53 protein-coding genes, 3 tRNA genes and 1 pseudogene (1 of these 57 only partly in view) are annotated in these 57,671 nt (G+C 36.0%); 18 read left to right on the top strand and 39 right to left on the bottom strand.

Translation table 11 applies throughout. The features are described 5' to 3' along the window. The 6 genes from EG342_RS12890 to queG form a co-directional block, all read right to left on the bottom strand. A protein-coding gene (locus EG342_RS12890; RefSeq protein WP_103293473.1) for an efflux RND transporter permease subunit crosses the window boundary here: on the bottom strand, positions 1-976 show its 5' end (the start). Its footprint begins 2,147 nt before the window's first position; only the first 976 of its 3,123 coding nucleotides appear in the window; its start codon is at positions 974-976; its stop codon lies beyond the left edge, outside the window. A gap of 28 nt (positions 977-1,004) precedes the next feature. Next, the gene (locus EG342_RS12885) at positions 1,005-2,045 is read right to left on the bottom strand and encodes an efflux RND transporter periplasmic adaptor subunit (RefSeq protein ID WP_246008617.1); all 1,041 of its coding nucleotides are present in this window, start codon (positions 2,043-2,045) and stop codon (positions 1,005-1,007) included. 106 nt (positions 2,046-2,151) lie between these two features. Continuing rightward, on the bottom strand, positions 2,152-2,484 hold the full coding sequence (locus EG342_RS12880; protein WP_103293475.1) for a hypothetical protein: 333 nt from the start codon (positions 2,482-2,484) through the stop codon (positions 2,152-2,154). A 131-nt stretch (positions 2,485-2,615) separates the two neighbouring features. After that, positions 2,616-3,068: an SRPBCC family protein gene (locus EG342_RS12875; protein ID WP_103293476.1), complete on the bottom strand. Its 453-nt coding sequence runs from the start codon at positions 3,066-3,068 to the stop codon at positions 2,616-2,618. A gap of 140 nt (positions 3,069-3,208) precedes the next feature. Next, positions 3,209-3,892: a TIGR02117 family protein gene (locus tag EG342_RS12870; protein ID WP_103293477.1), complete on the bottom strand. Its 684-nt coding sequence runs from the start codon at positions 3,890-3,892 to the stop codon at positions 3,209-3,211. Positions 3,893-4,249: 357 nt separating this feature from the next. Further along, positions 4,250-5,188 (bottom strand): tRNA epoxyqueuosine(34) reductase QueG, encoded by a 939-nt coding sequence (gene queG, locus EG342_RS12865; RefSeq protein WP_164465178.1) that lies wholly within the window; start codon positions 5,186-5,188, stop codon positions 4,250-4,252. Positions 5,189-5,275: 87 nt separating this feature from the next. Between queG and EG342_RS12860 the strand changes: the two genes are divergently transcribed. The 3 genes from EG342_RS12860 (at position 5,276) to EG342_RS12850 (ending at position 7,510) form a co-directional block, all read left to right on the top strand. After that, entirely contained in the window at positions 5,276-6,487 is a 1,212-nt protein-coding gene (locus EG342_RS12860; protein WP_103293479.1) for a porin family protein, read from the top strand. Positions 6,488-6,563: 76 nt separating this feature from the next. Beyond that, positions 6,564-6,863, top strand: coding sequence for a rhodanese-like domain-containing protein (locus tag EG342_RS12855; protein ID WP_103293480.1), 300 nt, complete (start codon positions 6,564-6,566; stop codon positions 6,861-6,863). 29 nt (positions 6,864-6,892) lie between these two features. After that, entirely contained in the window at positions 6,893-7,510 is a 618-nt protein-coding gene (locus EG342_RS12850; RefSeq protein ID WP_103293481.1) for an HD domain-containing protein, read from the top strand. A 36-nt stretch (positions 7,511-7,546) separates the two neighbouring features. Here the strand turns inward: EG342_RS12850 and EG342_RS12845 are convergent, their stop codons facing one another. The 12 genes from EG342_RS12845 to EG342_RS12790 all read right to left on the bottom strand — a co-directional run bounded on the left by EG342_RS12845 (position 7,547) and on the right by EG342_RS12790 (position 18,469). Next, positions 7,547-8,323, bottom strand: a complete 777-nt coding sequence (locus EG342_RS12845; protein WP_103293482.1) for an alpha/beta fold hydrolase — start codon at positions 8,321-8,323, stop codon at positions 7,547-7,549. A gap of 2 nt (positions 8,324-8,325) precedes the next feature. Beyond that, positions 8,326-9,315, bottom strand: a complete 990-nt coding sequence (locus EG342_RS12840; protein ID WP_246008616.1) for an NAD(P)H-dependent flavin oxidoreductase — start codon at positions 9,313-9,315, stop codon at positions 8,326-8,328. Positions 9,316-9,387: 72 nt separating this feature from the next. Beyond that, positions 9,388-9,885 carry a hypothetical protein gene (locus EG342_RS12835; RefSeq protein ID WP_103293483.1) on the bottom strand — a complete coding sequence of 166 codons (498 nt, stop codon included), beginning with the start codon at positions 9,883-9,885 and terminating at the stop codon, positions 9,388-9,390. Between the two features lie 92 nt (positions 9,886-9,977). Continuing rightward, entirely contained in the window at positions 9,978-11,345 is a 1,368-nt protein-coding gene (locus tag EG342_RS12830) for a peptidylprolyl isomerase (protein WP_103293484.1), read from the bottom strand. Positions 11,346-11,432: 87 nt separating this feature from the next. Then, positions 11,433-12,356, bottom strand: a complete 924-nt coding sequence (locus EG342_RS12825; RefSeq protein ID WP_103293485.1) for a PfkB family carbohydrate kinase — start codon at positions 12,354-12,356, stop codon at positions 11,433-11,435. A 28-nt stretch (positions 12,357-12,384) separates the two neighbouring features. Next, positions 12,385-12,942: a gliding motility lipoprotein GldD gene (gene gldD / locus EG342_RS12820; protein WP_103293486.1), complete on the bottom strand. Its 558-nt coding sequence runs from the start codon at positions 12,940-12,942 to the stop codon at positions 12,385-12,387. 44 nt (positions 12,943-12,986) lie between these two features. Continuing rightward, positions 12,987-14,021: an A/G-specific adenine glycosylase gene (gene mutY, locus EG342_RS12815; protein WP_164465177.1), complete on the bottom strand. Its 1,035-nt coding sequence runs from the start codon at positions 14,019-14,021 to the stop codon at positions 12,987-12,989. 136 nt (positions 14,022-14,157) lie between these two features. After that, on the bottom strand, positions 14,158-14,811 hold the full coding sequence (locus tag EG342_RS12810; protein ID WP_123868093.1) for a hypothetical protein: 654 nt from the start codon (positions 14,809-14,811) through the stop codon (positions 14,158-14,160). After that, positions 14,808-16,016: a peptidoglycan recognition protein family protein gene (locus tag EG342_RS12805; protein ID WP_103293488.1), complete on the bottom strand. Its 1,209-nt coding sequence runs from the start codon at positions 16,014-16,016 to the stop codon at positions 14,808-14,810. Before EG342_RS12805 ends, EG342_RS12810 begins: the two co-directional genes overlap by 4 nt. An 84-nt stretch (positions 16,017-16,100) precedes the next feature. Then, positions 16,101-16,562 carry a hypothetical protein gene (locus EG342_RS12800; protein WP_123895819.1) on the bottom strand — a complete coding sequence of 154 codons (462 nt, stop codon included), beginning with the start codon at positions 16,560-16,562 and terminating at the stop codon, positions 16,101-16,103. 78 nt (positions 16,563-16,640) lie between these two features. Continuing rightward, entirely contained in the window at positions 16,641-18,002 is a 1,362-nt protein-coding gene (locus EG342_RS12795; protein ID WP_103293490.1) for a DUF5458 family protein, read from the bottom strand. A 20-nt stretch (positions 18,003-18,022) separates the two neighbouring features. Beyond that, a complete protein-coding gene (locus tag EG342_RS12790) occupies positions 18,023-18,469 on the bottom strand; it encodes a type VI secretion system contractile sheath small subunit (RefSeq protein WP_246008615.1) in 447 nt (148 codons plus the stop codon). Positions 18,470-18,830: 361 nt separating this feature from the next. Between EG342_RS12790 and EG342_RS12785 the strand changes: the two genes are divergently transcribed. After that, positions 18,831-19,877, top strand: a complete 1,047-nt coding sequence (locus tag EG342_RS12785; RefSeq protein ID WP_103293492.1) for a hypothetical protein — start codon at positions 18,831-18,833, stop codon at positions 19,875-19,877. A gap of 61 nt (positions 19,878-19,938) precedes the next feature. Here the strand turns inward: EG342_RS12785 and EG342_RS12780 are convergent, their stop codons facing one another. From EG342_RS12780 to EG342_RS12765, 4 genes are all read right to left on the bottom strand, one after another. Next, positions 19,939-22,035 carry a M13 family metallopeptidase gene (locus EG342_RS12780; protein ID WP_103293493.1) on the bottom strand — a complete coding sequence of 699 codons (2,097 nt, stop codon included), beginning with the start codon at positions 22,033-22,035 and terminating at the stop codon, positions 19,939-19,941. 212 nt (positions 22,036-22,247) lie between these two features. Continuing rightward, on the bottom strand, positions 22,248-24,305 hold the full coding sequence (locus EG342_RS12775) for a M13 family metallopeptidase (RefSeq protein WP_103293494.1): 2,058 nt from the start codon (positions 24,303-24,305) through the stop codon (positions 22,248-22,250). 76 nt (positions 24,306-24,381) lie between these two features. Continuing rightward, positions 24,382-27,780 carry a polysaccharide deacetylase family protein gene (locus EG342_RS12770; RefSeq protein ID WP_103293495.1) on the bottom strand — a complete coding sequence of 1,133 codons (3,399 nt, stop codon included), beginning with the start codon at positions 27,778-27,780 and terminating at the stop codon, positions 24,382-24,384. 89 nt (positions 27,781-27,869) lie between these two features. Then, a complete protein-coding gene (locus tag EG342_RS12765) occupies positions 27,870-29,120 on the bottom strand; it encodes a CinA family nicotinamide mononucleotide deamidase-related protein (protein WP_103293496.1) in 1,251 nt (416 codons plus the stop codon). 117 nt (positions 29,121-29,237) lie between these two features. Here EG342_RS12765 and EG342_RS12760 point away from each other — a divergent pair, with 117 nt between their 5' ends. Next, complete coding sequence (locus EG342_RS12760; protein WP_103293497.1) at positions 29,238-29,711, top strand: DUF7832 domain-containing protein; 474 nt, start codon at positions 29,238-29,240, stop codon at positions 29,709-29,711. A gap of 235 nt (positions 29,712-29,946) precedes the next feature. Here EG342_RS12760 and EG342_RS12755 read toward each other — a convergent pair whose 3' ends face one another. The 5 genes from EG342_RS12755 to EG342_RS12735 all read right to left on the bottom strand — a co-directional run bounded on the left by EG342_RS12755 (position 29,947) and on the right by EG342_RS12735 (position 34,435). After that, the gene (locus EG342_RS12755) at positions 29,947-30,489 is read right to left on the bottom strand and encodes a lipocalin family protein (RefSeq protein ID WP_103293498.1); all 543 of its coding nucleotides are present in this window, start codon (positions 30,487-30,489) and stop codon (positions 29,947-29,949) included. 73 nt (positions 30,490-30,562) lie between these two features. Continuing rightward, on the bottom strand, positions 30,563-31,297 hold the full coding sequence (locus EG342_RS12750) for a LytR/AlgR family response regulator transcription factor (RefSeq protein WP_103293499.1): 735 nt from the start codon (positions 31,295-31,297) through the stop codon (positions 30,563-30,565). Positions 31,298-31,359: 62 nt separating this feature from the next. After that, on the bottom strand, positions 31,360-31,785 hold the full coding sequence (locus EG342_RS12745; RefSeq protein ID WP_103293500.1) for a DUF6326 family protein: 426 nt from the start codon (positions 31,783-31,785) through the stop codon (positions 31,360-31,362). Positions 31,786-31,861: 76 nt separating this feature from the next. Beyond that, positions 31,862-32,581, bottom strand: coding sequence for a PA3715 family protein (locus tag EG342_RS12740; RefSeq protein WP_103293501.1), 720 nt, complete (start codon positions 32,579-32,581; stop codon positions 31,862-31,864). A 12-nt stretch (positions 32,582-32,593) separates the two neighbouring features. After that, complete coding sequence (locus EG342_RS12735; protein ID WP_246008614.1) at positions 32,594-34,435, bottom strand: histidine kinase; 1,842 nt, start codon at positions 34,433-34,435, stop codon at positions 32,594-32,596. Positions 34,436-34,567: 132 nt separating this feature from the next. On the opposite strand from EG342_RS12735, the gene EG342_RS12730 reads away from it, so the two are divergent. The 3 genes from EG342_RS12730 (at position 34,568) to EG342_RS12720 (ending at position 38,917) form a co-directional block, all read left to right on the top strand. Further along, positions 34,568-36,319 carry an amidohydrolase family protein gene (locus EG342_RS12730; RefSeq protein ID WP_103293503.1) on the top strand — a complete coding sequence of 584 codons (1,752 nt, stop codon included), beginning with the start codon at positions 34,568-34,570 and terminating at the stop codon, positions 36,317-36,319. Positions 36,320-36,491: 172 nt separating this feature from the next. Then, positions 36,492-37,163, top strand: coding sequence for an SIMPL domain-containing protein (locus tag EG342_RS12725; protein ID WP_103293603.1), 672 nt, complete (start codon positions 36,492-36,494; stop codon positions 37,161-37,163). 152 nt (positions 37,164-37,315) lie between these two features. Next, complete coding sequence (locus EG342_RS12720) at positions 37,316-38,917, top strand: DUF4139 domain-containing protein (protein WP_103293504.1); 1,602 nt, start codon at positions 37,316-37,318, stop codon at positions 38,915-38,917. A 174-nt stretch (positions 38,918-39,091) separates the two neighbouring features. On the opposite strand, the gene EG342_RS12715 is transcribed toward EG342_RS12720, so the two are convergent. Then, complete coding sequence (locus EG342_RS12715) at positions 39,092-40,297, bottom strand: NAD(P)/FAD-dependent oxidoreductase (protein WP_103293505.1); 1,206 nt, start codon at positions 40,295-40,297, stop codon at positions 39,092-39,094. 115 nt (positions 40,298-40,412) lie between these two features. On the opposite strand from EG342_RS12715, the gene EG342_RS25690 reads away from it, so the two are divergent. Both EG342_RS25690 and EG342_RS25685 read left to right on the top strand, forming a co-directional pair. Further along, positions 40,413-40,616: a hypothetical protein gene (locus tag EG342_RS25690; RefSeq protein ID WP_317126815.1), complete on the top strand. Its 204-nt coding sequence runs from the start codon at positions 40,413-40,415 to the stop codon at positions 40,614-40,616. A 32-nt stretch (positions 40,617-40,648) separates the two neighbouring features. Beyond that, positions 40,649-40,792 (top strand): annotated as a pseudogene (locus EG342_RS25685) (SpoIIAA family protein); the annotation flags it as partial. Between the two features lie 77 nt (positions 40,793-40,869). On the opposite strand, the gene EG342_RS12705 reads toward EG342_RS25685, so the two are convergent. Beyond that, positions 40,870-42,072, bottom strand: a complete 1,203-nt coding sequence (locus EG342_RS12705; RefSeq protein ID WP_103293506.1) for an MFS transporter — start codon at positions 42,070-42,072, stop codon at positions 40,870-40,872. Positions 42,073-42,250: 178 nt separating this feature from the next. Between EG342_RS12705 and EG342_RS12700 the strand changes: the two genes are divergently transcribed. Then, complete coding sequence (locus EG342_RS12700) at positions 42,251-43,150, top strand: AraC family transcriptional regulator (protein WP_103293507.1); 900 nt, start codon at positions 42,251-42,253, stop codon at positions 43,148-43,150. Between the two features lie 137 nt (positions 43,151-43,287). Here EG342_RS12700 and lipA read toward each other — a convergent pair whose 3' ends face one another. Beyond that, positions 43,288-44,154, bottom strand: coding sequence for a lipoyl synthase (gene lipA / locus EG342_RS12695; protein ID WP_103293508.1), 867 nt, complete (start codon positions 44,152-44,154; stop codon positions 43,288-43,290). Positions 44,155-44,270: 116 nt separating this feature from the next. Here lipA and EG342_RS12690 point away from each other — a divergent pair, with 116 nt between their 5' ends. After that, complete coding sequence (locus EG342_RS12690) at positions 44,271-44,903, top strand: hypothetical protein (RefSeq protein ID WP_103293509.1); 633 nt, start codon at positions 44,271-44,273, stop codon at positions 44,901-44,903. 182 nt (positions 44,904-45,085) lie between these two features. Here the strand turns inward: EG342_RS12690 and EG342_RS12685 are convergent, their stop codons facing one another. After that, positions 45,086-45,646, bottom strand: coding sequence for an RNA polymerase sigma factor (locus EG342_RS12685; RefSeq protein ID WP_103293510.1), 561 nt, complete (start codon positions 45,644-45,646; stop codon positions 45,086-45,088). Positions 45,647-45,832: 186 nt separating this feature from the next. On the opposite strand from EG342_RS12685, the gene tyrS reads away from it, so the two are divergent. Next, positions 45,833-47,128, top strand: coding sequence for a tyrosine--tRNA ligase (tyrS, locus tag EG342_RS12680; RefSeq protein WP_103293511.1), 1,296 nt, complete (start codon positions 45,833-45,835; stop codon positions 47,126-47,128). A gap of 85 nt (positions 47,129-47,213) precedes the next feature. On the opposite strand, the gene EG342_RS12675 is transcribed toward tyrS, so the two are convergent. After that, entirely contained in the window at positions 47,214-48,260 is a 1,047-nt protein-coding gene (locus tag EG342_RS12675; protein ID WP_103293512.1) for a fatty acid desaturase, read from the bottom strand. 248 nt (positions 48,261-48,508) lie between these two features. Here EG342_RS12675 and EG342_RS12670 point away from each other — a divergent pair, with 248 nt between their 5' ends. Together EG342_RS12670 and EG342_RS12665 are read left to right on the top strand one after the other, a co-directional pair. After that, positions 48,509-50,503, top strand: coding sequence for a sensor histidine kinase (locus EG342_RS12670; protein WP_103293513.1), 1,995 nt, complete (start codon positions 48,509-48,511; stop codon positions 50,501-50,503). Further along, positions 50,493-51,131, top strand: a complete 639-nt coding sequence (locus EG342_RS12665; RefSeq protein WP_103293514.1) for a response regulator transcription factor — start codon at positions 50,493-50,495, stop codon at positions 51,129-51,131. The genes EG342_RS12670 and EG342_RS12665 overlap by 11 nt, the downstream gene beginning before the upstream one ends. 48 nt (positions 51,132-51,179) lie before the next feature. Here the strand turns inward: EG342_RS12665 and EG342_RS12660 are convergent, their stop codons facing one another. Further along, positions 51,180-51,614 (bottom strand): hypothetical protein, encoded by a 435-nt coding sequence (locus EG342_RS12660; RefSeq protein WP_246008613.1) that lies wholly within the window; start codon positions 51,612-51,614, stop codon positions 51,180-51,182. Between the two features lie 249 nt (positions 51,615-51,863). Between EG342_RS12660 and EG342_RS12655 the strand changes: the two genes are divergently transcribed. From EG342_RS12655 to EG342_RS12645, 3 genes are all read left to right on the top strand, one after another. Beyond that, the gene (locus EG342_RS12655) at positions 51,864-52,502 is read left to right on the top strand and encodes an alpha/beta hydrolase (protein ID WP_103293516.1); all 639 of its coding nucleotides are present in this window, start codon (positions 51,864-51,866) and stop codon (positions 52,500-52,502) included. Between the two features lie 121 nt (positions 52,503-52,623). Next, positions 52,624-53,946, top strand: a complete 1,323-nt coding sequence (locus EG342_RS12650; protein WP_103293517.1) for a PDZ domain-containing protein — start codon at positions 52,624-52,626, stop codon at positions 53,944-53,946. 4 nt (positions 53,947-53,950) lie between these two features. Continuing rightward, positions 53,951-54,478 (top strand): hypothetical protein, encoded by a 528-nt coding sequence (locus tag EG342_RS12645; protein ID WP_103293518.1) that lies wholly within the window; start codon positions 53,951-53,953, stop codon positions 54,476-54,478. Here the strand turns inward: EG342_RS12645 and EG342_RS12640 are convergent. The 6 genes from EG342_RS12640 to EG342_RS12615 form a co-directional block, all read right to left on the bottom strand. Beyond that, the gene (locus tag EG342_RS12640) at positions 54,471-55,514 is read right to left on the bottom strand and encodes a L,D-transpeptidase (protein WP_185126922.1); all 1,044 of its coding nucleotides are present in this window, start codon (positions 55,512-55,514) and stop codon (positions 54,471-54,473) included. The genes EG342_RS12645 and EG342_RS12640 overlap by 8 nt on opposite strands. A gap of 113 nt (positions 55,515-55,627) precedes the next feature. Next, positions 55,628-56,383, bottom strand: a complete 756-nt coding sequence (locus tag EG342_RS12635; RefSeq protein WP_103293519.1) for a response regulator transcription factor — start codon at positions 56,381-56,383, stop codon at positions 55,628-55,630. A 480-nt stretch (positions 56,384-56,863) separates the two neighbouring features. Next, positions 56,864-57,208 (bottom strand): hypothetical protein, encoded by a 345-nt coding sequence (locus EG342_RS12630; RefSeq protein ID WP_123868091.1) that lies wholly within the window; start codon positions 57,206-57,208, stop codon positions 56,864-56,866. Positions 57,209-57,378: 170 nt separating this feature from the next. After that, positions 57,379-57,452, bottom strand: a tRNA-Asp gene (locus EG342_RS12625). Positions 57,453-57,485: 33 nt separating this feature from the next. Further along, positions 57,486-57,559, bottom strand: a tRNA-Asp gene (locus EG342_RS12620). 32 nt (positions 57,560-57,591) lie between these two features. Further along, positions 57,592-57,665 (bottom strand) — tRNA-Asp (locus tag EG342_RS12615). Between the last annotated feature and the right edge of the window lie 6 nt (positions 57,666-57,671).

The raw sequence follows: 57,671 nt of genomic DNA, 5'->3' as shown, positions 1-57,671 counted from the left end.
TATATTCCATTCCGGGAGGAAAAGAAGAGACTTTTAATTCTTCCATTTTTGCCTTAACACTTTCAATAACCTCAGAAGCATTGGATCCAGGACGTTGTTTCATCATAATCGATGCGGAAGGTCTGCCGTCTGTTTTGGAAACCATTCCGTAATTCATCGCTCCAAATTCTACTTTGGCAATATCTTTCAGTTTTAAAATCGTTCCATCTACATCAGAGCGGATAGGAACTTCTTCATATTGTTTAGGTTCAAAGAATTTACCTTTATATTTGATGACATATTGCAATTGACTGGAAGTTTTTCCGGATGTTTCGCCAACTTTTCCGGGAGCTGCGGAAATATTCTGTTTCTGAAGTGAAGCGATCACGTCATCTGCCGAAATACTGTACGCTGCCATCTTTTGCGGATCAAGCCATATCCTCATTGAGTATTCTTTCTGACCCATAATTTCGGCACGCCCAACCCCGTCAATACGTTTCAGTTCCTGGAGAACGTTGATATCTGTAAAGTTGTAGATAAACTGCTCGTCCTGGCTGGGATCAGCGCTGGTGATGTTGAGGTACATCAACATACTGTTCACCTCTTTTTCAGTAGTCACCCCCGCTCTGATCACCTCTTCGGGAAGTTCATCAAGGATTGTTGTCACTCTGTTCTGCACATTTACGGCGGCTACATCAGGATCCGTTCCGACTTCAAAAAACACCTGAATTAAGGTAAGCCCGTCATTTGAGGTGACAGTTGACATATAGGTCATACCCGGAACTCCATTGATGGCACGCTCCAGCGGAAGTGCTACGGCATTGGCTGATACTTCGGCATTCGCACCGGTATATTTTGCCGTTACGGTTACGGAAGGTGGTACGATATCCGGAAATTGTGTAATCGGCATCTTGAGGAGTGCCATAATTCCCAGAAGTACAAATACTATGGAAATAACCAACGAAAGAACCTTTCGTCTTATAAACATTTCTACCATTGTTAGTTGATTTAAAGATTATGAAAGGTTAAGACTTCTTTTTAATTTTAATTACATCTCCGTCTTTTAAAGATTGGGTTCCTTCATAAATGATTAAATCTCCCTTTTTAAGACCGCTCTCCACCAAATAAGAATCTCTTAATGTGCTTGCAATCTTAATATTGGTCATTTTCACCTTATTCTGTTTATCCAGCACAAAAACATAAGTTTTGTCCTGAATAGAAAAAGTAGATTTTTGTGGAATTAAAATGGCATTATCCTGTTGTTCTGAAATGATCAGTTTTCCGGAAGTACCATGTTTAATCAGGTGATCCGGATTGGGAAACAATACTTTATACCGGATTGATCCTGTAGCGCGGTCTATTTCTCCTTCTGCTGTTTTTAAAGCTCCGTTAAACTGATAATTCACTCCATTAGGCAATGTCAGTTCAATTTTCTGATGATTTCCAATTTTGTCGTTGGCCAAAAGCTCGAAATACATATTTTCAGGAATGGAGAAATAGGCGTAGACCTCATTCAGTTGGGATAATGTGGTGAGCAATGTTCCGTTTTCTACCAAACTTCCGTCCTTATGAGGTATAACATCAATGACCCCATCAAAAGGTGCTGTAATCTTTGTAAAGCTTATTTTTTGCAATACTGTTTTCTTCTCAGCATCGGCAAAGGCGTGTTTGGCTTTCGCTGATGACAGCTTTGCTTTTACCAGCTCTAATTCGTTGTTGGCCACAAATTTTTTAGCATGGAGACTTTGGATCTGTTTCAATTCTACTTCGGCAATACGAACGTCGGCTTCGGTCTGTTTTAATACGGCATTCGCTTTCAGTAGCTCCATCTGCAGCTCGGCATCATTGATTTTGAAAAGCGCCTGTCCCTGGTGTACAAATTGCCCTTCGTTGACATAAATATGCTGTATAATGCCTCCAATTCTGGAACGCATTTCTACATTTTTACGGGCTTGAATATCTGTTACAAACTGGTTGCTTACTAAAGTATCTTTTTCTTTAATTTCCAGCACCGGAACTTCTTTTTCCTTTGCGCTGCTTTTTTCCTTGTTTTTACTGCATGACACAGCGAATAATGTTGCAAAAGTGCAAATTATTACGTTTTTAAAATACATCTTAAAATGTTTAAGTTATAAAAATTCGATAAAATAAATTGATTTTCAACAACTTAAACTAGTACAACTGGAGGAGATGGAGAAAGGACTTAACTCCACAAATAATAGAGAGTGCAATGTCAGGAAGTGTGATTTTCGAAGTAAATTTTAATATTTCCGAAAAATCTCCTGTTGCCGTATCATCTTTACGGGCTGAATATTTTACAATTTTTGAGGCTGCAGGCACTGCATGCGTGTTCATATCAGCCTCTTCGTAGACATCCAGCAGATGAATATTGTTGATATGAGGAACATGAGGAATATTATTCAATGATTTTTCCGCCCAATTCGAATTGAAAAGGGAACAAACCAGTATAATATAGAATAAGATAAATGACCTCAGACCTGCCATGTCAATAGAACACTTGTTTTTTTGTAAAAACGATAGTGCCGCAAAAATAGGGATTTTCAGCGGGAATGATGGTTGATTAAATGTTAAAAAAACCTAAACAATCATTTTAGATGCAATGGCTGGCAGCAGATTTAAAACAATTTACTGAGAACCCGGAAACGATAATCGAAAATATACTCCAGCTTCTTTTTAACAAAAAGATCATGGGCTATTTCTCCAAGAAATCCCATTGGAAGTTCATAGTCTATGGTATCTTTCATCAGAACACCGTGTTCATTGGGAGTAAACTCATGATGATGATTCCATAGCTTATAGGGACCTTTCTTTTGAAAATCGGTGAAACTTTTCTGAAAATCTACCTGAGTAATCTCTGTCTGCCACTTCATTTTAATACCTAACAAAGGAGAAACGTAATAATCGATAAGCATTCCTTCATAAATTTCATCATCTTCGAGTTCTGTCAGGACGATAAATCCCATATCTTTTGGGGTAATTTCTGAAAGGTTATTGGCTGAGGAAAAGAATTTCCAAGCCGTTTCTATATCACAGTTTAATTGTTGTTCCCGGTAAAGTGTGTGTTTCATCTTACTTCTTTTAATTATAGATCAACATCAGAACAAACTTCTTTAAATTCCGAATCATTGGATCAAATCCTCTCATGGCATTATTTGAAATGCTAGGATAGCTCCACCTTCCGGTGAAACTTTGAAAAAAGTTTTCAACTTTATTTATAGTGTTGAAAAATTCCAAAGTCAGAGGGAGTCCAAAGAGCCGCTTTTTGTCCTGCCACCTTTAAGGCATCGTTAGTCCATGTATTACAGGTGTAAAGGAAACTGTAAGTTCCTTTGGCATCATAAAATGCATCATTATCACCATAGACCGCGTTGGTAGGGATGAACATAAATTTCCCGTTTGCATCTGTGTCAAATTTATCTTCCACAAATTTCACCAGTTTTTGATACTGACTTCTGCTAATCATGATCATTTTGCAATCATCACCTTCCTTCATGGTATTGTAATAAGTACAATGCATTGCGGAATCGCTTAGCCAGAATGCAGCCTTTACTGCTGTTGAAAATTTAAGATCAGCCCAGGTTGGTGTTTCCAGGTAAAAGCCTTTATCACCCCATCCTATTCCTATATAGTTGTAGTCGGTTCTTTTTGATTTGGTATCAGCAAAAGGTATTTTTGTACTCCAGTCCTGTAAGTCATTTTTTACGGGCATTACAATATCGGTATGCACTCCGTTGGTGTAGATATAGATTGGAATTTCCTTCTTTTCACCATCATCTTTGGCCGAAATAGGAATTAAAGGAATGAGTAATCCGAGGACTACATAAATAATCACAATACCCAGAATGATTCCCAGGATTTTTAAGATATTGAGCAATACAATTTTCACAGTCATGTTTTAATAAAATTTAATCTTTAATTTTTAGTAAAAGTATTTGTTTTAATCGGAAAAATGACTATATTTAGTTACGAAACATTCACAAATATGCGTAAAAACATCAAATCCCAAAAAAGATTTAAAGTAAGAGTAAAAACTGCTCCAAAAAGAATACAAAAAAAACGTTGATTTTCGGTGAGATTTAATCTCCTGAAAGTCAATTTTTCTTTTTAGGAAAGGCTTTTTAATATATTTACTTACGTAAATCTTTACCTCCTTAAGGCAGAAAATTTAAGGAATGGACGATTATCAGCTCTAGTTTGGAACTCTGAAAAATTCCAAAGAAGGAATCGTCACCAAAAATGAAAGCTAAAATCAGTCTGAAGGCTTCTGCAAAAACTCTATATTTCTCTTCAAACCTGCAAATTTTGTTCTTTTTACCGGTGATTTTTTGAAGATCTCAGAGAATATTTCCTGAGTCAGTTCTTTCCATTCTCCTTTTGTAAAGTTTTTTAATGCTTCATTGGGTTTAAACCGGCTTTGCTGATGTGGTGCAGAAAAGCGATTCCATGGGCATACGTCCTGGCAAATGTCACAACCAAACATCCAGTCTTCCATTTTATCTTTAAAATAATCCGGAATCTCGCTTTTCAATTCTATGGTTGCATAAGAGATGCATCGGCTGCCATCAATAATTTTTTCGGAAACAATAGCATCAGTGGGACATGCATCGATACATTTTCTGCAGGTTCCGCAATGATCGGTGGTTTCATGATCGGCAATCAGTTCCAGATCGCAAATTATTTCTGCCAGAAAATAAAAAGATCCGTTCTGTTTGGTAATCAGATTGGCATTTTTCCCTATCCATCCTATTCCTGATTTTCTCGCCCAGCTTCTTTCTAAAACAGGCGCAGAATCTACAAAAACCCTGAATCCGAATTCGCCAATTTCTTCCTGCAGCTCAGCAACCATTTCACGAAGGATTTCTTTGATGACTTCATGATAATCTTCTGCATAGGCATATTTTGAAATTTTAAAATTCTCAAGGATTGAGATTTTTTCTTCGGGAAAATAATTGTAAGAAAGTGAAATTACGGATTTGGAGCCTTCTACCAGGAGTCTGGGATCAAGTCTTTTATCAAAATGATTTTCCATATACTTCATTTCGCCATTGAAGTTATTCTTCAGCCATTTTTCAAGGTGTCTGGCATCTTCTTCGAGAAAATCTGCCTTAGAAATGCCACAACTCTGGAATCCAAAACTTTTTGCCTTGGATTTTATCAGCTGGGAATATTTTTCAACACTACTCATCATAATTTCACACTGCAAAACTAAGATTATTTTATAAATTTGCTGCTCTTTAAATAATTACTATAAAAAAGAAAACTATTAACAATAACTATGAAAAAAATTAGTCTTTTAGCAGGAATCCTTGCTGCAGGCATGCATTATGCGCAAATTAAATTTGAAAAAGGTTACTTTATTGACAATTCCGGGACAAAAAAAGAAGTTTTAATCAGAAATTTAGACTGGAAAAATAATCCTGTGGATTTTGAATATAAAACAGATAACGCCGGCTCTGTTCAAAAAGAAAGTATTAAAAATGTACAGGAATTTGCTGTCGATGGGAACAGTAAATACATCAGGGCAACAGTGATGGTTGATCGTTCTTCTGAAAACCTTAGTATGATGTCTGAAGATAAAGCTCCTGATTTTAAGGAAGAAACTTTATTTCTTAAATATATTGTAGAAGGTAAAGCTGATCTCTTTTACTACGAAAATAGTAATATAAGAAAGTATTTTTATTCTACGGAAGAAGCTCAACCTAAACAGCTTATTTACAAGCCATATTATATCGACCAGGGAAGTGTTGGATATAATGAAGATTATAAAAAGCAAATCGCCGATCATCTGAAATGTGGTATTACCGGGCAGCAATTACAAAATCTCAATTATTCAGCGAAAGATCTTACCAAAATATTTATCAAATATAATGAGTGTTCCGGAAATCAAATGGTTAATTATGAAAACCAGAACACAAAGAAAAGCTTCTTCCATCTGAACGTAAGACCTGGAGTTAATTTTTCTTCTTTTGAAACCACTCATAATTATAGTTATGAACCGGTGAAAACAGATTTTGGTTCTTATACATCCTTTAGAATCGGGCTTGAACTTGAATATGTACTCCCTTTTAACAAAAATAAATGGGCTCTGTTTTTGGAACCAACTTACCAATATTATAAAGGAAGTAAAGAAATTACAGAAAATGCAGGATCTTATTTTGAATATAAATACACCGCTACAACAGATTATAAATCTATAGAAGTACCCATGGGTGTAAGACATTATTTCTTTTTGAATGACCGATCAAAAATATTTGTAAATGCTGCTTACGTATTAGATTTTAATTTGAATTCATCTATAAAATTCGATCGAACGGAATTGGACGTTACGTCGGGAAATAATTTTGTATTTGGAGCCGGATTTAAATACAATGATAAATTCAGTGCAGAGGTACGAGTAGGAACATCGAGAACTCTTCTTCGTGATTACGTAAGTATAGATTCAAATTACAAGACGGTATCCCTGATTTTAGGGTATACTCTATTCTAAATAGCAAATCCGGCACAGATTTTTTCATAAAAATTGCGTAATTTCGTTTATAATTTAATGTTTAAAATAAACAAATATGTCTTTAATAGAAGTAATACAATCCGGAAACTATGAATTGATAGACGTTCGTGAGCCAATGGAGCTTGAAATGGACGGAAATATAGAAGGGGCAAAGAATATTCCACTAGGTGAAGTAGAAGACAGACAAGACGAGATCTTATCTATCGAAAAACCGGTAATCTTATTCTGCAGAAGTGGAAACAGAAGCGGAAAAGCATTGGAATATCTGAACTCTCAAGGATTAAAGGACGGTTATAACGGCGGAGGCTGGGCTGAGCTAAAGGCTGTTCTTGAAGCAAACAGAGGAACTTTTTAAAAGTTCCTTTTTTTATCTCTATACTTATCATGAACCTGAAAGATCAATTTGAGCAGCTCTGTATGCCTTTTACCGCAGACAGAAACTTAATCGGTAGTCTATGGACGGAGATTGAGAGAAAATATGCTGAAAAAGGCAGGTATTATCATAATCTTACTCATCTTGGGAACATGTTTCAGGAGCTGGAAACAGTTAAAGGCAGGATAATTAATTTTACGGCTGTTTCTTTTTCCGTATTTTATCATGATATTATTTATGATGCAACTTCTAAATCCAATGAAGAGAAAAGTGCTGAGACTGCGGAAAAGCGTCTTGCAGAACTGGGTTTAAATAGGAATGAAATCCAGCTTATTTCTACTCAGATTATGGCTACAAAATCTCATCAACAATCAGATGATGAAGATACCAATTATCTATTGGATGCTGATCTGTCTATTCTGGGAAAGGATTTTGAAGTCTATTCAGAATATACTAAAATGATCCGAAAAGAATATTCCATCTATCCTGATTTCCTTTATAAACCCGGAAGAAAAAAGGTTCTCAAACATTTTCTGGAACTTGAAAGTATTTTTAAAACTAACCATTTTAAGGCAAAATATGAAGAACAGGCAAGAAGGAATATTGAGGCTGAACTTCAGCTGTTATAAATAAAAAAGACTACCTAAAGGCAGTCTTTTTATATTTTATTGTAATGATTTTATAAACTGAGCGGCTCTCAACAATACCAGTTCCGGGGCTTCTTTGTGAGGCGTGTGCCCTATTCCCGGAATAATGTACTTTTCAGCACGACCACTTACCTGGGAAACGGTTTTCTCTACCTGATCCAGGGTTCCATATTCATCAGCTTCTCCCTGAATAAATAATAGCGGACAGGTGATATGCTTCAAAAGATGTTCAATATTCCAGCTTCTGTAATCATCCCGGGTCCAGGTTTCTGTCCAGGCTCTGAACAATGTATCTACTTTATCGCCATGATATTTTTGCAGACGTTCCGGCAAGTTTGTCGTTTTGTAGGCTTCCCAGGCATCATAAACACCCTTTAAAGTGACATCTTCCACAAAGATATGCCCGGCTTCGCAAACAACAGCTCTTACCCATTCCGGATATACTGCTGCCATGATCAGGGCAATTGTGCCACCATCACTATGCCCGAATAAAATAACATCCTCAATGTCAGGTTCAATTTCAAGCAAAAGATCATGCAATACATGTGCTTCCAGTTCCATATAATTTACCGGTCTTTCATGAGTCGGCATCGGATCTGATTTTCCGTATCCCAGCCGATCATAGACAAGGACGTTACATCCTGTAGCCTCACACAGCCTGGTAGGAAAATCTCTCCAAAGCTGTACTGAGCCTAATGAATCGTGTAAGAAAACAATGGTTGGTCTTTTTTCGTCTGAATTATGATATTCTATGTAAAATTTTTGCCCTTTTACTTCAAGTATTCTTCCATTCATTCTTAAAAAGCAGGCATTTTCGTTTCTTCAAATTCTTTCAAAAGGTGGCTGAAAACCGTTTCTACCGGAAGAATATCATCAATCAATGCAGATACCTGTCCTATTTCAAGTTCACCATCTTCCATGTCTCCTTCAAACATTCCGCGCTTTGCTCTGGCTCTTCCTAATGAGGCTATCAGAGCATCTTTGTCTCTTCCGCTATGATAGATATCTTCAAGTTCGTTGAAAAATTTATTTTTAACCATTCTTACAGGAGCCAGTTCTTTTAGGGTAAGATGAGTATCACCTTCCTGTAATTCGGTGATTTTCTTTTTCCAGTTTTCATGGGCACTTGCTTCGATAGTCGCCGCAAAACGGGATCCGATCTGCACTCCGTCAGCACCTAAAATCATGGCAGCTTTTACCTGTGATCCCAATGCAATTCCTCCCGCCGCGATTAAAGGTTTGGAAATATGTTTTTTAACATTTGGAATAAGGCAAAAGGTAGTTGTTTCATCTCGTCCGTTGTGGCCTCCGGCTTCAAAACCTTCTGCTACAATAGCGTCTACTCCTGCATCTTCACATTTCATTGCAAATTTGGTTGAGGAAACAACGTGAGCTACTTTTATCCCTTCTTTCTGAAGTGTTTCCGTATAGGTTTTCGGATTTCCGGCTGATGTAAAGACTATTTTCACGCCTTCTTCCAGAATAATCTGAATGATCTCTTCAAGATTAGGGTATAACATCGGTACATTTACCCCAAACGGTTTGTTTGTAGCTTGCTTACATTTTTGAATATTTTCTCTTAAAACATCAGGATACATGCTCCCTGCGCCTATTAATCCTAACCCGCCACAATTGGAAACTGCTGACGCAAGTCTCCAGCCTGAATGCCAGATCATACCAGCCTGGATAATCGGATATCTTGTATTGAAAAGTTCTGTAATTCTATTTTGATTGGCTTTCATATCATGAAGCTTTTTTGCCGAATTGAAATCTATAAAATTGCTCATGCGTAAAAATACTAAAAACAACGATTATCAGACATTTCTAATCCGGAAAAAATCTATGAAATAATTAAATTGTTATTTTTTATATTGTATTAAAACGGTGTCTACGATTGAGTTAATCTTTAAAAACTTCCGAATGAGTTGAGCAACTGCCTGAGGGATATTATCTTCATTTAATTCTACCCATCCCTCCATCAAAGTCAATGGGCCATATTTTACACTTATATTGGGCCAGTCCTCCTGATATTTCAAAAACTCATCTCTAAAATCCTGTGCAAAATTTCTAGCTGCTATTTTATAGGCTTTCAGCTCTCTTAGTTTCAGGGCGTGAATATTATAACAGATCTTTTTTTCACTGAGGGTTTTATCGCTGATCCAGATTGAAAAGAAAATTCTCCCGGCAGCATCTATCGGCGACTGTGGATTGGATGACCATTCGGGTTTATACATTTTCAGGGCAGCAGATTCAAGAACAATGTCAACAGATAGTTTTAACCCATTATAATCCGGTTTCTCTTCAGCTACTTCTGCGGCAGCCAACCTTAGTTTTTCAAGATAAAAGGTATGATCCATTATTCTTGTTTTTGTAAAGATATTAAATCCTTTCTTTCCTGTCTTAAAGTTTTAATCAAAAAAAACCTTCAGAAATTCTGAAGGTTTTGATTTTATTTTTTGATTGATTCTTTCTTCCAATTGGACTTGAAATTACAATTATCATAACGTCCGTCAATAGAAATAAAAGTTGTCGGTAATTTGGAATTTACAAACTTCTCTACCATTTCATTTTTCTTCTTATTGAGAGCCATTTGCTTGATTCGGCTAAAATCTGTTTCCAATGTAATCTGGTGTGCAGGAATAACATCTTCTACTTTTATGATTTTAACTGCTTTTCTTCTGTTTTCATCATCTTCAAAAGCTGTGGTAATATCTCCTTTGTTCAAACCTGCCAATTCATAGCTGATTGTTCCCGGAATACTTTCTCTTTCAATTTTATCAGAACCATCTGCTCCAGGAATAATCCCGGCATTGAATTTTGTTCTTTTATCATCCGAGAATTTAAATGCTGCATCCTTAAATGTCATTTTCCCATTCTGGATCAGACCTCTGATACTATCTAATTTTGCTTTTGCCGTTTTAATTTCATCCTCAGTAGGAGTAGCTTTCAACAAGATATGTCTTGCATCATATACTTTTCCTGATCTCTTTAACAACTGAATGATATGATATCCGAATTCCGATTCTACAGGATCTGAAATTTCATTATCCTGAAGGTTTAATGCTGCAGCTTCAAACGGCTTCACCATCTGCCCTTTATTGATATTCTTATATAATCCTCCGTTAGAAGCAGATCCTTCATCTTCAGAATAAATTCTAGCCTGGCTTTCAAAGGTTTCACCTCCAAGAATATCTTGTTTGATCTTTTTTAATCTATTGATAAGTTCTTGTTTGTGAGCCTCCTTCAATGTAGGATATATCATAATCTGTGCTAATGTAACCTCATCTTTTACCTGAGGCAGCTGCGTTTTGTATAGATTATAGAAATCAGTAACTTCATTTGGCGTTACGTCCGCTTTATCTGTAACTCTCTGATATTTTGCCTGCCCGTAATATTGGTCAATATCGATTTTTTCGATTGCGTTCTTCATTTCATAAGAATTTCTGAACTTATAAGCGGCAAGCAATGCCTTTTCATCCGGAAATTGAGAAAGCAACTGACGGTATTTTGCATTAGCCTGCTCTTTGATAGCGGCAGAACGGTTTTCAATTAAAGTATCTTTTTTTGCTTCGTATACAAGAAGTTTATTACTGATAAGGTTTTCCAGGAACTCACATTTGTCTGTGTTATTAGCTCCCTGCTGTTTCCCATAATTCATCTGTTCAGTTACATCAGATTCCAAGACAATCTCATTCCCGATAACAGCAGCAATACCATCCACCAAATCTCCTGGTTTTAACTGGGCGTTCATCATATTTGAAGAGAATATCATCATGAAAATCCCAAGGAGAAAAGTGATTTTTAGTTTATTTGTCATTTTACTATTTTAAACAAGTTGCAAATTTAGAATTCTTAACGAATTTTACTCAATTTTTTATTATAAATATTTCTTAAAAAGACTTATTTACTGCAGTTCAACATCAAATGTCGTCAATTCTTTAAATTGTCTCAATCTGCTGAACATATCCGATTCGTTTACTTCTTCTATTCTTTGGGTTCCGAATTTTTCCACAGTGAATGATGCCATTGCAGATCCTACGATCAAAGCAGACTTCATTGTTTCAAAATCGATTTTTCCTTTTTTCGCAAGATAAGCAGCAAAACCACCCGCAAAAGTATCTCCGGCACCGGTTGGATCAAAAACATCTTCTAACGGAAGTGCAGGAATTGCAAATACTTTACCGTCATGGAAAAGTAAAGCTCCGTGTTCTCCTTTTTTGATGATCACATATTCAGGTCCCATAGTGTGGATCTTTTTAGCAGCTTTTACTAAAGAATATTCTCCTGAAAGTTGTCTTGCCTCTTCGTCATTGATGGTGATTACATCAGTTTTTGCAATCATATCCATCAAAATATCCCAGGCACAATCCATCCAGAAATTCATGGTATCAAGGATAACAAGTTTAGGACGGTTGTTCATTTTTTCCAATACAGATAACTGAACTCCAGGGTGTAGGTTCCCTAGTAATAAAATTTCGGCATCCTGCATTGAATCCGGAATTTTCGGATCAAAATTTTCCAGCACATTCACCTCTGTAGCCAGCGTATCTCTGGTATTCAAGTCATTGTGGTATCTTCCTGACCAAAAGAATGTTTTTCCTTCTTTTACGATTTCAATTCCTTCGATGTTTACTTCTCTGTTTGTGAACATATCAAGATGTTCCTGTGGAAAGTCTCCTCCTACTACAGAAACGATACCCGATTTAACGCCTAAAATAGATGAAGTAATCCCAATATAAGTGGCAGCTCCGCCTAAAATTTTGTCCGTTTTACCAAATGGTGTTTCAATTGCATCAAATGCAACACTTCCTACAACTAAAAGTTTCATATATTTTTCAATGTATATTAAAAGTAAATTAATTTTTCCATTCAAAAGAATCCAGCAGATGTTTCATATCATTTTTAATATAGTTTACTGCAGGAGCCAGAGAGTCCGGTTTCGGTCTCGTATTAAAGTATAAATAAGCAGTTACGAAGTGTTTCGTACTGTCTGTAATGTAAAACTGAAGATTAGAAGCACTTTGTCCTTTCAATTCATAGAAATTCCCATACACTTTTTTCTCAGGGTATTCGAATGATTTCGTATCTATAGAACTGGCTTTAATGGTATGTTCATAGACCATTTTTTCAGCTTCTTTGATGTGTTCTGCAAAGTCATTTTGTATCGGATAATACGTCACGAAAAGTTTGGCTTTCATTTTTGGATAGTTCAGATAAAACCAGCATGGCTTTTTGGCAGCTGTAATGGTAGCAAAATCTGAATATTCAAAGGTATAGGCACAATTGTTTTCAAACTTTTGGTATTTCGGTGCCGGATATTCAAGACGCAATTCTCCGTACGGTTTCGGGGCAGTGTCTTTTCCACATGAAATTAAAAGCAGTGATACAAAAATAAAAATGACTTTTTTTATCATTTTGCAAAAGTACAAATTAGATTTCAGATTTAAGAAGACAAATTTCAGTCTTTCAGAGAGTTTTGAATGTAATTTTCCAAAGGTTTTGGAAACGATTTTTCATGAGATCCTTCCACATCGGTAATGAGGTATTGATTATCAGTGATAAAATCATTCCAGATCTTTTCGGAAGTCACCTCAACATTCAATATTTCAATGCTTAAATTCTTATGAGTCAGCTTATGGGTAATGGTTTTGGAATTTGTAATGAATGGTTCCATATCCTCAGAAATAGCATCCGGGAATTCAAATAACTTCTTCCAGATAAAGTCATCTTTTCTCTGGCGGATCAAAAATTCTCCATTTCTGTGAACAAAATAATAGGTTAAGGCAAGATCTTCCGCCTTTACTTTTTTAGTTTTTACCGGATATTCTGATATTTTCTGAAGGGAAAAAGCCAGACAATCTTCATTAATAGGGCATTCATCACAAAGAGGATTTTTGGGTTTGCATATTTCAGAGCCGAGATCCATCATCGCCTGATTGAAATCGCCTACATTTTCAGGCATCACCAAAGTGGCTAATTCTGAAAAATAAGTAAAAGCTCTTGAATTTGAAATATCAAAATCATCAGCAAAGAAACGGCTCAGAACCCGATAGAAATTACCATCTACGGCAGGCATCTTTCCTCCAAAACAAATGCTGGAAACTGCAGCTGCCGTGTATTTCCCTACTCCTTTTAATTTCAGAATTTCTTCATACTGAGAGGGAAATGCTCCATGGTAATCATTCATAATCTGTTGGGCAGCAGTATGAATATTAATCGCTCTGGAATAATATCCCAGACCTTTCCAGTACAATAAGACCTCATTTTCTTCAGCTTCTGCCAAGGTTTCTACATCCGGAAATCTTTCGATAAAATTATTGTAATGATTAAGCCCTTGATTGATTCTTGTCTGCTGAAATACAATTTCGCAGATCCAGATTTTATAGGGGTCTTTTGTCTGTCTGAAAGGCAGATCCCGTGCATTATTTCTATACCAATCCAAAAGCCTGTTTCCCACATGCAGAAAATCTGTGGCTGTTCTATTTTTTTCCAAAAAGCGTAATCTGTTTAAATCATTGAAGAGAAAAGCTCTCTTCATCATGAGCATTGTTGCAAGTCTGCAAAGATAAGCTTATTCTTTTTTCCGGAATATAAATTGTGAAATAGGATTTTTAGTTCATACAGGACGACTATACGCTGCAATCTGTAGAGGCGAAATCTATAATGGTCAGATACCACTTCCCTTGTATGTTGGTGATATAAAAAACAAAAGTCCCACCAACACTGTTTACTGTTACTCTTCGGCTTTTTAATTCTATTTTCTTAAACTTTTCTCCCTCTTTTTCCAATTCTATTTTTTTCTTCGGATCTAATTTCTCACCAACGATATCCGAAAAATGTTTGATAAAGAAACTTACCGACTCCGATAGTGTATGAAATTTATTTTCTGAAGCAACGAAAATTCCTTCTTTTTTAATCTTTTCACATTCAAAAAAAGACTGTTCGGTAAACTCTATTTTATTTAAATCCAAATTTCCTATTTTATATTTTTCCAAAAATGATTGATACGGAATTCCGGCTGATTCCATAGTTCCTTTCTCCAAGCATTTTTTGTTCAGACAAACTTTCTGAAATTTTTCCCAACTATTATTTGCCCCTATTGTAGTAATAAGTACAAGACCAGTTTCTGGATTTATTAACTGATTAAATTTTTCTGAATCTTTCTGGTTATAGATTTCCACTACTTTTTTAACAATCTGCTTTATTTCTTTATTCTGCCCATGCAAAGAATCGCAACCTGAAAAAATAATTGATGTAAGGAGTATTAATAATATTTTTTTCATAAACATTCATTTAATAGTGGAAAAATAGCATCTTTAACAACCTGTCCTTCTCCAGCAGTCTTCGATTGCATTTCTTCATGCGTAAAAATATTTTCTTTTTTTAGATTATATTTTTTCATCAACGTAACAACAATACATTTCACCGATTTAACTTGTGCATCCGTCAATTCATCCCAATAAATATCCTCATCAATCCACTTTCCATTAAGCCTCCGTTGTCCTTTAAATGATTTTGTTAGTTTAACAGAGGTCGGATCTTTTACTTTATAATCATAAACAGTGTAGAGGTCTTTTCCTACTTTATAGTAAGCCATCCCAATTACTTCTATTCCGATAGAGTTTTCAGTTTGAACTTCCATATGACCAGTTCTCGCAGTCTCATTCATAATATGATTGGAAAACTGATCTAGTTTAATAGGCTGGAAAATTTCTCCATCCACACCACGCGATCCTTCAACATAGAAATGAGTACCTTTTGAATGTGCAATAGCTCCTGAAATTGAGGATCCAATCGTTCTATGTAAAACGATTGCAATAACTTTTTGGATTCCATTGTTTCCCTTTACCTTACTTTCTGCCTTCGTATGAACAACATTTAGTCCGCTTAATAATTCTTTATCAATAGAATAAACATTGCATTCACAGTATTTAATCCCAAACCATTTCCCATTTTCATCAAGCCAGTAATTGGATTTGGAAGATTTCTGAGAGTCATTTTCATGACCTGCTGCATTTCTTCCCATGTAAGTAATATTGAAGCCGGGATTATGTTTATCAGCATCGACCAGTAAACAGGTATAGACTTTTTTGTCTTTGGCTTTATTAATTTTATTTCCCCACGCTTCAATGTCTTTTTTGTCAGTAGAAGGCTGAAGTTTTACTTTATAAACGGCTCGTCCATCTTTGTCTACTGTTGCCGAAAGCAGACCTTGTGTATCTTTATCATCCTGAAGTAGATCTACGACGGCAAAGTCTTTACCATCAAAAACGCCATCGCGGTCAAGGATATTCACTTCTATTTTTTTACCGATTAAACCTGTTGTTTCAACAATAATATAAACTGTATCTCCCACAGAAGCAGCATTGATCTGAACATATTTATTATTTTCAATCTTAGTAACGTAGGCATTAAGAACTATAGCATTAGCCATAGTAAGAGGTTCTCTTTTGATCTCGGACCATGTTTCAAAACTTACTCCTACCATATGTTTATAATTTAATGATTAGACAGGAAATACTTCGCCAGAATAGCTTTACATCGACATTTTGAGTGATCTTTCTAAAAAAAATTATTTCTTCACAGAATATACAGGAGCTGACTTTAGCCACTGATATTTAAGGTTCATATCTTCGGCAATAAAACGGTAACCTTTTAGCTGTTTAAGGTAAACATATATTGAATCATTACCGTGATCTTTTAATTTTAATCTTTGAGGAGAAAGGAATTTAATAGGAAATTCTACCGTGGAGTCTCTGACCGTTTTTAAGACTTTACCGGCATTCACTTTATAAATAAAAAAGCCTCTTCCACGTCCTTTTGAACTATCGATAAGCTTTACACCTGAACCTGCAATAACGAGCTCACTGCCATCGAAGCATTCTTCTTTATTCATGATGTAAGCCTTTCCTTCCTGCTTTTCATCGGCAAAAAGATCTTCTTCATAATGGGCCGGACTTTGGTATTTTTTTTCACAACTTACAAAAAAAGCCATCCATACAACAGGCAGGCTCATGATAAGCTTTTTTTTCATTTTAATATTCATAGGTGTGTTGGTAGAAAAAAACCGATGTAAAAATTGCATCGGTTTTTATTATTTTAAAATATTTTTTTACTCCTGAGTGTACTCTGCATCCCATTCGTTACCATCATCTCCTTTATGTCCGTCAAGTTTAATAACAAAACTTTTCGTAGGGAAATAAGGTGTCATACGGATATCAAGCCATACTCTGTCTTTGTTTACTCTATCCTGCTCGAAACGAACAATCTTGAATTTCTCAATCAATTTGTCCGGTCCTTTGATATTATCCAGGAAGGTTACAATTTGTCTTCTTAAATCATCTTCGTTCTTAGCATTCCAGTTTTCGAAGGCTCTTCTGTTCAGGAAGTCCAGTAATACTTTAGTTACATAGTCGAATACACGAACTACGGAATACGTCTGAAGACCAATATTGTCTCCTGTAAATAATGTTTTCGCAGAGAAAGCCATAATTTTTCCGTACTCGTTTACCATGGGTACAAGACCCATTTTTTCCAACTGAGAAATTTCACTTTTCTTCAATTCGAATTTTACAGCGTCTACCTCATTGATGTTACCATGTTTTTTACCGGCTGCCACCTGAGACATTAATGTTTTATGGATTTTTCCGGCTAATGAAGTGGAAGGTGGAAGTTCTACATTCTCTTCTTCTCCTACTTCTTCTGCTTTTCCGCGTCCTACCAACCAGTTACAAGTCATAATTACGTTACTTCTGTGAAGTTCACCACCTGTAAGGTTTGCAGAATGGAATAAGTCTACAACATCGTCCGGTTTATCAAGATTGGCGAAATCCGTAACCATCATTACTTTGTTCTCGTTACAGATCTTTGCCCATTTTTCGATTACTTTATTGGAACCTAAATACCCCGGGATTGCAAGAATTGAGTAATTATCTCTAAGATCCAAACGATCGTAATAATTCTTAAATTCATCAGAAATAGCATCTATAAATAGAGGATTATCTAAGTCTGAAACCTGTTCAAGGCTTGCGTTCACTATACTTACGTTATCCACTTTATCCAATTCTGTATTTTTGTAGAATTGAGCTACTGTTCTGTAGTTGGTTTCCAACAGACGAACGGCATCGAGTGTATTTTTTAAGTTTGTTTTCAGATTCTGATCGGCTTGCTGTGCTTTTGTCTTGCACGTATCGGCCATTTTATCTGCTGGTTCATTACCTTCTAAAAGGCTTACCCAAAGATTAATTTTCTGAAGAAGTTCCTTTCTTTCATCTGATTTATTACCATCATTCAGGAAGATTTCTTTTCTTGCCTTTCTTGTAGGGTTCATATTGGCAATACCGTCTACGACGGATTCAACAAAGCCAAAACCTCCCATTTTATTCAGCTCTGCAAGGGGGTTGCCCTTCGGCTGCCCTGAGTGTTGCTGTTGACCCTGCTGCTGGCTTTCTTGTGCCTGTAATTTGCTATCCATGATTTAATGTAAGTCTTTAATTATTTTTCAAGTTCTTGTGCCACTTCTTTCAATACTTCTATGAACGCCGCTCTTGTCTGATCGTTCTCCAGCATATTGCGTAGAATTTTATTAGTTTTCAGCTGACGTACAATTTTGTTGTACTGCTCCTGCTCCATACTCAATTGCTGTAGATAGTCTGATTTTTGAGTAAGGCTTTTAGGAGTAAAGTCTCCAAGATTTTGAAAACGGAATTCTTCTTCAACTACGCTTCCATCTTCTGTTTCATGTTGTACTGCTACTGAAGGTTGAAAGTGTTTGAAGACATCTTCTACGGTTTTTAATCCTGTTACAATTTCAGGGGTATAAGATTCTTCTGTTGTAAGTTGGCTTACTATCAGTGATTTATTTTCCTGTATTTCCTGAATAGCTTCATTAGCGTCTACTTTTACCTCGTTTCCGCCAACACCATAATTAAACATTGCCATATTATTATTATTTTGAGATTTCTTGTTTTGGTTTGGATCTGTCTTTGAGTAATTTACAGATGATTCAAATAAATTACCAATCCAGTGTTTAAATTTAAAAAAAAACTGTAACATACAAAATTTTGTCAAGATTTTTCTTGATTTATTTAAAGTTATCTACAATTATTTAACATAAGATCAAACTCTTATGATGTCACTAAGCTATGAAAAATAAATAAAATATATCATAAAAAAATAAAATAAAACATTGTACCGCAATCTTCTGCAAAAAGTATCACATAAATGTTAAAATAAGAATGCTCTGCAATGTAATAAAATACAGAAAAAAAAATCTTTATATTTAAACAAAGTAAACACAGTCATGAAAGATGTGAAGATAGCATTCAGAAAGCCAATATTTCCGGTTTCAGAAGCACTACAGCAATATCTGGAAAAATATAACAGAACGACAAAGATTCAGTTTTTGTATGAAGACCTCCTGAGATTTAGCGATAGTGTGAATATTCTCGATAAAGACGGCAAAGATACCTTGTGGCTTGGGGTAATGTATCCTGAATATGAATTTAAAGAAATAGAGGCTAATTTAAATAAGATTTATACTCTTCTCCATTCCGATGGAGATACAGCTACTTTACCTTATCTGAAAGTAGATACCATCGATTTCTGCACCTTTGGAAACTCCAAACCTTTCCGGGTTCGGGTGAGAAATATCCTGAATGATAATTATACTAATTTTTACATTAAACAGGCGGATGCTTCCCGCATATACGGACTGGAACTTGAAGATTTGCTGTCTCCCAACCGCATTAACTTCCTTATTTATAAAAATACTTTGATTGAAGAGCATATCTTAGGAATTCCCGGAGATGTTTTTATTCAGAAACATATGCACAACTGTACCGAATTGGAAAAGGCCCAGATTTCCAAGGAATTTGTAAAATTCAATGAGCGTTGCCTTATTGGACTCCTCGGTGACATGCGTTCTTACAATTATGTTGTTATTCCTATACACGATTTCGACCAGGTTATATACAGAATCCGCCCTATCGATTTTGATCAGCAGACTTATGAGGGGAATTTAAAAGTTTATCTTCCCCAGTATTTTAAAGAAAACCATCAAATGGTCAGTATGGTAATGGAAAAACTGAAACCCAGCTCTATAGAACAGTACCGCAAAGAAGTGCGCTCACAGATTGTAAAAAGAGTGACCAGCAGCAAAACCCGATTTGATGAACTCATTACTATTATGAAAACAGATAATATTGCACCTGAAGCCAATGTTACTGAGCTAAAGACTGCATTACAAAAACTGACTTACGATGTGAATTTCAAGTATTGCAAAACTATGGGTGATATTATAGAAACCGGAATAAAGTTTGTTCTTCGGAATTATAAAAAAGCCTATTAAAAAGAAAATCCGTCCCATTTTATTGAGGCGGATTTTTCTTTTCTAACAATTTTCGGTACAACTACCAAATTTTTATTCTGTCCTGAGGCGCTTTATACATTTTGTCCCCAGACTTGATATCAAATGCTTTGATAAATGAATCCTGATTTACCAACGGCCCGAATGCTCTGTACATTCCTGGTGAATGCGGATCTGTTTTCACCTGATTGATCATATACTGATCGGTGGCTTTGGTTCTCCAAACAGTCGCCCAGCTCATAAAGAATCTCTGATCCTGAGTGAATCCACTGATTTTACCCGGGTTTCCTTTATCTTTCAGATACATCTGAAGAGCATCGTATGCAACGGCAACGCCTCCAAGGTCACCGATATTCTCACCACTGGTAAATTTACCGTTTACGAAACTGCCTTTTACTGGTTCATAAGCACTATATTGAGCAGCAAGCTGTCCTACTTTGGCATCAAAGTTCTTACGATCGGCATCTGTCCACCAGTTATTAAGGTTTCCATCACCATCAAAACGGGAACCACTATCATCGAATCCATGAGAAATCTCGTGGCCTATAACTGCTCCGATACCACCAAAGTTAACGGCTGCATCTGCATTAGGATTATAGAAAGGAGGCTGAAGAATGGCTGCAGGGAATACAATCTCATTGTTTGAACCGCTGTAGTACGCATTTACAGTTTGCGGAGACATTCCCCACTCTGTTCTGTCAACCGGTTTTCCTACTTTATCAAGACTTCTCTGGTACTGCCATGCTGAAACATTCTGAAGGTTTGAATATAATGTAGCTCCCTGCTTTGGAGATTCTACCTTTAATTGGGTATAATCTTTCCATTTATCAGGATAAGCAATTTTTACGGTAAACTTGGATAGCTTTTCCTGAGCTTTCACTTTTGTATCGGGAGACATCCAGTCGATGCCTGCAATATGAGATTTGAATGATTTTAAAAGATAATCAATATAGGTTTCCATCTGCTGTTTAGCCTCCGGAGTAAAGTATTTTTCAACATACAATTTACCGAAAGCTTCTCCAAGAACTCCATTTACAAGAGTAAGCCCTCTTTTGTTCATTGGACGCTGCTCTTTCTGTCCCTGAAGATATTTAGCATAAAAATCAAATCTGATCTGCTCAAGACTATCATCCAGATTACTTGCATTACCATTGATTAAATGATATTTTAAATAATCCTTTAATAAAGGAAGATTCTTCTGCGTCACAAACTGATCCATATTCTGGTAGTACTTCAGTTCACCGATAATTACCCTGTCTGTATTTACTCCGGCCTCCTTCAGGTATTTTGCAAGATCAATATTTTTAACCAGACCTGATAATTCTGATACATTTTTAGGATTGTATCTAAGGTTAGCATCTCTGTTCTGCTCAAGTGTCAATAAATAATTGGCCAGTTGCTTCTCAAAGTCAACCACATTTTGAGCAGTCTGCGCTGAGTTTTTATATCCTAAAACTCCGAATAATTTCCCAACATATGTTTGGTATTCTGCCAACGTTTTGGTGTTTGCTTCATTTACTTTCTGGTAATAATCTCTTCCCAAACCAAGATCCGGGCCTCCAAGATACACGGCATTCATTTTGGAGTTTTTCATATCTGCCCTTACGCCCCATCCATAGAATGAATTGTCACCTAATTTTGTAGCTTCCAAAAGATATTTTTGTAAGTCACTAAGGCTTTTAATAGCATCAATTTTAGCAAGATCTCCTTTGATTGGAGCCAGTCCTTCAGCATTTCTTTTACCGGTGTCCATGAAAGAAGCGTACAGATTCTGAATCTTCTGCCCTTCAGAACCTGCCGGATAAGTTTCCGTTAAAATTTTGTTTAAAATATCTAATGAAGCATCATCTACATTTTCTCTCAACGCATTGAAGGAGCCCCAATTGGCCTTATCAGAAGGAATCTGAGTGGTCTTCACCCAATTTCCATTGACATAGCTAAAAAAGTCATCCTGTGGGCGAACACTCGTATCCATATAAGATAAATTGATCCCTTCTTCTTTCATTTCTTCTTTTACTGGTTTTGCAGCACTTGCCGTAGCTTCAGTTTTTGCATCTGTTCCTGTAGTTTTTGCTGCACCACATGAATTAAGAAATACAATACCCGAAAGGGCAAGTATTCCAATATTTAGCTTTTTCATTAAAGATAGTTTTTGATTTTACACAAACGTATCAAATATACAAACTTTCATGATAAGTAATAAATGATAATTGACAAATGATGGAAAGTTTTCAGTGATAAATTCCGATCTGAATTAAAAGAAGCACCTCTTCAAATCTTTGATTTTTCACCCTCCGGATGACGGAGATTTTAAAAATAAAAAACCGCTCATTACTGAGCGGTTCCTGTTTTTTACCAGATTTTAATTCTGTCTTCCGGCGTTTTGTATAATTTATCGCCTTTTTTCAAGTCGAATGCTTTATAGAAAGCATCAACGTTAATTAGCGGACCAAAGCTTCTGAAGTAGCCCGGAGAGTGCGGATCTGTCTTCACCTGGTTAATCATATATTTTTCACTTGATAAAGTTCTCCAAACGGTTGCCCAGCTTAAAAAGAATCTCTGATCCTGGCTGAATCCACTGATTTTTCCCGGGTTTCCTTTATCTTTCAGATACATTTGAAGAGCGTCATAAGCAATATTTACTCCTCCTAAGTCAGCGATATTTTCACCGTTGGTAAATGTACCGTTTACGAAAGTTCCTTTTACCGGCTCATATTTGTCATATTGAGAAGCAAGTGCTTTTGTAGCTTTCTCGAAATTGGCTTTATCTTCCGGAGTCCACCAGTCTACAAGGTTACCGTCAGCGTCAAATTGTGCTCCTGAATCATCAAATCCGTGGCTCATTTCGTGACCGATTACCGCTCCGATTCCACCGAAATTCACGGCAGCATCAGCTTTAGGGTTGAAGAAAGGAGGTTGAAGAATCGCTGCAGGGAATACAATTTCATTGTTTACCGGATTATAGTAAGCATTTACAGTTTGCGGAGTCATTCCCCATTCTGTTTTATCAACCGGCTTACCGATTTTAGCTAAATCTTTATTGTATTGCCATTCAGAAACATTCTGAAGGTTTTGATATAATGTTCCTCCCTTAGCTTCCTGAGTGATCTGTAACTTTGAATAGTCTTTCCACTTGTCCGGATAAGCAACTTTCACTGTAAATTTATTCAATTTCAGCATTGCTTTTTCCTTAGTCGTAGCTGACATCCACGCCAGGTTGTTGATGTGAACGGCAAAGCTTTTCTTTAAATAATCGATCAATTCCACCATCTGAGCTTTAGCCTCTGCAGGGAAATATTTTTCAACATATAATTTTCCGAAAGCTTCTCCAAGATTTCTGTTGATCAACTCAAAACCTCTTTTGTTCAATGCTCTTTGCTCCTGCTGACCTCTTAAATATTTTCCGTAGAAAGCAAATTTCATGTCACCCAGCTTTTCGCTTAGGTAAGATGCACTTCCGTTGATCATGTGGAATTTCAGATAATCCTTGATTACCGGAAGGTTCTGAGCATTGACTAATTTATCAAAGCTTTTATAGTATCCCAATTCTCCGATAATTACTCTGTCTGTGTTTACCCCTACTTTTTTAAGGTAAGCAGGAATATCAACTCCTTTTACCAAAGTTGAAAGCTCAGCCATAGTCTGAGGGTTATATTGAAGCGTATTATCACGGCTTTGCTCATTTGTTAAAAGGGTCTGAGCAATGCTTTTCTCGTAATTAATAATAGTTTTAGCCGCTTCATCAGCATTTTTATAACCTAATTCTTTTAACATTGAAGCTACATACTTCTGATATTCAGCGATTGCTTCTGTATTTTTATCGTTTACTTTCTGATAGTAATCTCTTCCCAATCCTAGCGTAGCGTTTCCTATGTAAACCGCGTTCATTTTAGAATCTTTAAGATCGGCATCAATTCCCCATCCATAAAATACATTTTCACCTTCTTTAGTTACCGCAGTAAGGTAGTTCTGAAGATCTGCCATGTTTTTAATAGCATCAATCTTATTCAGATTATCCTGAATAGGCTTGATTCCGTCGGCATTTCTTTTCTGCATGTTCATAAAAGTTGCATACAGATCCTGAATCTTTTTCCCTTCGCTTCCGTCAGCAAATTTATCTTTCAGAAGAGAGTTCAGGATTGTCATGGAATTGTTATCCGTATCCTCAGCCAATTTATTAAAGCTTCCCCAAGTTGGTTTATCAGATGGAATTTTGGCAGTTTTCATCCAGGTTCCACTTACGTAATTATAAAAATCATCCTGTGGACGCACCGAAGTATCCATCAAGCTAAGGTCTAAACCTTTATCTGTATTATTCACTGCTACCTTAGTAGCTTTAGCTTGTGCACTCATAGTATTTTGAGAGCAGATCCCTGCTATTAAAAACAAAGAAAGCGTTAATTTTTTCATTATGATAACAATTTAAAGAATATGTATTATTTTTTTCGGATTTGTTACTTTTCCGAAAAACAAATTTAAACAAATATTAAGAAGTTGCTATCTCTTTTACATTTCCTGTTCGTTTCAGGAACCCCCAGGACTGCATTTCGCCTTTCAATGCTTTTCTTAAACTTTTAAACAACACAATATACATCAGCCATCTGTATCCGAATCTTTGTGGAATGATATACAGCAAATTCGTTAATTTTTCACGCTGCATAAGGAATGCCACCAACGCTAAGGAAGCATCCACCAAAAGAAATATCAAATAGTAAGAAAATATTTTACTTCCATTTCCGGACAGGATTCCAAAAAACATAATCACATCTGCCAGTGGCGAGAAAAACGGAATAATGTATTGGAACAGTAAAATATTAGGCATCGCCCAAAGTCCCAATCCTTTGTATCTGGGGTTAAGGAAAGTCTGCTTTTGTTTCCAGAACATCTGCATAATTCCGTAAGTCCATCGGAAACGTTGTTTCAGGAACTGTTTTACAGTTTCAGGAGCTTCAGTGACAGCGATAGCACTATTTTCATTGGCTACTGTATATCCTTCTCTTAAAATCTTCACGGTAATATCACAATCTTCAGCAAGCGTATCTGAAGAATAGCCTCCCACTTCTGCAATTACAGATTTTCTGAAAGCACCGATCGCACCCGGAATTACCGTAATAGCATTGATATGAGCATAGGCTAATCTGTCAAAATTCTGGCTTGTAGTATATTCTATCGCCTGCCATCTCGTAAGCCAGTTGACTTTGTTTCCTACTTTTACATTTCCGGCTACCGCAGCAATTTTTTCTTCAGGAGTTGCATTCAGGAATCTTGCTATAAGATATTTTACGGCATCCTGCTGCAATTTAGTATCTGCGTCGATGCAGACTACATATTCTGCGTCGGTCTGAGCAATACCAAAGTTTAATGCAGTTGCTTTTCCACCATTGGTTTTTGTAAAAATCTCAAGTTTCGGATGATCCGGAAAAGCTTCTTTTGCTTTCTCATAGGTTGAATCTTTACTTCCGTCATCCACCATAATGATGTTAAAATTCGGATAGGATTGTTTCAGTAGGTTATTCAACGAGGAAACAATATTCACTTCCTCATTATAAGCAGGTACAATAATGGATACTTTCGGATAAGATTCCAATATTGGAAATTCGCCAAGCTTTTTTTCTTTTTTTCTTTCTTTAAAAGCCCAATAAGCCATCAATAAAAGTCTTATTAATCCTAAAGCAATGAAAATGGTAAACAAGGCAACCAAAAAATGACTTATTCCATAAATTACGGTAGCCAAAACAAGGTTAAGCTGCATCACATAGTAAGATCTCGTCTTCGGAACTTCAGGCATCAGCTCACTTCTTTTCTTATGCAAAAGATTAGTAAGATTGGTAAAATGATATCCCTGTTTCTGAAGGGTCGGGATTAAAATTTTTAATGCCTTCACTGTTTCCTCTCTTGTATCCCCGCCCGCATCATGAAGCAGAATGATATTTCCTCTCTGCTGCTTGATTCCTGCCAATACACGTTTTACAATTTCATCAGACTTTATGCCGGGCTGCCAGTCTTCAGGGTCAATATTTTCCCCGATATCCAGATAATTTTGTTGTCTGGCTAAAGCTACGGGAATAATTTCTTCCGAGGTTGTAGGTTCAGAATCCGCATTATAAGGCGCTCTGAAAAGAATGGTACTGTGTCCTGTTACACATTCTATCAGTAATCTGGTTAATTTTAATTCCAGCAAAGCTCTTTCCGGACTTACTTTAGCAATATTTTCATGGGTAAAGGTATGGTTTCCGATCTCATGGCCTTCACGGTAAATTCTTTTGACAAGAGGAAGATTTTTTTCAGCATTTAATCCTACCAGGAAGAAAGCCGCAGGAACATGATATTTAGACAAAACATCCAGTACCTGAGGAGTATATGTTTCATCCGGCCCGTCGTCAAATGTCAGCACCAACTCTTTTTGAGGCGCGCTGCCATATTTTTTCACTTCATACGAACTTGGGTATGTGACATAATTTTCGTCGGTAATAATTTTTTCTTTAGGATCAATTTCCAGGGCAATTTTTCCGTCATGAGGAGTGTTCAATACATCCAATATTTCACCATCTCCGATATAATCGACCATAGTTTGGCCTTTTACATTTTCCAGTGTTTTCAGATTAAGTTTAGAAAGCCCGGCAAACGTAAGATCTTTATCATAAAAATTCCAGACTCTGCTATCTTCACTACCCAATCTCCATAATGCAGTTCCTGCCAACGGATATTCTGATGAAAAACGCATGGTATTAAAGATTGACGCTGCGTCATTGAAGAATACCGTATGGGTATTGCTTTTAGAATCTGTATATGAATAATTTAAGTTAAACGTATTATCATTAAAATCGATTACTGCCTTGCTGGCACTGGCTTTTGTGATCGCCTGCATATAGGTAACAGAGGTATTGTCATCTTTATTGGAACTCCAGTCATAACCATATGCTCCCAGTCCCAGAATAATCTTATGAGGGGATGTTTGTTTTACAATTTTCCCGGTCTGAGCTTCAATCCATTTCTGTGAGGAAACCGGCCCTGCATCACTTCCTGCAGAATATTCATCATAAGCCATCAGTACAAAATAATCTACATAAGGATCTAATCTCGGAACATTGTAGTCATCATTATCCGTCATGATATCCATCGTCACAAGCAACTGATTCTGTTTGAATGTTTCCGAAAGCTCTTTCATGAAGGCAATCAGGTTCTCATCAGAATTCAGGTTCATATCCTCAAAGTCAATATTGATTCCTTTGAAATGATATTTTAAACACTGCTGAGTAATTTTCTGGATAAGATTGGTTCTCCGTTTCGGATCATTAAGCACCTTCGTCAATCCTTCAGAACGGAATTCCCGGTCAGAGTTGTTGCTCAGCATAGGCATTGCTGCCACGCCGGTTCTTTTGATTACTTTATACCCTTCAGGATCTACATTGGTCTTCAGATCTCCTGTTTTGGGATCAATAAAAAACCATTCCGGAAAAACCAGGTTTACGTGTCTGATATTTCGCTTTAAAGACATCAAAGACTGCGGATCCCAGGCTACATAAAAAGCTGAACGGATCCCACCCGGAAACTGCGCCCAATTTCTGTTTTGATTCTTAAATCTTTCTGCTCGTGCCTTTTCGATCTTGGAAAGATTGGTATGTATTGTTTTTTCAGAAATAAAGCTTCGGAAGCCTTTATATTCTTTCGAAATTTTATTTTCCTGAAGATAAGGTTTATTGGCTGTGATTACGGCTTTGTAATCTTCCTTAAAAGGAATTTTAGGACTTCTGTCCAGTGTCATCATCAGACCTAAAGCAAGAAGAAGCAACGCCCCAACAAAAATAAAGAAGCGGCTTCCCCATTGTACACTTTTCCAACGTTTTTTGCTGTTGGTCTGAAAAATCTGTTTGGAATTTTCCACGATTTTAAAATTTTAATGAATGGTTTTCAAAAAGTGTGAAAAACTGTATTAAATTTATTAAAAAAAAATTAAAAAAAAAATTCATTGTTTTAACTATTGACAAGGAGTCCTACAAGATCCTGAATTACCTTCTGGGAAACGAAATTCATAAAATCCACTCTTTCCAGGTGAGGCATGTAGAGTTTTGAGGTGACTTCCTGATTATTAACTCTGATCGTATAGAAAACTGTTCCTACCTCTTTTCCATCTTCTCCTTTTCCGGGACCTGCCACTCCGGTCGTAGAAAGAGAGATATGAGTATCGAACAATTGTTGACATCCTTTTGCCATTTCCTGAGCTACCTGCTCACTTACAACAGTAAATTTTTCTACAGTATCTTTCGAAACATTTAAAATTTTAATTTTCTTATCTGTAGCATAAGCAACCATTCCGCCAAGAAAATACTTTGAACTGCCGGAAACTGAAGTAATCATTTTTGCTAATTCACCTCCGGTACAGCTCTCTGCTGTGGAAATGGTCAGTTTTCTTTCCGTTAGTATTTCTGCCAGAATAGTTTCAATTTTATCTTCTGATACAGCAATCACATGCCCTTCCACCAAAGGAAGAAGCTTTTGGATTTCATTCTCTGCCTGCAATTTTAGCATTTCTTCGTTGTCGCCGGATGCCGTTAATCTGAGTTTTACTCTTGTTCCTACAGGAAGATAGGAAAGCGCTATATTTTCAGGAAGTGCCAATTCCCAATTTTCAATGGTATCAGCTAAAATACTTTCGGGAATGCCCACCACCGAAACAATTCTGGTATGGATAAAGTTAAGGTTAAATTTCTCCTGTAAATAAGGAATAATCTGATCTTTAATCAATGGTTTTACTTCATATGGAACTCCCGGCAAACTGAATGAAAGCTTTCCGTTCTGCTCCATCATCATACATGGTGCAGTACCAAAATGATTTTGAAAAACTACAGATTTCGTAGGAACAAAAGCCTGTTCTTTATTTCTTTCCAAAATATCCTGGCGTCCCCGTTTTTCCATATAGGCTTTAAGATGATTAAACGTGACCTCATCCAGAGCAATTTCATCATTGAAAAACTCTGCCAGTGCCTTTTTTGTTTTATCATCTCTGGTAGGTCCCAGCCCGCCGGTTGTAATCACCAGATCACCTGATTCAAAAGCAGTTTTCAATGTTTTTTTGATGGTTTCAATCTCATCTGAAATTGTAAAAATCTGGGTAACTTTAATGCCTATATTTTTCAGTTCGGAAGCAATAAAATTTGAGTTGGTGTCGATTGTATTTCCTGAAAGGATTTCATCACCAATCGTAATCAGAACGGCTTTTTCCATAGATCAATTTGTTGAAAAAAATTCTCCTGCAAATGACGGAAAATTCTCTGTGACGGGCAATATAAATTGATTTTTTCTATTTTTGACAAAAATTGTTTAAAACTATAATTAAAAAGTATGTCTAAATATGATGATGCCTCATGGCATTATGGTGGTGATTTTCCGGAAAGTCTTCCTCAAAAAAATGGAGCCACCCACACAGGTATGTTTCTGAACTGGTGTATTAACCATGATTTAATCTCTGATGAATTAAAAGAAGACGGTGCGGAGGAAATTGAAAAATTAAAACGACGAGAGATTACAGGTGCCGACTTTGTAATGAACGCCTGTGATGGAAAATTTTCTGAATATGATTTGAGTGACCTGGGAAATAGTTTTGCAAAGGATTATTATGCCGACGACACGGATTTCGGGAACAGATACAGTTCATTTGCCGATGACTACGTTAATATTTTTGATGGTAAAGCTGAGGAAAACGACTACGAATATGAAACTTTTTATCATATTGAAGACACGTATGAAAACTATGATTTGATGGCACAGGTCATTGATCATCGCTTTGAAGAGTGGAAGGAATATATTGGAAGTTAAAAGATTATACTTTTGTCTTGAAACAAAAGTATACAAAAATTCAAGACTGAAATCATCCTTTAAAATTGAGATTGACTCCTACAATTTCCAAACTCGCCTAGAATCAAACGATTCTTTTCGACTTAAAATCTCAGCCAAGCTCAGACAGTGGAAATTTTTTAGCGGATTCAATCTCAATTTTCTTAACGCTTTACCCAGGATCATTTTGCTATTTTGCTTTTTCAGCTTTTTCGCTTTATTGGTTGTGTCTTACCCAGATTAAATCATTTGTTTTATATCCTATTTTCTTTGCTTTTTCAATAAAACGTTGTCTTATGCTTTCAGGAATGCTGGTGGTTCTGGAAAGAATCCAAAGATATTTTAAGCTGCTTCCTGCAACCAAAACATACTGATATTCTTCATCGATGTCAATCACGTTATACCCTGCCCAAAATGGTTTAAAAAAAGACACTTTTAAACGGGCTTCAGTTTTATCTTTAACGAATTTAGCTTCTCCGATAGAGTCATTCCACAGCTTTTTTAAATAGTCGTAGCCCCGGTTCACAACACGGATGGTTCCATCGGGATTTTCAGAATATTCAGCGGTAACATTATCCATATTTTTCTCGAATTTGTAATCAAAACGGGCAATTTCATACCATCGTCCGAGATATTTTTTAGCATCAAAACCTTTTACGGCAATTGCTCCTTTGGGAATACCCACGGAATAGGAGTTAAAAATAAGAAGCCCCAGTGCACCTACCGAGACCGGAAGTATAATTTTGTGAAGCGTTTTCATAACGGAATATTTTGAATGGTTGTTATAAAAGCGTCAAAAATAGTGCCTTTAGGCTGTTAAGGAACAATAAATTCTACGAAAAAACTTTCAGAAAGTTCTCTTTAAAACTCCCGGAAACTTCAATTTCAGTATCATCAGAAAGCATTACTGTTCCACTTTTATGATAGGATTTCACAAAACCTGTATTGATAATATGAGAGCGATGAACTCTTACGAAAGGACTTTCCAACAGATCATCAAAATGTTTTAGAAACCGGCAAACCATTTTTTTTGAACCATCGGTAAGATATACCTGGGTAAAGTTGCCATCTGCCTGTAATCTTACAATATCTTCCGTTTTCACCACATCAAATCCCTGTAAAGTGGGAAGGATGAGCTGTTGTTTTTCCGGTTTTAATTTTAAGTTTTGAAGCAATATTTTATTCCGGTTAAGTTCTTCTTTTTTCTCAAGACTTTCTACCACTTTATTAACGGCGACAATAAGTTCCTGAATGTCGATTGGTTTTAAAATATAATAGCTTGCTGATTTATTTAAAGCCTGTAAAGAATATTGCGAAAATGCAGTAATGAAAATGGTTTCATAAGAAAATTCACTGGTGGCTTCCAAAACATCGAAGGCATTCCCGAAAGGCATTTCTACATCAAGAAAGACCAATTGCGGCTGATTTTCTGCGATCAATGGAACAGCTTCTTTGATACTTTCCGCTTCGCCCAGAATTTCAACCTGGGGACAATATTTGGTAAGGTAGCTTCTTAAAACTTCCCTTGCAATCTTTTCATCGTCTACAATTACAGCTTTTATTTTCATCGGTATTACGTCTCAGCTTGTCGTTGCAAATTATGAATATTTGGTCAGTCACACAACCAAAGCTACAGATCTGTTCTTTTCCATTTCCAGGCATATCTTACGATCAGTATAGTGATCATACATTCTAAAGCTGCCAGGAAAACGTAAAACAAATACCAATCTGAAAAGGAAGTTACACCAATAAATACCATAATTAATGTGAACAACAGTCCCAACACAATATTGAGAAATCTGTTGATAGCCGGTTTTAAAATCAGAGATAAAAATACCATTACGGCGGGAATTGCAAGAACTATGGAAGCCGTGAACAGTTTGAAGGGAGAATCCAACAGATTATTTCCTTCAACAAGACCTCGTGTTTTTCCTGGAGTATAGAGTTCAAAATAGTCTCCATATAAATAACAAAGGGTGACGGAAGTCCACAAGCCGGCAAGAATTATTTTAATATTCACCGGAGAATTTTCAAATGTCTTAAAATCTGTATTCATTTTGGTTATGTTTTTTATCTATCAGACAATCCTATTTCCAAAATGGTTACAGTTTTTTCAATAAAGTTTAAAGAAACTACTGGTACTTTCCGTTTTTAAACTGTAAAGTTTTGTAGCTGGTTTTTGAAGTTTCTTTACCTTCACATTCACCATTTAAATCCTTATTAATGGTTGTAACGGAGGTGGTTTTAATTTTAATATCAGAAAAATTATTGGTCTTTGCCGTACCGATGATCATCACAGAATGCCGGTTTTCAAATTCACCGTTGCATCGGGTATCCCATTCTCCATGGCTTGAATCCAGCTCAAATTGATCAAGTACTTTGCGCAGCGTTTTTCCTTCCGGATAGTATAATGAAATTGTTTCGGAAGAATAAGGATTGGGCCGGCTGCTTCCCGTAAAATCAACTTTAACACCGAAGGCGCGAATATTTGTTCCAATAGTATATAAACCCGTATCTATTGTCAGACCTGTCAGCATTATCGCATCGGAAATTATTTCAGTAGGATCAAAGTATTGATTCCGAATTGTTCCGTTTCCATCTGTAATGACGATATAATTTCGAATTGTAAAATTATATTCATCTTCTCCACTTCCCACTATAACCGGGATAACGGCAATATATGAGTCTTCTGCATTGGGTATTTTCTTTTCGATACAAAGCTCTTCTTTTACTTTTGCTTTATCCAGTTTTAAAGCTTTCAGAATATGACTTAGCCTGGTGGCATCAAACTCCTGGGCAGATAATATCCCGGAAAATAAAGAAACAAAGGTTAATATCATTATATTTTTCATCGCATTTCTTTTTTAAAACAGATTAATCTTAATGGTTACCAAAACACCTTTGCTGTTTTCCTTATCCTTTACGGAACAGGTAATATTTTTTTTATACAAATCATTCAGCAGCTGAATTCTTTCCAGCGTATTTTTCATTCCTCTGCCTTCGCGTGTTTTTTGATGATGTGTCTTTTGTTTTTTGCTTTCTTCGATGCCTATTCCATTGTCTTCAATGAGAATTTTTAAATGAGAACCTTCTTTTTCAAAGCTTAGTTTTAATAAGCCTTTATCAGTCCTATAACGCAGTCCGTGCCAGATTGCGTTTTCCAGAAACGGCTGCACCAGCATTCCGGGAACCTGTAAATTGTGCATATTCAGGCTTTCATCTACCTCAACTTCATAATTAAATTTATCTGCAAAACGCGTTTTCTCCAGTCCAAGGTAATTCTGCAGAAGATCCAGTTCCTGTTGAAAAGGGATAAAATCTTCGGTAGAATTTTCCATTACCCCACGCATCAGTTTGGAAAATCTGGTGAGATACTGATTGGCTTCCAGTTCATTATTGGTTGCGATAAAGTGATTGACACTGTTTAAGCTGTTGAATATAAAATGAGGATTCATTTCTCTACGAAGCGACTGAAGGGCAATTTTTTTATTTTTAATCTGAACTTTTTTCAGCGTTCTGAAAATAATAACGATAAGTCCTGTAAGGAGAACCAAAGCACCTATTAATCCATAATTGAAAACGTTTTTCTTACGAATAAGCTCATCTTTCAATTCCTTTTCTTTTTCCAGTTGTGATATTCTCTGTTCTGTATCTTCAAGGATTTTGTTATCAACTAGGCTTCTGTCTTTAGATACCAGATCAGGTAATTTTCCAAGAAAATCTCTGTACAATTGAACTGAAGCATTGGTATTTCCCGAGATTGCGTACAGACTGTCCAGCTTTTTTACACTTTTCTGAGCTTCAAGAGTATGGCCTTTGTTGAGAGCAATTCCGTACGCGTTTTTTAATAAACTTACTGCCTCTGCCGGGTCATTTTTCTTAATATAAATATCTGCCAGCTCCTGAATCTGATTGACTTTCTCCTGAGAGTTTTCTTTCACAAAATCTTCTTTGAGAACTTTCTTTTTCGCTTCAATAGCTTTATCAAATTTCTTATTATCAACATACAAATCTGCCAGTTTCTGATTAATTGCCAGGGCCTGTTGCGGAGCTTCTTTTTTCGAAATTTTATAGGCGTTATTCAGATTTTCTTCTGCTTTTGAAACATCCTTCTGTTGAATATTCACCTCTGCCAGCTGACTGTAGCCTGCAGCAAGATCTGCCGTTTCGTTTTCTTTTCTGCTGATATTAATATTATTTTGAATGGCTTCCGCTTTTATCTCAGGCGTAGGAGAAGACAGGCGTGCCACATCATTGGAGTTGACAGCTTTGCTCTTTTCGCTGTACCCCATCTGTGCTGCCATACTATAATTACTGATTGCCGGAGCTATTTTATTTTGTTTTTCCTGTGACTGAGCCAGTTTGCGCGTGACAGATTCCAGATTTTTTTTATCGTTAAGATTTTGATAGATATTCTTAGCCTTGATTAAGTACTCTTCACTTTTAGCATAATTTCCCTGGTTGAAATAATCGTTGGCCATTCCCACATAGGTATCGGCAACCCCTTTATTATCATTTTTATCGACGGCCCTTTTAAGTTTTGCGGCAGATTTAAGTGCCTGAGAAACCCGTGTTGTATCCTGTGCATGAAGTAGGTTTACTCCTGCAAAAATCAATATCAATACTATTTTAAAAACTAATCTCACGGATTTCACATCTTTAGTGCAAAGTAAGTAAAACTTTACCGATCTTCTCTTATTCTTCACCAAGTCAAAACCTTATTTCACCAAGTCCGGTTTGATGAAGATACAAGATATTCAAAAATGATTCGTAAAATATTGTGAAACAAATCAGTCACGGTTTTATTATATTTGTATATCACTTCACTTATAATTCCCATGAAAAAATTTCATATCCTGATCGTGCTGGCTTTATGTTGCAGCAGCTTCAAAGCTCAAACTTATATCCAAAATGTAACTGTTGCAGATGTGATTCATAAGAAAATGGTTCCTGCACAAACCGTTGTGATCAATAATGGTGTTATCAGTACCATAAAATCAAGCAAACAGATTAAAATTCCTAAAAATTCAAAAGTTATTAACGGCGAAGGCAAATACCTGATTCCGGGAATGACAGATGCTCATATTCATTTTTTTCAAAGTGGAGGTTTGTATACAAGACCGGATGCACTGGATCTGAGAAAGCATGTTCCTTATGAAGAAGAAATCAGTCGGGGACATGAAAATATGAAAAACTTTCTTCAGTATTATCTTAAAACCGGGATTACCTCAGTGATTGATCCGGGTGCAACTTATAATTTTCTTAATTTAAGAGATTTATTAAAGAAGAACAACAATTTACCGTCTGTTTATATGTCCGGACCGCTTATTACAACCTATGAGCCTGAAGTCTTTAAAAACCTCAATAAAGATGAACCTTTTAAACTGACCTTAACTCCTGAAGATGCCAGGAAATTTGTACAGGAGCAACTTCCATACAAACCTGATTTTATTAAAATCTGGTATATTGTCTTAGGTGATGCTCAAAAAAAGAAAGAAGAAGCCAAAAAACTGGAACCTGTTATAAAAACCACAATTGAAGAAGCTCACAAAAACAACCTGAAAGCGGCGGTACATGCTGCGGAGCGGTTCACAGCAGAAACAGCAGTTTTAAACGGTGCAGATTATCTGGTTCACAATATAGAAGACGAGGTAATTTCCGATGACTTTGTAAAGCTTTTACAAGCGAAAAAAGTTGTTCTGTGCCCTACTCTTACGGTAATGGATAATTATTATGATACCTACGGACAGAAAAAGGAGTATAATACCTATGAGCTGGAAAACTCAGACCCGAAAAGCATTGGCTCTATGTATGATCTTAAGCATCTGGAAAACTCATCTGATTCAACATTAATAAAGAAATATAAAACCAGATTCAATTCTTCTCAGATAAAAAGTTATGTTTCAAAAACAGATTCTATCAGAAGGATTAATCTTAAAAAACTAGCTGAGGGCGGGGTAACCATTGCTGCCGGTACCGATGCCGGAAATATAGGAACCCAGCATGCCACTTCTTTCATGGATGAGCTTAAAGCAATGAAAGAAAGCGGGATGAATAATTGGCAAATCCTGCAATCAGCAACTATCAATCCTACAAAAATTCTTAATAAGGAAGCTCAGTATGGTAGTATTGAAGCTGGCAAAGTGGCTGATCTTGTCTTATTAAATGGCAATCCCGTTGATAATCTGGACTATCTTACACAAATTGATACTATTTTTAAAAACGGACAAGCTTTTGACCCTCGTACCATTTTGAAGGTAACTCCGGAAATGTTGGTGCAACAGCAGGTAAACGGATACAATGCCCGAAATATTGATGCTTTTCTGGAGCCGTATGCTGAGGATGTGGAACTTTATATGTTCCCTTCTAAACTTTTAAGTAAAGGTAAAGATGCGATGAGAAAATCTTATGAGTCCCTATTTACCACTCATCCGGATCTTCATTGTGAGGTTAAACAGAGGATCATTAATTTGAATTCTGTTATTGATAAAGAGAACGTCTCTGGTTTAAAGTCCAACAAAAAGTTAGAAGCTACAGCGATCTACGAATTTAAAAATGATAAAATTTCAAAAGTCTACTTCTTATATTAGGAATAGTCCTTATTAGTTGATAAAGAAATAAAATTCAAGGGCAGCTTTCTATGAAGGTTGCCCATATTTTTGTTCTCACCAAGTGAAAGCTTCATTTCACCAAGTCTCCCCATTTTCAGTTTCAGATGTGACTAATTTTACTTCAGAATTTAAAATTAAAAAACAAGAAATTATGAAATTGAAACATTTTTTATTAGTCGGAGCATTAACTCTGGGAAGCTTTATAAGCGCACAGGAAGTAAAGAAAAATGCAATTGAAGTAACCGGTGTTGCCGAAATGGAAATTGAACCGGACGAAATTATCTTCAGCATCGGAATAAAAGCAGACAACAAAAATGATCTGGCAGACAATGAAAAGAAGCTGTTTGAAATCTTAAAGAATGCCGGAGTGAAAAACGAAGATATCAAGTTCAAATCGATGTACCAGAATGTGTATTCTAAAACAGCAAAATTCACCAAAAGTTTTCAGTTTAAAGCCAGTACAAAAGCTAATATCAGTAAGATTTTTGAAGATCTTAACCAAAAGTGGGTAAGCAATCTGAATATTGCAGAGGTTAAAAACACCAAAATCGCTGATTTCAGAAAAACAGTAAAGATCAACGCCTTAAAAGCTGCAAAAGAAAAAGCAGATTACCTGCTGGAAAGTATGGGTAAAAAGACAGGAAATGCTATTGAAATTGTAGAGATAGAAGACTATACCAGCGACACAATAATGCCTGTTGCATACAAAAGCAGCAGAAGTGTACAGATGGAAATGGCTGATGCTCCTGTAGATTATTCTTTTGATAATATTGAGAATATCAAACTGAAATACAGCATCAAAACACGATACGAAATCCTTTAAAAATAACAGATTGAAGAAAACAGTTCCACTTTTGGGACTGTTTTTTTTGATCTGTGATTTAATCCACCAAGTCAAATCACCGTTTCACCAAGTGTCCTCATTTTCCGCCTTAAATAGGGATAATTTTACTTTATAATTTAAAATAATAGACAATGAAACGTTATCTTTTAATACTCATTACATTTTCAGTAGCTTTTGTAAAGGCACAGGAAATCAAAAAGGAAATTGAGGTAAAACAGGCTACCGTATACCTTCAGGGAGCAAAAGTTTTCGGAAGTACCAGCGTAAGCCTTCAGAAGGGAAAAAATAGCGTAAGGATCGTTAATCTTCCCAACAATCTGGATGAAAATACCTACAAAATTAATCTTGAAAAAAATACAACACTACTTTCTGTCACTCCACAAAATAATTTTTTGAAAACGGATGAATTATCCGATGGTGAAAGGAAACTGGGAGAGGAAAGAAAAAAACTACAGAGACAAGCCGGCCTTTTGGCTATTCAGATTAAGAATCTTGCCGGTGAACAGAATATCATTAATGACAACTTAAAAGTGTCTACCAATGACAAGTCTACTCCGCAGGAACAGCTCATCAAGCTGACGGAATTCTACAGAAAGAGAATGCTGGAAATTGATAATCAGGTTTTTTCACTAAACGAGCAGAAAAACATCCTGGACGAAAGTATTGCAAAACTAGACAAACAATCCGCAGAGGAGCAAACCCATAAAAACACAAATAGAAAGGAACTGCTGCTTGAGATTCTTGCTGATAATGAAACGACCCTGAATCTGGGAGTAAGCTATATCGTTTCCGATGCAGGCTGGGTTCCGTCTTACGATCTGCGTGCCCAATCGGTAAAGAAACCTCTTGAAATGGTCTATAAAGGAAAAATTTATCAGAAAACCGGACAAGACTGGAAGAATGTGAAGTTGTTTGTTTCTACCTACAGACCATCATATAACCAGGATAGGCCCATTTTGTCACCACTTTATGTGGCAGAATATACTGTCTACAGTCCTCAGTTAGAAATTGCCGACTATAAGCTAAAAAAAGAAACGGCAGCAGTGAATGCATACCAAATGAGAGAGGATATAGCCGCAAAACCAAGCCAGATTCCTATTGCCTCCGTTTCAGACAGCCAGATGAATGTAATTTATGAACTGAATTATAATCAAACCATTCTGAGCCAGGAAAAAGAACAGTATGTAATTCTTGATAAAAAGCAAATCGATGCTACTTACAAATACCATACGGTACCGAAGCTTAACAATCAGGTTTTCCTGATGGCTTTTGTTAAAAACTGGCAAACGCTCAACCTTATTACAGGAGAAGCTAATATTTATTTTGACGATAATTATATCGGAAAAACAACTATCACGAGCAATTATGTAAAAGACGAATTTCCGATCTCCCTTGGTGTGGACGAAAGAATCACCGTGAAAAGGATTAAGCTGGAAGACAAAACCTCCCAAAAATCAATGAATTCTAATAAATGGGAAACTGAGTCTTATCAGATAAGTATCAGAAACAACACAAAAGAAAGCATTGAACTTGAAGTTCTGGACCAACTTCCGATCAGCGAAAATTCTAAAATCCAGATAAAAGCCATAGAAACCGGAGGCGGAAACCTGGACGAAAAAACAGGAAGTATCCTTTGGAATAAAAATATCAACTCAGGAGGGTCTGATAAAATCAATTTCTCCTATGAAGTGAAGTATCCAAAAGAGATGCAAATCCGGTATTATAGTAGATAATTTTTAAGATGGCTGCGGTTTTCGCAGCCATCCTTTTTTGTAGCAAACCACAAAGGTCAAAAATTTTTAAACACTTAAGTTATTTTAAGTAGAATCACTAAGCGCAAAAAATACACGTAAGCTTTTGAAAATCCTCTATTTTTTATGAGACGTGATTTATCCCTTTATTCCTCATTATCTTCCAAATTTAAAATATTGAGATAGCTTATGTTTTTTATTTTTCATAAACAGAGAAACCATTTCCATTCCGGTTACTGAAAAAGTAATTCCGTTTCCACCAAAGCCAAGGACAAAATAGGAGTTTTTGAAATTTTTATGTTCTCCGATATAAGGCAATCCGTCTTTGGTTTCTCCGAAAGTTCCTGCCCACACAAAATCCGGATAAAAGTGATAATCCGGTTTTATTTTTTGCAGAGTTTTGAGAATAGCTTTTTCCTTTTTTTCCAATAAGGCATCTCTTTTTCCGGCATCATAGAAATCCTCATCACCACCGCCTATCAGGAGTCTTCCATCATCCGTGGTGCGCATATAGATGTAAGGATCATCGGTGTTCCAAACCAGCGTACTGGTTATATTTTTAAATTTATCATTATCAATTTCAGAAACAACGGCATAAGTACTTTTAAGGTCAACAAAATTTTCTTTGATCAGATTTTTGCTTTCGTAGCCTATGCAATAGATAATTTTTTTGGTTTTGATTGTAGATCCTCCGGTCACTGTAGCCAGGTTAAAGCCTTTATGATATTCTACTTTTACCATTTCGGTTTTATCAAAAATTTCCAGCCCTTTCTTTTCATTATGAATAAATAGCTCATGGGCAAACTGAAAAGCATCAATACTGGCGCCCTGTTTTGAAACAATTCCGCCATGGGTATTTTCAAACCCAAATTTTTCGAACACCTGATCCGCACTCAACCATTCCACCTCGAATCCGGCTTCTTTTCTGGCTTTATATTCTTTTTTCAACCATTCAACATCTTTCTTTTTTGAAGCAAAATACAGCGATTTTTTTCGTTTGAAACCTGCCTTGGATTTTATTTTTTTCGAAAGTTCCTCAAGGGTGTCAATAGCATCACTGCACGCATTATAACTTTCTACAGCTCCTTTTCTGCCTATTTTCTCCGTCAACTCATAAAGTGGAACATCAATTTCGTATTGCAGCATTGAAGTAGTAGCAGAGGTGCTCCCGTTGCACAGTTCACGTTTATCAATAAGAATTGTCTTGTAGCCGTCTTCTATCATTTGATGTGCAATAAGGCTTCCGGTAATGCCGCCGCCGATAATTAAAACATCACATTCTTTGTCTGATTTCAGAGAAGGATATGATGCGATTAATCCGTTCTTTAAAAGCCAGAAAGGTTCATTTGATTTAAGATTCATATTAATATTTTACACTAAAAATAGTGATATTTATGAATATTTTAACTACCACTTATTGAATTATTGGTGTAATTATTGTTGACACCTAACTCCAAACCACCATAAAATATTCACTATGATAACAATTATTCCAGAAGCTCCTGAGAACGTAGCAGCATTTAATGCGACAGGAGAAGTGACGAAAGAAGATTTTGAAAAATTGGTAATTCCGCGTGTCAAAGAGAAAATAGATCAATTTGGCGAGTTGAATTACTTATTGTATTTGGATACCGATCTGGATAAGTTTACCATGGGGCATGGCTTGAAGATGCATTATTAGGATTAAAAAACCTTACAAAATGGAATCGTACCGCAATTGTAACGGACAAGGAAGGGGTACAAAATTTCACGGATATCTTCAGCGTTGTCATGCCGGGAGAGTTTAAATCTTTCCCAAAAGAAAACTTATACAATGCGCTCTACTGGTGTAAAAATGGCGATGAAGTAGAGGCGTAAAATTTATTTTATACTAAAAAAGCTGGTTCTCATTTGAGCCAGCTTTTTTTATGTTTATCAGTCCCGATCAGACCTCGTTATTTATCACACGAAATGCATTCTGTAGCAACCTCATCTTCATTTGAAGTTCCGGACCTATATAAATACATATACCTTATACTGATGATCAGTCCAATAAATGTCATCCCTACTCCTATCAATGACGGATAATTGAAAGGCAATCCATATTCTAAAGGAATTCCTCCAAGGAAAGCACCCATAGCATTGGCGATATTAAAACCAGCCTGCATAAATGCTGCCGCCATCATTTCGCTTTTTGGAGCCGCCTTCATCATCATAATATTGATTGGTGACGCAATAGACATCGACAAAGCACCACACATAAATGTCAGAACAAAGGCAATATTCTGATGCTCAGAAAGGAAAAATACTCCTGTCAGCGAGATCATCATCAGAAAGATCAAAAGTGCACATGTTTTCTCCGGTCCTAATTTATCTGAAACTAAACCTCCTACCAGATTTCCAACCACCATACCGGCACCGGCAAGCACCATTACATAGGCCATCTGGTCACTTTGTACTCCGGAAATACCAGTCATTAAAGGGGTTATATAGCTAAGCCAGGTAAAAAGGCCTCCAAATCCAATAGCTGTAATCGCTAATACCAGCCAGGATTGTTTATTTTTAAGGAATTTCAGTTCTTCTAAAAAGTGTGTATTCTGGTTGGCCTCCATATTGGGAAGCCATAATTTTAAAAATAATAAGGCAACAACACCTATTACTGCAACAATGGCAAAATAGAATCTCCAATGATAAGTATGCCCAATATAAGTGACTAACGGTACCATCGCCAGATTGGCGACTGTAAGCCCTGTAAACATCATGGATATATAAAATGCTTCTTTCCCTTTCCCGGCCATTTTGGAAGCAACCACAGTTCCTACTCCAAAGAACGCTCCGTGAGGGAGACCAGACATAAATCGGATAATCAACATCGACGTATAATCCGGTGCTACTGCAGAAAGGCCGTTAAATAAAGTAAAAAGAACCATAAAGGCCATTAATACTTTTTTCGGTGGAAATTTTACCGAATACCCAATAAGAAGAGGCGCTCCGATAACAACTCCCATCGCATAAGCAGAAATCAAATGTCCAGCCTGCGGAATAGAGATCTGTAATGTCTTAGCAATATCGGGCAACAACCCCATAACGGTAAACTCCGTAGTTCCTATTCCCAAACCACCGATTGCCAGTGGAATGATCCTTTTATCAATCTTCATGTATGCTCTTTTTTCTTAATGAATTGTTATAAAATAAAAAATGATGTAGCCATCACTATTTGAAAGTGCAAAATTCGGCAGAAAGATTGGATTTCACTTCTTTTAAAATGATAAAAATTTGCTCCATATTAACCTTTTTGTTTAATTTTAACTTCACAAACTATCAAATCAGGACAAAATGAAAATCCAGAAAGAAACTATCGAGTTTGAAAAAGGAAAATCTTTCAAACTATTTTCGCCTTCTCTTAAAAACTGCTTCTTCTGGCATTATCATCCTGAAATAGAGCTTGTTTATGTAGAAGCTGTGAACGGAATACGGCATGTAGGCAAAGACATTTCGGGGTTTACGGACAGCGATTTACTGTTGATCGGCTCGAATGTTCCCCATCTTAATTTTGATTATGGCATCCAAACTGAATGTAAACAGCTTGTATTGCAAATGCGGGAAAATTTTCTTCAGGATATTATTCTGCCGGTTCCTGAATTTGAAAATATCAGAACGCTTCTGGAAAGATCTTATCTTGGACTTTCATTTTTTGGAGAAACAAAAAGGATTATTATTGAAAAGCTACAGATCATTAAAAATAAAGGCTCCTTTGAATCGTTAATGGGACTGATTGATATTCTTCAGATTCTGGCAGACTCCAATGAAGTAAAAGAACTCAACAAAGAAGATACAAGGATCAAATGGTTTTTAAATGATAAAATCAGGATGGGCACGATTTACGACTACATCCATGAAAATTATGATAAAAAGCCTAATGTGAATGAGATTGCGACAATTGTAAGTCTGAGTACTCCTGCTTTTTGCCGCTATTTTAAAAAGCAAACCAATATGACATTCACAGATTTTGTAAACAATTATCGGATTAATCAGGCTAAAATATTCCTGTTGAAGGATTATTCAGTGACAGAAGTTTGTTTTCAGGTAGGTTTTGAAAGTCTTTCCTATTTCAATAAATTATTCAAGCAACATACGGGAGAAACTCCGTCTGAGTTTAAGAAAAAACATTTTAAAGCGATTGAAATCAATGGAAGGATTGGTACCATTAGCAGGGATTCTTCTTGTAATAAATAATGATCATTTAATAATAGGTTTTGGCTAAAGCCAGATGATTTTTGATATTTGTTTAAGTGGGCTAAAGCCCACTCCTATTGATATTACCCGAGATCAACCATAAAAAAAACCGCTCATTTCTGAGCGGTCTGTATTTTTTAATGAATATGTTTTTCTGCGTGGTAAGAACTTCTTACAAGAGGAGAACTTTCAACGTGTCTGAAACCTAAACTTCTTGCAAAATCTCCAAACTCATCAAACTCTTCAGGAGTAATGAATTTCTTTACAGGAAGATGTTTTTTAGTCGGCTGCAGGTACTGTCCAAGTGTAATCACATCTACATTAGCATTTCTGATGTCTTCGATCGTTTGGAAAACCTCATCTCTGGTTTCACCTAAACCAAGCATTACCCCAGTTTTGGTTCTTCTTTGTCCGGCCTCCTTTAAATATCTTAAAACTTCAAGGCTTCTTTCATACTTCGCCTGAATTCTTACTTCTCTGGTTAAACGTTTTACGGTTTCCATATTATGAGAGATCACTTCAGGAGCCACATCTACCAATCTGTCGAGATGTTTTGTAAGCCCTTGGAAATCCGGAATCAGGGTTTCCATGGTAGTTCCCGGAGAAATTCTTCTTACAGCATTTACGGTTTCGCCCCAAAGAATAGATCCCATATCTTTCAGATCATCACGATCTACTGACGTAAGAACGGCATGTTTAATCTTCATCAACTTGATGGAACGGGCAACTTTTTCAGGCTCATCCCAGTTAACATCCAGAGGTTTTCCTGTTTTCACTCCACAAAATCCGCAGCTTCTGGTACAGATATTTCCCAAAATCATGAAGGTAGCTGTACCTTCACCCCAACATTCTCCCATGTTCGGGCAGCTTCCACTTTGGCAAATTGTGTTTAATTTATATTTATCAACCAAAGTTCTAAGTTCCCGGTAGTTCTTTCCAGTAGGAAGTTTTACACGGATCCACTTTGGCTTTTGAACGGTAGTGTCTTGAACTGAATTTTCCATTTCTAAAATTGAAGTTCAAAGTTAAGGATTTTTTAATGGAAACCATCTACCAGAAAGATTGATGGAACAGATAATTCAAAATATCGTTGTACATTTGGCTTCACAAAATATTTTCCATGAAAAAAGTACTTTTCTTTCTATCCGTTACCGGAAGCACTTTCTGCTTTGCTCAAAAAGAATTTCAACCTGCAGGATCCACCGTGATTGAAACCGTTGACGGCGATTTAGATGGTGATAAAATCCCCGAAAAAGTTATTATTTACAATACAAAAGATGAAAGTGAATCCGGCAATATCCGTGAGATTCAGATTTTGAAAAAAGTGAATGGTAAATGGACTGTTCTTGAAAAATCACGAAATGCCATTCTTGAAAGCAATGCCGGTGGTATGATGGGAGATCCTTATCAGAATACGGAAATTCAAAAAGGTATTTTAATGATTACTGAAGCCGGAGGCAGCAGCTGGAAATGGGGACATACAGACAAATATCGTTTCCAGAACGGGCATTTTGAATTAATAGGATATTTTTCGGAATATGGAAAACCTGAAGAATACTCACAGGAGGTAGATTTCAACCTGTCTACCGGACTGCTTAATTTCAAAAAAGATGTTGAGAATACCAAAGAATACGGCCCATCTAATCATGAAACCTATATCAAAAAAGGATTAAAAATTAATCTTCAAAACAGACGTGAGAAAGATCGCATAGAAATTATACTGCCTAAAACAAAGGAAAAGGTCTATATGTAAGCAATATTGCGTGTCTTCGGAATTTTTTTTGAAAAAAATGCTAAGACGCAAGAAAATATTCTGTTGTGCGTTTTAAGGTGAGAGGATTTTATCAGAGAAAAATTTCATACTGCATATTCTACCTCAATGCTTAGAACTTGCTGATTATGGTATTGACCTTCATTATTGGACGCTTTGATCATTTAATTGTCATCAAACTCATTGTTCTTCAGTAATTCGGCCAATACTTTTTTGGCTCGCATTACTCTTACCTTTGTGTTGGCAACGGATATTCCTAATTCTTCAGCAATTTCTTTGATGCTTTTTTCTTCAAAAAATCTAAGTTTGATAATATCCTGATAGTTGGCATCCAGAGATTCTATGGTTTTAATGATTTTCTTTTGCTCTTCATCAGAAATCATCAGTTCTTCGGGAGATTTGGCGTATTGGTTTTTGACCTCATCAAGATTTTCAACAGCATCTTCATTTTCACGATTTTTCTTTCTCCAGAAATCAATAACTGTATTTTGAGCAATGGTAAGAATCCAGGTTTTAAACTGAAAATGGGGATCAAACATATCCAGCTTCGACAATACTTTAGAAAAAACATTCACGGTAATTTCATCGGCATCGTTTTCATCTTTAACTTTCTTCATCACAAATGAAAAAACATCCACCCAAAAAACATTGATGAGTTTAGTCTGGGCCTTCTGGTCTTTGTCCTTGGCCTTATGGATGAGCTGGAATAGCTGTTCGTCGTTCATTAATAACAAATATAAAGCATTTGTGGTAAAAGGGCAAATTAACAGATAAGGCAAAAGGCCGAAATTACAGAAGAAATAAACAGCTCAATCCGCAAATTTGCCAATTTACTTTTTAGCGGATATCCACTTTTTCTCTTCCTTCTGAATTTACTATCTTTGCACGGTAAAATTTTAAAGTAAAAATCAATGAATTCCTTTATAGAAGAACTGAAATGGCGTGGTCTTTTTGCCGATATGATGCCCGGAACCGATGAACAACTGAATAAAGAGGTAACTACTGCATATATTGGTTTTGATCCAACTGCCGATTCTTTACATATCGGAAGTCTCATCCAGATAAAAATATTAGCTCACTTCCAGCAACATGGTCACAAGCCGATTGCTTTGGTAGGAGGTGCTACGGGAATGATTGGAGATCCATCCGGAAAATCAGCTGAAAGAAATCTTTTGGATGAAGAAACGCTTTTACATTATGTTGATTGTTTAAAAAACCAGCTTTCGAAATTTTTAAATTTTAACGGTGATGAGCCTAATAAAGCTGAATTGGTCAACAATTATGACTGGATGAAAAATATTTCTTTCCTCGATTTTGCTAAAAATGTCGGGAAGAATATTACGGTAAACTATATGATGGCTAAAGATTCTGTAAAGAAAAGATTTTCTGGAGAATCGGGAGCCGATGGAATGAGTTTTACTGAGTTTACTTACCAGCTGATCCAGGGATATGATTTCCTTCATTTATACCAGAATAATAACGTTAAACTTCAGATGGGGGGTTCTGACCAGTGGGGAAATATCACGACAGGGACAGAATTAATCCGTAGAAAAGCTCAGGGAGAAGCCTTTGCATTAACAGTTCCTTTGATTACCAAGGCTGATGGTTCCAAATTTGGAAAATCTGAAAGTGGTGAAAATTACTGGTTGGATAAAAAGAAAACATCTCCTTATAAATTCTACCAATTCTGGTTAAATGCAACAGATGAAGATGCTGAAAGATTTATCAAATTCTATACTTTCTTAGGTAAGGAAGAAATTGAAGCTTTAATTGAAGAACACAAAACAGCCGCTCACGAAAGAAAACTTCAAAAGAAACTGGCTGAAGAAGTAACCGTTTGGGTTCACGGAAGAGAAGAATATGAAAAGGCACTGAAAGCTTCTGAAATCCTTTTCGGACGCTCTACAGCTGAGGATCTTGTAAGCCTTGACGAAGAAACGTTCCTTGAAGTTTTTGACGGAGTTCCACAAAAGGAGGTGGCAAAAGCTGATGTATTGGGAATCAATATTGTTGATCTTCTTTCTGAAAAATCAGGATTTCTAAAGTCTAAAAGTGAAGCACAGAGAGAAATCAAAGGAAATTCAATTTCGGTAAACAAGCAAAAAGTAAATGATACTTTTACAGCTAACGAAACGGATCTTATTGACGGCAAATTCTTATTGCTTCAGAAAGGGAAGAAAAGTTACTTTATTGTAAAAGTGATTTAATTTTTTAAATACGATATAAAAACGGCGCTGAGACTAGTCTCAGCGCCGTTTTTCATTATAAATAATGATCTCAGAACAATCCTTGTTATTTTGAATATTCTCTAAAGCGGTTTGCCCTTCTAAAAGTTCCCAAATCGTTGAATCGCACCCCATATTTTCTTAATACTTCATGTGCTTTTCTACGTCCGATATGACGCACATAAAATGTCTCATTTACTACAAAATGGTGGATGCTATGCGTCCAGCCGAAAAAGAAGCAAAATACCTGCATGGGGAAAGTCCACCAAACGGTAAGAACTTGTGTTTGCTCCATGACATTACCTTCTTCAACATCCCCAAAATAATGCATATTGGACGTTATAAAATGCAAGCAGAATTGTCGCAGCAAATTTGGCAGAAGAATCGTATAAATAACCACATGCAGACTATTTAATATATTCCGGATTTCATATGGAAAACTCAGATCACTCCCAAAACGTGTATTTATCCAATTTAACAGTTGATCTGCAAAAAATAAATATAATATCACATGGGCAAAAATGGTTACAGGAATTATGCTTAAAAAGGTGATCCGTTTTAACGTAGATGAGGTTTCTTCTTTGAGATTTCCGTTTTTCACCTCCTGATCCATATCTTTAAACATTTGTCGCAGCCTTAACAACCCACCCAAAACAACATCAGGAGTCGTCAACAGACGTTTAACAGACCACTTCTCACCATTCGTTACACTACGTTCCTCCACGTCATGAAGTGTTCCTGAAAACTTATGATGATGGTAATGCAACTTGCGTCTTATCCATGGGTTGACCGTTAACGGTCGCAAAATCCAAACGCTCAATAACATACCGTGGTGCACCCATTTTTGCCTTTTAAAATAAAGCCAATGAATAAGGTCATGCTCGATCTCATGAAGAATTCCCATAAAAAAAGCATTCAGAACAATCATAAGCCATGTGGGAACAAAAGACTTATACCATCCAATGGACACGGCAATAATTGACACAACGGTTATAAAAAAAATTGTGAATCCAATATAATCCTGATTTTTTAATATAGGATAGGTTTCTTTAAGCTCGTGATAGGATTGATTAATTTCCTTTCTGATGTGACTCGATTTTTCTTGATGTTTCACTATTTGGTGATTTTATTAACAAATGTAACAATTTTAATAAAATACATTCATATATATGTTGATTATTAAAATAACAGAACCAAATTATTCATATTATTTTCATATATCATATGTATATAATTCTTTTTTGTTCACTCTGTAAACATTTGTTTATACTTAATTTTAGGTATTTTCCGTGAGTGAATTTTTAGCTATATTCAATCATTTAATTTAAAAAACTAAACTATAGAAACCGAAAACTACAATTAATGAAACGATTGTTGTGCATTATATATATTTTAATTCATTTTTCACTGTCAGCACAGGGATTGCTTCCTCTCGATGAAAAAAAATATATAGACAGTTTAGAGCTTTCCATTCAGAAAAACACAAACATTACTTCCAAGGTAACGTCTTATTTTCTGTTGTCCGGCTATTACAAAAATAGGGATACTGCTCTGAGTAAAAAGTACCTGGAAAACGGAAGAAAAACAGGAGCGAAAGATCATTTTATAGCTGGAATCTACAATTACTTTAAAGGACAATATTATCAGGATTTAGATAAAGAAATAGCCATAAAATCATTTCAACAGGCTATAAAAGTATTGTCTACAGTAAAAAATGAAAAAGCCGATTTATATATATCTTTAAGCTGGTACAACTATGGGATTTTACAAAAAAATAAAGAAGGCTATCCTTATCTCATCAAAACCATGCTGGAAAAAAGTATTCCTACTGCCGCAAAATATGGAGAAAGCAAGACTTTAGGTTTTCTATATACTCAGCTGGCTTTGATGCTTACCTTCAATTCGGAATTCAGTAAAGCAGAATATTATAATGAAAAAGCCATCCGGATTCTTGAGAGAAAAGCACCCTACTCTACTGAATTATTTTATGCTTATCTGAATACTAATAGTAATTATTGTTATCAGGCAAAATACAATTTAGGAAAGCAATTTTTAGACAAGGCTGAAAATATGATACACTCCTACCCTAATTCTTCTTATAATACTTTTTATTATTACAACAGAACATTATACTCTATTGGACAACAAGATTATCAACAGGCGTTTGACGTAATAGAGAAGGGATTATTCTACGCTAATAAATATAACCAGAAGCTTCAGATGCAGCTGTTCTATTTTCACAAATACGAAATTTTAAAAAAATTAAAAAGGTATACTGAAGCCAAAGCCCTTTTAGAAGAGATCCTGGCAGACAATACTCTTTCCCGGGATCTCAATAACAAAAGAACAATTTACAGACACCTTGCCGGTATTAATGAAATCAAGGGAAACCTCGGTGAGGCCTTGATTTGGGAAAAGAGATATTCTACATTAAATGATAGCTTAAATGCTGAAAATGTAAAACTGGAGATCAATAAACTGGAAGCAAAATTTAATACTTCAGAGAAAGAAAAAAGAATTGCATTCCTCAGTGCTGAAAAGAATCAAAAACAAATGGAGGTTAACAAAAAGAACTCTTATTTGTGGCTATTAAGCCTGATTTTATTATTATTTTCAAGTCTTTTAATTTTCTTATTCATCCTTTACAGAAACAACAAAAAATTGTCTGAACAGAAAGAAATTAATCTTCAACAAAAAATAAAAGATATCAGGCAAAAAGAAGAGCTGGCACATACAAAAGCGATTCTGGAAGCAGAAGAAAAGGAAAGAGAACGCATTGCAAAGGATTTACATGATGGTCTTGGTGGAATGTTGGCAGGGGTTAAAATTAATTTATCCACTTGGTCATCTGGTCATTTGGATCGAGAACAGGATCAAGATTTTTATAAAATTTTGAATCAACTGGATGATTCTGTAGCAGAACTCAGACATGTGGCTAGAAATCTAATGCCCGAATCCCTTCTCAATTTTGGATTAGAAACGGCATTGAGTGATTTGTGCGAGTTCTACGCCCGGAAGGATCTTGATATTTATTTTCAACCTCTCAACATTGAAAAAAAGCTTCCGGTTAGTATTCAGCTCAATATTTACAGGATTGTACAGGAATTGCTGGCCAATGCCATCAAACATGCTGAAGCAAGCAATATTCTTTTGCAGTGCTCTCAATCAGGAGAAAATTTTCTGATCACGATTGAAGATAATGGAAAAGGCTTTAATAAAGGTATTGAAACGACCACGAAAAGTATGGGCCTTAGAAATCTGAATAACAGGGTAAATTATCTGAGAGGAAAAATGGAAATAAACTCTGATAACCAAGGAACAACGATTAATATAGAACTCAACATACATGAAGAATGAAAAAATAAATATTGTCATCGTAGATGATCATCCTATTGTCATCGAAGGGGTAAGAATGATGTTGAAGAACCAGCCTTTCTTCAATATTATGGAAACTTTTACATCCGGCTCAGAAATCATGAATTTTATAAGTGGGAATACAGTTGATATTATTCTTTTGGATATTACCCTACCTGATGCTAACGGCGCAGAGCTTTGCCGGGAAATTAAAAAAAGTTCACCAGAGACGTCTGTCATTATGTTTAGCAACCGTTCTGAAAGAAGTATCATTATGCAATCTCTACAAAACGGAGCCAGTGGTTATCTCCTTAAAAATACGTCCATAGATGAACTGGTTGTATGTATAAAAGGTGCGGTGTCAGGAAATATCGTTTTCTGTAACGAGACCAGGAAGATCATCAACCGTCCTTACCAAAATGATTTACCTATTCCGAGATTAACAAAAAGGGAAAAACAAATTCTGCAAATGGTGGCAAAGGGAAAAACGAGTAATATGATTGCTGAAGAGCTATTTTTAAGCCCACTTACCATAGATACTCACCGTAAAAATCTGCTTCAAAAATTTCAGGCAAAAAACTCCACCGAACTTATTAATATTGCTATACAACACCATATGATTAACGAATAAAAAAACCGCTGTAAAAAGCGGTTTTAATTATTTATAGTAAAGTATAATTTACGGTTCTAAAAAGCTATAATCGATAGAAGCTACTAATACTCCTTTTCCCTTTTTCTTAGCTGTTTTTACAACTTCGCCATCAATATAAAGATTGATCGTTAATTCCGAATCCGGATCCGGCATTGTTGCATTAGCATCCAGGTTAAGTTGTGCCTGGCTGGAGTTTACAAAGAATTCTCCGCTCGACCAAGGTGAAGTTAAAGGTGTTGTAGGGGTATTATACATGGTAGATTGAGCAGTACCTACTTGTGTTACCACACTTATAATCTCTCCTCCGGCACTTGTTTTTACCTCGAATTGAACAAGATGATCCTTAAATCCATCGTCATCATCATCTTTTTTACAGGAATTGACAACGGTAATTACAGAAAATAATAAAACGAATAAAAAAGAAAGTCTTAGTAAACTTTTTGAATTGTAAAATTGCTTCATTTCTCCAAATAGATTTTTTAATGTTTCAAATATAGGTTTTTTATTAATATAAAAATAACTTTTATGAAAAATTTCCAATAAAGATTTACAAACAATATCAAATCTGCAAAACAGAAAAACACTCTCTAAAATCCAATAATACAGTTCAATTACTCAATCATTACATTTACAACAGATAATTATCTAAGTTGTTTATCTTTATAATAAAAGTCAAGTTCTATAATATAATTTATTAATTATATTTGCTGTATGAATTTAGATTATTTAGTAAGGGAGCCGGAAAATATTACACCGGATACTCCTATCCTTTTTATGCTTCACGGCTATGGCAGCAATGAGCAGGATCTTTTCAGTTTTAGAGAAACACTACCCAGTGATTGGATTATCATAAGCTTCAGAGCTCCCAGAAATACTCAATTTGATGGATATTCATGGTATGACATAAACTTCAATGATCCTGAACAGTTCATTGATGTACCACAAGCCAAAGAATCATTAAATGCAGTCTTGGAAAGCATTTTAAAAATAATAAATCACTACGGCCTTACCGAAAGCAGAGCGCATCTGTGTGGCTTTAGCCAGGGAGGTGTATTGAGTTATGCCTTGGCTTTAAAATATCCTGATCTTTTTAATCTTGTTGCCTGTCTTAGTGCCTATCCAGAGGATAAAATCCTTGATGGTATTGTAAAGGACAAAAAGAAACTTGAAAGATTACGCTTTTTTGTTTCTCATGGTACAGACGATGCTGTGATCCCTCTTGAATGGGGCAGAAAAGCAGCTGACCTTCTTTACGATCTTAGCTGCTATTTCACTTTCAGAGAATATATGAGTGGTCATGGAGTGAATCAGAAAAATTATATGGATTTAATGGAGTTTTTCTCAAAATAACCAGTATCTCATTTTAAAATAAATTCAACGAATCAAACTACTTCATTGTAGTTTATACAAACATTCCTGCATTTGGAATGTTTTTTTATTAGGATAAAGATAATTTCAGTAAATTCAGTAAATGAAACTAAAGGTTATTTTACTGGGATTATTTTTCAGCATTTTCATCAATGCACAGAATTCTTTTGCATTAATCAATACAAAAAAGGCTGTTATCCCTTTTAAGTTTATTAATAACCTCATTTTTATTCCCATCAATGTCAATGGTGCAGAACTTACCTTCTTACTGGATACAGGAGTTGCTGAAACGATTCTTTTTAGTCTGGATAATAAAGAACTTAAATTGGGAAATGTTGAAAAAGTTAAATTTTCCGGCCTTGGAGGTAATGTAAGTATTGACGGTCTAAAATCGGATCGAAATATAGGACGCATCGGGGACGCTGTAATTAATACTTCCATGTCTCTTTACATGATTCTGGACGAAGATTTTAATATTTCATCTCACATAGGAATTCCGGTAAACGGAGTTATTGGCTATCACTTTTTTAAAGATCATCCCGTTCTTATAGATTATACAGCCAAGAAAATAACCATCTTTGAAGATCTTGGCGTTTTCAAAAGAAAACTCAGAAAATTTGACGAGTTCCCTATCACTATTGAAAGAGAAAAACCTTACCTTCATGCTGGTGTAGAAATGACTAATGAGAAAAAAGATTCAAAATTACTGATCGATCTCGGGAACAGCGATGCTATATGGCTCTTTCCTGCTCTCATTAAAGACTTTGTATACAATAGACCCAATATTGATGATTTTCTGGGACGGGGATTTAACGGGGACATTTATGGCAAAAGAAGCCGAATTCATAACTTTTATCTTGGAGATTTTAAATTTGAAAAACCGCTTACTGCTATGCCTGACGAATTTTCTATTCAGCATGTCAATTTGGTAGAAAACAGAAAAGGTTCTATTGGTGGAGAAATCATACGAAGGTTTACTGCTATCTTTGATTATCCAAACAAAAAGTTATATTTAAGAAAAAATAGAAACTTTAATGATCCTTTCCATTTTAATATGAGCGGACTGGATTTCAAACAGGATGGTCTGGAGTGGGCACAAGACAAAATAAAACTCGAGACAGAATTAACAACAGGAGCAGTAAGCCGGGGATACAAGGAAGACACTTTTCAATATAAATTTTCTTTAAAACCCATTTTTTCCATTGCCGGTGTTAGAAAAGATTCTCCCGCAGATAAGGTCGGCTTTAAAAGAGACGATAGAGTCATTAGCATCAATGGAAGCAAAACAGCAGATATGACATTAGAGAAAATTATGGAGCTCATGAAGTCATATGAAGGACGAAGTATTACCATGGTCGTTCAGAGAAAGGAGGAAACATTAACCATACAATTTACTCTCGAAGACCCAATTCCATATCAAGAATAAAAAGATGAAAACTGAAGAAACCACTTTAGATAGAATAAGAACGCGACCAAGATTTAAAATGTTTACACATCTTACCAAGGAAGAGTACGCAGAAAATCTTAAAAAATATCTGGCAGAACATAAAGAAGAATTCTCCGGTAATATCAATAAAGAAGTGGCTACCATCTCTGTAGAAACAAAATATGACAATTACTGGAAGCCTCGTCTTGCATTAAGAGTAGAAATTGAGGATGATCACACGGTAATTCGCGGAGTATTTGGTCCCAGTTCTGCAGTCTGGACTTTTTTTATGTTTCTCTATTTTTCCTTTTCAATTTTTTGGATGGTTTTCTTCACCATGTATTATGTAGAAAAACAAATAAAAAGCGCCGAATACCCTTGGGCATTGAGCGCTTCTTTTGTTATGTTATTTTTTATTCTTCTTACTTATCTTGCCGCACAATTCGGGCAACACAAAGGAAAAGATGAAATGCTAAAACTTAGAAAGTTTGCTGAAGAGTCTACTTTACAGTTTGAAAAGAAAATTATTTAGACAATGTGTCTCCAACTCTTTCATTTTGAACAGGAGGAGCCATTGCTCTTGCTGTTTTAATAGAATCGGCAACTTTTTCTCTGTTAGCCTGTTCTTTCAACATTTTAGGAACATCCGGTTCTAATAACTTAGTAAGTTCTTCTACTGAAATATTGTTTGCATTCGGATCATCTAAAAGCTTTTTCCAGGGTCTTCTTCCGCCCCAGTTATAATCTCCAAAGACCATAACAGCGGTACCTCTTGCTTTTGTCGTCGCTCCACCGGGACTCAGAATCCATGTGTCAGCGTAAGAATATAGCCATTGTGCATCTTTTCTCAACAATCTCAGACAAGAATGCGATGCAGGATATCCTGGCAGTGTATACTCATGCCATCCGATTCCGCCAATATTGTGAATATTAAAATTATACGGAAGTTTCCACTCGGTGCTAACCGTAGAAATCGACAATTTCTTTTTCCAGTTGGCAAAAGTAAGCCCTCTCGTTGTCTGAGCTGCTTTTTTCCCCATACTTGTCGGACCCCATTTTACAAGGCTACCGTTAGAGTACACAGCATAAGCTTGTATAGGATATGAGAAGATAACAAACTTTTTCACCCCACTTAATACATCCAACTGCATCGGGAATGGTGAATATGCCATCAATGTTGTATCTATTTTTGCAGGAACTACCAACGTATCGGCGTTCCATTTACTTTTAGAATCCAGCCTGTTTAAAGCCAGAATAGCAGTACGTTCTTCAACATTATACTTTTTGCTGAATTCCGAATATACGGAGTCTCTCATTTTTTTATCTTTCGGTAGAACGAAAGCATTATAGAAACCATTCTCCTGCATTACCGGTGGGGCAGATTCCTTTTTCACCACAGGCACAGAATCTTTCTTTACAGAGTCTTTTTCTGCTTCCGGGATATTGGATGCAGAAACAGTATCTTTAAAAGTGTCGCTTATTTTTTCTATCTCCTTTTTACAGGAAACAAGAGATATTGCACCTAAGCAAGCATATAAAAATGTTTTTTTCACAGATATGTTCTTCATAAAATAAAAGAGGTCATTTAGTTTGGCTACCCAGTACAAATATCAGACCTAAATTTGAATCACAAAAGGCATTGTGAAAAATACCGTAAAAAAACGGTAATAAAGTGTATAATTTAAATCAACTTATTTGTTTTAGCATACGAAAGTGCCTCTGCAATATTGTTGACTCCAATTTTATCAAAAAGCTTTTTCCTGTGGAATTTCACGGTATCAGCGGTAATAAAAAGTTTCGTAGCAATTTCATTGATTGTCAAGCCACTGGCATAAAGGCTCAGTATCTCATATTCTCTTGAAGAAAGCTTTACTTTCTCACTTTTCTGCCAACTATTTTCTGTCAGATCATATTTCCAGATATCGGCAGATCCTTCTTTGCTGACTACAACATTGCCTGAAGAGCTGTTATTGGAAAGTGAAACAACACACAATGCCTTCCAAACCTGCCCTTCCTCCGTAAGAAACATAGGAGTAAGTTTATGATTGATAAGAACCATATTCTTCCCGTTGATAAGATTAAAATCATAAGAAATAGAATACATTTTTCTATCATGTACAGGAATTGTTTCATAAAATTCAAATCCTGCCTCATTAATTTTAATCAGCATTTCTACATCTGCAGTCTTTACATTTTGAAAATAAAAATCATACCCTAATGCTTTAACCTCTTCAGAAGTCTTCCCACATAGAAAAAGAGGATTGTCTGAAACATACTCAAACCCTCTGGTTTGATAGTTGATAACGTACAAACTCTGATAAGTAGTTCGTGCAAGTGCTTTTACAGCCTCCAGATAATCCCCGGATTGACTGTAATCGATAGCAGCATCGCCACTTACCTCATTTTTATCATTAAAAAACTTGTCGATTTGTTCCATATGCTTCTAATATTTGCCCATAGACTACCCAAAAGTGTAGTTATTGCTTCAACAACACAAATCTACACAAAAGTGTAGTATTTTTCAAATTCCGGACATTTACTTTTGCAAAGAAGTTTGCATGATTGTACCCTTTAAAGAGATGTTGACAAAATCTTAATCTAAAAATAAAGTTTAAGAGATATTTTGAACAGCCTCTCTACGCAATATCTACAACGTAATCAACTAACCATGATATAAAGAAGCTCACAAATGATTCGGTCAGGGCTAAAGTAATTTTGCCAATGAAGTTTTTATCGTAAATAACTTTTTTCAGACAGAATATTTAATAACAACGACCGAATTAAAGTAGCTTTAAAGATCAGCACTCAACAGCAGTTGCTATTCTGCTCAAAAGAATCAAAACTGATCATCATATTGCTGATCTTTGTCTATTACTGTCCCATCGGCAGTAATTTTTTTTGAAAATACAAAAAAGTATTATTTAAGCAAAAAATTAAAACGGTAATAATAAAATATCCACAAAGCAAACCACGGTAGATTCATGATCATAAAGACCAAACTTCCTTGAATATCAATTGTGCCGTCTGTAACCTTAAAAAAGGAAGAAAACAGGGCAATAACAGGTAACAAAAACCAACACAGCCCTACTGCTATTCTGTTTTGAAATTGTTTTAAAAGAGATAAAATACTACTCAATGAAATTAAGCTGAGAAATAATATCCAAAAAACCACAAATACATAGGCTAAGCCACTCATATCACAATTTCGGGGAGTTTCTCTCACTTCTTTAGTAAGATTTAAAAAAATGATCAGAAAAACCATAGAAATGATTGTAGAGAACAACCAGGTTTTAAGTATGGCAAGCAGGATAAATTTTCTTTTCAACATCTATTTGGTGTTTACTTACTAAAATAACAATAATCCATGAAGTATACAAAATACCCACTCTCATGGAAAACAAAAAAAGTCTTCTGAAAACAGAAGACTTTTTGCGATCCGGACGGGACTCGAACCCGCGACCTCCGCCGTGACAGGGCGGCATTCTAACCAGCTGAACTACCGGATCAATTTTTTTTAAAAGTAATTGATAAAACTTTTGCGATCCGGACGGGACTCGAACCCGCGACCTCCGCCGTGACAGGGCGGCATTCTAACCAGCTGAACTACCGGATCAATTTTTTAAAAAGAAATTGAGAAAACTTCTGCGATCCGGACGGGACTCGAACCCGCGACCTCCGCCGTGACAGGGCGGCATTCTAACCAGCTGAACTACCGGATCAATTTT

Origin of the sequence: Chryseobacterium lactis (assembly GCF_003815875.1) — a bacterium.
Taxonomy (GTDB): Bacteria; Bacteroidota; Bacteroidia; order Flavobacteriales; family Weeksellaceae; genus Chryseobacterium; species Chryseobacterium lactis.
This window is presented reverse-complemented; position numbering and strand designations above follow the sequence as displayed.

Coding starts and splice junctions, on each gene's coding strand:
- EG342_RS12880 (WP_103293475.1), bottom strand. CDS start 2,484: ATGGCAGGTCTGAGGTCATTTATCTTATTCTATATTATACTGGTTTGT.
- EG342_RS12875 (WP_103293476.1), bottom strand. CDS start 3,068: ATGAAACACACACTTTACCGGGAACAACAATTAAACTGTGATATAGAA.
- EG342_RS12870 (WP_103293477.1), bottom strand. CDS start 3,892: ATGACTGTGAAAATTGTATTGCTCAATATCTTAAAAATCCTGGGAATC.
- queG (WP_164465178.1), bottom strand. CDS start 5,188: ATGATGAGTAGTGTTGAAAAATATTCCCAGCTGATAAAATCCAAGGCA.
- EG342_RS12860 (WP_103293479.1), top strand. CDS start 5,276: ATGAAAAAAATTAGTCTTTTAGCAGGAATCCTTGCTGCAGGCATGCAT.
- EG342_RS12855 (WP_103293480.1), top strand. CDS start 6,564: ATGTCTTTAATAGAAGTAATACAATCCGGAAACTATGAATTGATAGAC.
- EG342_RS12850 (WP_103293481.1), top strand. CDS start 6,893: ATGAACCTGAAAGATCAATTTGAGCAGCTCTGTATGCCTTTTACCGCA.
- EG342_RS12845 (WP_103293482.1), bottom strand. CDS start 8,323: ATGAATGGAAGAATACTTGAAGTAAAAGGGCAAAAATTTTACATAGAA.
- EG342_RS12840 (WP_246008616.1), bottom strand. CDS start 9,315: ATGAGCAATTTTATAGATTTCAATTCGGCAAAAAAGCTTCATGATATG.
- EG342_RS12835 (WP_103293483.1), bottom strand. CDS start 9,885: ATGGATCATACCTTTTATCTTGAAAAACTAAGGTTGGCTGCCGCAGAA.
- EG342_RS12830 (WP_103293484.1), bottom strand. CDS start 11,345: ATGACAAATAAACTAAAAATCACTTTTCTCCTTGGGATTTTCATGATG.
- EG342_RS12825 (WP_103293485.1), bottom strand. CDS start 12,356: ATGAAACTTTTAGTTGTAGGAAGTGTTGCATTTGATGCAATTGAAACA.
- gldD (WP_103293486.1), bottom strand. CDS start 12,942: ATGATAAAAAAAGTCATTTTTATTTTTGTATCACTGCTTTTAATTTCA.
- EG342_RS12810 (WP_123868093.1), bottom strand. CDS start 14,811: ATGAAAAAAATATTATTAATACTCCTTACATCAATTATTTTTTCAGGT.
- EG342_RS12805 (WP_103293488.1), bottom strand. CDS start 16,016: ATGGTAGGAGTAAGTTTTGAAACATGGTCCGAGATCAAAAGAGAACCT.
- EG342_RS12800 (WP_123895819.1), bottom strand. CDS start 16,562: ATGAAAAAAAAGCTTATCATGAGCCTGCCTGTTGTATGGATGGCTTTT.
- EG342_RS12795 (WP_103293490.1), bottom strand. CDS start 18,002: ATGGATAGCAAATTACAGGCACAAGAAAGCCAGCAGCAGGGTCAACAG.
- EG342_RS12790 (WP_246008615.1), bottom strand. CDS start 18,469: ATGGCAATGTTTAATTATGGTGTTGGCGGAAACGAGGTAAAAGTAGAC.
- EG342_RS12785 (WP_103293492.1), top strand. CDS start 18,831: ATGAAAGATGTGAAGATAGCATTCAGAAAGCCAATATTTCCGGTTTCA.
- EG342_RS12780 (WP_103293493.1), bottom strand. CDS start 22,035: ATGAAAAAGCTAAATATTGGAATACTTGCCCTTTCGGGTATTGTATTT.
- EG342_RS12775 (WP_103293494.1), bottom strand. CDS start 24,305: ATGAAAAAATTAACGCTTTCTTTGTTTTTAATAGCAGGGATCTGCTCT.
- EG342_RS12765 (WP_103293496.1), bottom strand. CDS start 29,120: ATGGAAAAAGCCGTTCTGATTACGATTGGTGATGAAATCCTTTCAGGA.
- EG342_RS12760 (WP_103293497.1), top strand. CDS start 29,238: ATGTCTAAATATGATGATGCCTCATGGCATTATGGTGGTGATTTTCCG.
- EG342_RS12755 (WP_103293498.1), bottom strand. CDS start 30,489: ATGAAAACGCTTCACAAAATTATACTTCCGGTCTCGGTAGGTGCACTG.
- EG342_RS12750 (WP_103293499.1), bottom strand. CDS start 31,297: ATGAAAATAAAAGCTGTAATTGTAGACGATGAAAAGATTGCAAGGGAA.
- EG342_RS12745 (WP_103293500.1), bottom strand. CDS start 31,785: ATGAATACAGATTTTAAGACATTTGAAAATTCTCCGGTGAATATTAAA.
- EG342_RS12740 (WP_103293501.1), bottom strand. CDS start 32,581: ATGAAAAATATAATGATATTAACCTTTGTTTCTTTATTTTCCGGGATA.
- EG342_RS12730 (WP_103293503.1), top strand. CDS start 34,568: ATGAAAAAATTTCATATCCTGATCGTGCTGGCTTTATGTTGCAGCAGC.
- EG342_RS12725 (WP_103293603.1), top strand. CDS start 36,492: ATGAAATTGAAACATTTTTTATTAGTCGGAGCATTAACTCTGGGAAGC.
- EG342_RS12720 (WP_103293504.1), top strand. CDS start 37,316: ATGAAACGTTATCTTTTAATACTCATTACATTTTCAGTAGCTTTTGTA.
- EG342_RS12715 (WP_103293505.1), bottom strand. CDS start 40,297: ATGAATCTTAAATCAAATGAACCTTTCTGGCTTTTAAAGAACGGATTA.
- EG342_RS25690 (WP_317126815.1), top strand. CDS start 40,413: ATGATAACAATTATTCCAGAAGCTCCTGAGAACGTAGCAGCATTTAAT.
- EG342_RS12705 (WP_103293506.1), bottom strand. CDS start 42,072: ATGAAGATTGATAAAAGGATCATTCCACTGGCAATCGGTGGTTTGGGA.
- EG342_RS12700 (WP_103293507.1), top strand. CDS start 42,251: ATGAAAATCCAGAAAGAAACTATCGAGTTTGAAAAAGGAAAATCTTTC.
- lipA (WP_103293508.1), bottom strand. CDS start 44,154: ATGGAAAATTCAGTTCAAGACACTACCGTTCAAAAGCCAAAGTGGATC.
- EG342_RS12690 (WP_103293509.1), top strand. CDS start 44,271: ATGAAAAAAGTACTTTTCTTTCTATCCGTTACCGGAAGCACTTTCTGC.
- EG342_RS12685 (WP_103293510.1), bottom strand. CDS start 45,646: ATGAACGACGAACAGCTATTCCAGCTCATCCATAAGGCCAAGGACAAA.
- tyrS (WP_103293511.1), top strand. CDS start 45,833: ATGAATTCCTTTATAGAAGAACTGAAATGGCGTGGTCTTTTTGCCGAT.
- EG342_RS12670 (WP_103293513.1), top strand. CDS start 48,509: ATGAAACGATTGTTGTGCATTATATATATTTTAATTCATTTTTCACTG.
- EG342_RS12665 (WP_103293514.1), top strand. CDS start 50,493: ATGAAGAATGAAAAAATAAATATTGTCATCGTAGATGATCATCCTATT.
- EG342_RS12660 (WP_246008613.1), bottom strand. CDS start 51,614: ATGAAGCAATTTTACAATTCAAAAAGTTTACTAAGACTTTCTTTTTTA.
- EG342_RS12655 (WP_103293516.1), top strand. CDS start 51,864: ATGAATTTAGATTATTTAGTAAGGGAGCCGGAAAATATTACACCGGAT.
- EG342_RS12650 (WP_103293517.1), top strand. CDS start 52,624: ATGAAACTAAAGGTTATTTTACTGGGATTATTTTTCAGCATTTTCATC.
- EG342_RS12645 (WP_103293518.1), top strand. CDS start 53,951: ATGAAAACTGAAGAAACCACTTTAGATAGAATAAGAACGCGACCAAGA.
- EG342_RS12640 (WP_185126922.1), bottom strand. CDS start 55,514: ATGAAGAACATATCTGTGAAAAAAACATTTTTATATGCTTGCTTAGGT.
- EG342_RS12635 (WP_103293519.1), bottom strand. CDS start 56,383: ATGGAACAAATCGACAAGTTTTTTAATGATAAAAATGAGGTAAGTGGC.
- EG342_RS12630 (WP_123868091.1), bottom strand. CDS start 57,208: ATGGTTTTTCTGATCATTTTTTTAAATCTTACTAAAGAAGTGAGAGAA.